Source organism: Flavobacterium fryxellicola (genome assembly GCF_900143245.1).
Classification (GTDB): domain Bacteria; phylum Bacteroidota; class Bacteroidia; order Flavobacteriales; family Flavobacteriaceae; genus Flavobacterium; species Flavobacterium fryxellicola.
On the sequence record NZ_FRDK01000007.1, the window covers coordinates 115343 to 173013 of the forward strand.

The following is a 57671-nucleotide window of genomic DNA, read 5'->3' on the forward strand; positions in this document are numbered from 1 at the left end:
AATTTCTTTTTATGAGGAAAAGTAACCAGCAATTGGTATTTGCTATTGCCTTCGTTATCTGAAAATATAGGAATGGAATAGGTTGCCTCTTTATCGTATTTAAAATCAGTAGATTTTACTTTGGTAGCTAAATTATTGCTATATACACTAAATTCAAATTTAGTATTAACACCATATTCTTCTAATTCTTTTTTGATCAGTTTACTCAAGGTTTCTTTTGAAACTCTTTCCTGAATAGGCAATACCGCAGCAAAATCTTTATAATAAATCTCAAAAGAAGCATTGTCTAGAACATCTAAATTTCCTATTTTCTCAATTCTGATATCAGGTATTAAACTTTTGTTTACCGCTGATTTGTCAATAGAATTGTCGCTATAAACCTCTGTAACGCGTTTAGAACTAAAACTCTTAAACTTCTCGCTATCAAATTTTTTATCAAAGAACGTTGGTGATATGTTGTAATCTTCTGAAATTATACTATTGGAATATATAATTGTTTTATTTGTTCTTGGATTTTTTTGAACATAGTAAAACTCCAGTATATCGTCTTTCTTAGGCACTTTTCCAGTGCTATCTTTATAATGATTTATTTTGTCATAAAAGTTATACGCTTCCTGTTTTTGAATTTTATCAGCCACATTACCAATAACTTGCTTAACATGGAATTTAAACTGCTCATCATTATTTTTAAAAGACGTATTGAACCAATACACCTGAACAAGAATAATCCCAATAAGGGATAAACTCATCAATAAAACAAGTAATCTAAAAAAAAGTTTGTTCATCGAAACAAATTTAGTATTTTAACAATATATTAAATAATAGATTAACCAAACATTAACACCTATGTATGTTTTTGTTTAATCTTTAAAATTTTAAGAATTTGATCAACTTCACGTTTGGCGATTTCAATCGTACTATTTTCCACAACAAAATCACTTTTTGAAGTTCGTTTTTCATCTGTCCATTGCGCGCCCATTCTTTTTAAAATAGCTTTGCGCGTCGTTTTGTCTCGTTCCAAAACACGCTGAACTCTCGTTTCCACAGGAGCTGTAATGGTTATAATTAAATCGCAGTCTTTATAACTTCCACTTTCAAACAAGATGGCTGTTTCATAAATGATGTATGCAGCTGCTTTATTGTCCAATAGCCATTGCTTAAAATGTCTTTTTACTGCCGGATGAACAATAGCATTTAGTTGGGCTAATTTAGCAGGTTCATTAAACACAATTTTAGCCAGTTTTTCTCTACTTAAAGTGCCGTTTTCAAAAACTATATCGCCAAATGTACTTTTAATAGCAGCTACAATTTCTGATGATTGCATTAGCTTTCTCGCTTCATCGTCAGCAATATAGATTGGAATCCCAAAGGAATGAAAATACTTAGCAATGGTCGTTTTCCCGCTTCCAATACCCCCCGTCAATCCAATAATTTTTGTCATATTATATTTTGAAAAATAATTCAGGGAAAGCTTCTTGCGGTTTTTGCTTTAAAATTATCACTTTAACGTAGGATTTCATAAAACCTAAACCATAACCATAAAATTGTTTCCATACCGCTATTAAAGATAAATAACCAATTTTAATACTCTTATTCTGATAAGAAGACACCAAAAACAGCACCAAAAAATATAGAAAATAAAGCTGAAGTAGGGAATCAAAATTAAAAATTAGCATCAATAAAAAGGAGATAAAAAATCCAACAATGAAAATCGAAGGAAAGAAAAAAGTCAGTTTACTGTATTTTGGATACCAGCTATTTAAAATAGGCCTTGCTTTACCAAATTTATTTACCTGAATTGAAAATTTATCCCAGTCTATTCTTCGCTTATGATATACGTAGGCGTTGGGAAAAAGTTTAGTTTCAAATCCTAAATTCCACAAACGAATGGATAAATCTGGATCTTCACCAGGATGAATGTTTCCAAAACCTTTGGATGCTTCAAACCCTTTACGAGACAATCCCATATTAAAACTTCTAGGTTGAAACTTACCTATTTTCTCCGAACCGCCTCTTATCCCACCTGTTGTTAGAAAGGAAGTCATCGCAAAATTGATTGCTTTTTGTATGTCGGAGAAACTGTCTAAAGCTTTGTCTGGTCCTCCAAAACAATCTACGTAATTTTGTTTTAAAGCGGTATCAACTACTGATAAATATTCTTTTGGAATAATACAATCCGAATCAAAAATGATAAAATAATCTCCTCTAGCCTTTTTCATACCGTAATTTCTAGAATTACCAGGCCCGGTGTTGTCCTTATAATAATATGAAATATCAAGTCTATCGCCATATTTTTGCGCCACTTCCTTACAAACTAAAGTAGAACCATCTTCTACGAGTACAATTTCAAATATCTCTTTATAGGTGGAATGTGTCAAACTTTCTAAGAGTTCGTCCACTTCATCTGGCCGATTGTAAACTGGAATTATTAAGGAAAACAGCATAAATTATAATGTCGTATTAGTATTGTATTTTGGAACTTGAAAATTTTAACAAATATAATCTTTCTCCATAAAAAAACCACCAACTAACAGTTGATGGTTTTAAAATAGTTTCTAATTTATCCCTCTATTTCCAGTAGTAGAGATGCTTCTAATTAGGCAATACTTGCGATATTTACTACTTCGTTTGTCTCCGCCTTATAATCTACTCCTGCAACATCAAATCCAAATAAGTTGTAAAAATCTTTCCTGTATCCTTCTAAATCACCTATTTCAGCTAAGTTTTCGGTTACGGCCTGCATCCACAATTTAGCTATTTTCGCTTGAACATCAGGACGCATTTCCAAATCGTCAATACGAATTCTACCGTTATCATCAACAGGAACTTCGTTTCCTGTGTACAATCTCTCTTGATATAAACGTTGAATTTGTTCAATGCATCCTTCGTGAATTCCTTCTTCTTTCATTATTTTGTAAAGCAAAGAAATATACAAGGGAATAACGGGAATAGCAGAACTTGCTTGCGTTACTAATGCTTTATTTACAGAAACAAATGCTTTCCCATTAATACTAGCTAAGCGGTCAGTGATAGCAAAAGCCGTTGCTTCGAGATGGTCTTTTGCACGACCTATAGTCCCTTTTCTATAAACTGCTTCGGTCAATGAGGGCCCAATGTAAGAATAGGCAACCGTTGTCGCCCCTGGAGCCAATAAATTTTCAGCTTTTAAAGCATCAATCCACATCGACCAATCCGCACCACCCATAACGGCAACTGTATTTTCAATATCGTCACCGCTGCAGGGTTCGATAGAAATCTCTGATACTTTTCCAGAATGAAAATCAACGGTTTTATTTGTAAAGGTACTTCCGATAGGTTTCAAAACAGAACGGTGCAGCACTCCTGTTGTAGGATGCATACGAACTGGGGACGCTAAACTATAAATAATTAAATCTACCTGACCTAAATCCGCTTTTATAAGATCTATTGTTTGTTTTTTGATTTCATTAGAAAATGCATCTCCATTAATGCTTTTTGCATACAATCCAGCATTATGCGCTTCGGTTTCGAAAGCGGCTGAATTATACCAACCTGGCGAAGCCGTTTTTCCTTCAGAAGGTGCTTTTTCAAAAAACACACCAATAGTTGCTGCGTCACATCCAAAAGCACTTGTAATTCTGGAAGCCAAACCAAAACCAGTTGAAGCACCAATTACTAAGACTTTTTTTGCGCCATTAACAGCTCCCTTAGATTTTATGTATTCTATCTGATTTTTAACATTTTGCGCGCATCCTTCTGGGTGTGATGTCGTACAAATAAATCCTCTCATTCTTGGTTCAATAATCATAACTGTCTTTTATTTCCGTTTTATATTGTTCAGTTTGTTCCTCTTTTGATTAAAAAAACAAATTTCTTATTTAATAATTTTATTAATATTTTCTCTTACCGTTACGATATCTATTTTTTTGTTTTTGCATTCCACGTTTTCCGCTTGGTAAATTGTTAAAAATTCATTGAAATCTTTACAATCTTTTAAAACATTAAACTCTTTTTTAACGACATCAAATGCAATCCCCTTTAATCGATTCATGGAAGAACCTAATGCACCGCCAACAGCTCCGCCGGTGCCATAAGCAAACCCTTTTGACCAAGCATTAGCAAGTTCTGCTTCTAAATAGAGAAACTTGCCCGCTTGCAACACCCTATGGTACGAGTTTGGATTATCTCCTTCTTCACTTTTATCTCCTTTTACTGCATACTTGCGGAAATTTTTCTGTTGTATGTAAAGATTTCCTTCTAGTGAAACAGCAAAAACTCCCGTCAATTTCATTTGGTCAGCGACAGTATAAAGAAAAATATGATCAACAATAACGTCTTTTGGTATCAATTTTTTTTCAAATCCAACAATCGCTCTGCGTTCAACTGGATTAAGTTTGGTCTTCTTTTTGTTTATAAAATCTTCTAAGGTAACATAAAATCCATCTGAATAATCCCTAACAGCATACATAGGAGTATTGGTAAGATCTGAACTTACGGCAGTAGTAGTTGCCATCGTCTGCCCAATAGAAGTATTAAAGAAAGAAATGCAGATTACACTAAATATTCCGATTGATTTATTCATAGTTCTATTTTACTTTACAGGAGAATTATTAAATTAATTGAGTACTGTTTTTTTAAGCGACAAATATAATTTAAAATATTAGTTCAACAAGGCTTTCGCGTGATTTAAGGCTGATTCAGAAACAATAGTTCCAGATAACATTTGCGCAATTTCCACTACTCGATCTTGGTCATTTAACAACTTTAACTCCGATTGTGTATCCTCACCAACAGTCGATTTAAACACTTTAAAATGAGCATTCCCTTTTGCGGCAATTTGAGGTAAATGCGTGATGGCAAAAACCTGCATCTTTTGGCTCATATCTTTCATAATTTCGCCCATTCTGATAGCAATTTCACCGGATACACCCGTATCAATTTCATCAAAAATCAGTGTTGGTAGTTTTGAATATTGTGCCAAAATCGCTTTAACAGCCAACATAATTCTCGACATTTCACCTCCCGAAGCTACTTTTTTCAATAAACCAAAATCAGTTCCTTTATTCGCCGAAAACAAAAACTGAAGCTCATCTTTACCATTTGAAAAATACGTAGCAACCGTATTAATTTCTATTTTAAAACGAACATTTGGCATTCCTAAAGTTTCTAAAATCACTATTAGCTTTTGAGACAAAACCGGAATAGACTCTACTCTTTTATCATGAATCGCAGCGGACATGACATCTAAACTTGTAGTCTTTTGATCTATCGAATCCGTCAATCCTGCAATTTCTTCTTCTAGGTTCCCTAATTCTAAAACTAAATTTTCTAATGTACTTTGAATCTGCAATAGTTCTTCCACCGTACTAACCTGATGTTTCTTTTGCAAACTAAAGATAACTTGTAGCTTCTGACTAATTAAATCCAATTGTTCTGGATCATTAACGAGTTTTTCTGAACAGCGATTGATCTCTTCTGAAATATCATCAAATTCAATCGTTACACTTGCAATTCTTTCCAATAAAGATTGATAATCAGCAGAAAAAGGTGCAATTTTCTGCAAAGCAACTTTAATTTCTTTCAAATTATTCATCACACCTATTTGTTCATCATTAGCAATAGCCAAAGCCTTATCAATAGATTCTTTTATAATTTCAACATTATTTAATTTCTCAAAATCAGCTTCTAGCGTTTCTTGTTCCCCAGATTTCAAATGGGCTGCAACTAATTCATCTAACAAAAAAGTATTGTATTCCTGCTCTTTTTTAGATTCACTTTGTCTTTTCAGCAGTGCGTTTAATTTAGATTTATCTGATTTATAACTTTTTAAAAGCACTTGATACTCTAAAATAGTTTCCTTATTACCAGCAATGGCATCGATAATATTAAACTGAACATTTTCATCTGAAAGTTCTTGCGTTTGTTGTTGCGAATGAATATCAATCAAGAACAGACTTAATTCCTGAAGTTCCTGAAGATTAACGGGACTGTCATTAATAAAAGCCCTAGATTTCCCTGATGGCAGAATCTCGCGTCTAATTATAGTTTCGTTTTCATAATCTAAATCATTAGCTTCAAAAAAAGGCAACAAATTATACTTTGAAATTTCAAAATGAGCTTCAATAATACACTTTTCTTCTTTATTTTTCAAGGAAGTTAAATCAGCTCTTTTTCCTAAAACAAGTCCTAAAGCACCTAAAATAATAGACTTACCAGCACCTGTTTCTCCAGTAATTGTTGAAAAACCCTTGGAAAAATCAATAGTCAATTTTTCTATTAAAGCATAGTTTTTTATCGAAAGTGACGTTATCATTTTATTTATTTTTGGAATGAGAAACTAGAATTGAACTAAAGAGAATGGAAAAACAATTACTGTTTTATCAAAATCCATTTACTCGAGTTCAACGGAGAAATTTTAGTAAGACTATCGACTAAATCAGATATTGAAGTACTTGGACCTCCCGAAAAAACAGAAACAATCTCATCTGATTTGGCATCAAAAAAGACACGTGTTAGAAAGGCGTTTGGTCTTACAGCATTTAATTTTGATAAATTAAGTACTGCTACTTTAATTTTTTCTTTGGCAATTTTTACATCTTTGGTCATTAAATCTAAACCGGTGTGATAATCAAATGCCGTTTGTCTGATTTGCTTAAAAGTGGGTGATACGATATCGTTTATCAAAAAATAACGCGTTTGGTTCCCATCAGCTTGACTCCAACCTTTTGATCCTCCTTGTTGTGCCACGTTTGAAATGTTTTGGGCAATTTCAAAATTAGGGTTACCCGATTCCAAAACAAAAGTATCTGCGTCCATTGCTAAAATCACATAGCTATAAAAAGCAAGAACCGAAACTAAATTAGAATCAAATGTAGTTGGGCTAAATATTAGATTTTCAAACTCCGTATACCTAAAACTAAAATCTTTATCATTATAATTGAATACTGGAGAAGCATACGAGGAATTAAAAACAGGTCTTGATGACTGCACTTGAATGGTCGCTGTAAATTGATCCGAACTATTCGACGAAATCGTAAGATACATCGAACAATTAATTTTTTCGTTTTGCTTCACTGCGACACCCGTCCAATCTGTTTTGTTTACAAACTCAGTTATAGCAGTTTCTAACGTTTTAAAAACTTGTTGATTGGTTGCGCTTAATCTTTGTGAATCAACCGTTACGGTACAATTCAGCTGTTGCGCTTGGGCAATTCCAAGAATAAAAAGCAGCAAAAAAGTAAATATTTTATTCATTTGTAGATTTCTATTTTAAGGTTTTGTCAAATTCGCAACTACTACTAAAGGTGTTATTTTGGCCTTCTATCGTTGCATTCCAAAATGCATCATTATTTTATTTAAGATATCCGCTGCAACTGCCTCTTTTGACTTTAATTCCATTGATTCAATATGAAAAAATTTATCAATAAAAGTAACTTTATTGGTCGCCTTGCCGAAACCTGCACCCTCATCTTGAAGTGAATTCAAAACAATCAAATCTAAGTTTTTTTTCTGAATTTTTAACTTTGCATTTTCAATTTCATTTTCTGTTTCTAAAGCGAAACCAATCAAGAATTGATTTTTCTTTAGCAAACCTAGTGAAGCTAATATATCTTTTGTTTTTTCGAGTTCGATTACAAAATTAGTAGCGGCTTTTTTAATTTTCTGTTGAGCGACATGTTTAGGCCTATAATCTGCCACTGCTGCTGCTGCCACAACTGCATCTACATCCGCATAAAACTGATGACAAGCCAAATACATTTCTTCTGCAGAAACAACTGGGATAACATGTATCAATGGATTAGAAACAGTGCAATTTGTGGGTCCGGAGATTAAAATCACGGAAGCACCTAAATTTGCAGCACTACTTGCGATATCAAAACCCATTTTGCCTGAAGAATGATTTCCTATAAAACGTACAGGATCTATTGCTTCGTAAGTTGGACCGGCAGTGATGAGTATTTTTTTTCCCTTAAGTGGAAGTTTGCTATTTAAATCATCAGTTATAAAAGCAACAATGTGTTCTGGTTCAGCCATTCTGCCCTCTCCAGATAGTCCACTTGCCAATTCACCACTTTCGGCAGGAATTATTGTGTTTCCAAATTGTTTTAAAAAAGTGAAATTAGCTAGAGTAGAAGGATGTTTATACATGTCTAAATCCATTGCAGGAGCAAAATATACAGGACATTTTGCTGACAAATACGCTGCAATCAAAAGATTGTCACACGTTCCGTTAGCCATTTTAGACACTGTATTTGCCGTTGCAGGAGCAATAATCATTAAATCAGCCCAAAGTGCTAATTCTACATGATTATTCCATTTTTCATTTTCATCATCTTGATTGTAAAAACTGGAATATACGGGATTTTTAGATAACGTAGATAACGTCAGTGGAGTAATAAAATCCTTAGAAGCAGGTGTCATGATCACTTGGACATGTGCACCTGCTTTTATGAAAAGTCGTACTAAAGATGCTGTTTTATACGCTGCAATTCCACCAGAAATTCCTAGTAAAATTTTCTTCCCGTTTAAAACTGACATCGTACTATTATTTACTTGAATCTCTGTGGTAAATTTTACCATCTAACCATTCTTGAACTGCTAAAGCGTGTGGCTTTGGCAATTTTTCATAAAATTTTGAAACCTCAATTTGTTCTTTATTTTCAAAAACTTCTTCAAGACTATCATTATATGTAGCAAATTCTTCTAATTTCTCTGTCAACTCTTTTTTGATTTCAGAATTGATTTGGTTTGCTCTTTTAGCCATAATGGTTATTGCTTCATACACATTACCAGTAGGTTCTTCAATAACATTTTTGTTGTATGTTATTGTATTTACTGGAGCATTCGTCTTTTTTAAATCCATGACTTTATTTATTTAGTAAATTTTTGTAAATCTTTATCTATTCGCACTAACATTTCGTTAGCTACTTTTTTGTATTTTGTTTCGGCATTAAATTTCATCAGATTTAATTGGGCAGTTTTGGCAACAATTAATCGATCTTGCATTTTTGCAGGAACACTATTAATAGCCAATTGGTAGGCTGAATCAAATTTGTAATACAAAGCATCTTCTTTGAATGGTGTTCCAGGATAATCTGCAACAAAATTATCTAAAGCAACAATAGCCGATTTAAAATCTGATATTGTATTGTATCCCTTCGCATTTTCATATACCTTTTTCTCGATCTTTTCACTCAGTACTTTTACAGCATTATTAGCTTCTGTTACATACTCGGAGTTTGGATAAGTATCAATAAAGGATTGCAATTTGTCTAATGCTTTATTCGTATCTGTTTGATCTAAGCTGAAAACTGGAGACAACATCGAATAACTTTTTGCGCCTAAATACGCCGCTTCTTGTACTTTTTCACTTTTTGGATATCCAGAAACGAAACTTTCAAATTGATATCCTGCTAAATAATATTGTTTTGTTTTATAGTACGATTGCGAAAACATGTAAAACAATTTCTCCGCTTGAGGTTTCCCTCTGTACGCTGGAGCAATTTGCTCAAAGATCCGTATTGCTTTAGAATATTTTCCAGCATCATATAATTTAGTAGCCATGTCAAACTTAACAGCAACATCTTCGGATTTTAATGCTTTTTGGTATTCGTTGCAAGAACTAAACACAGCGACAAGAAGCAATAGAGATAGTAGTTTTTTCATTTTTTTACTTTTTTTATGATTTCTTGGTTGAAACAGCCTACGAAATCATACCGAAGTTTCGGTGGCAAATTTAGTTATTAATTTAGCGACTTCAAAATATATTTTTTGTTTAAAAGAAAACTCCTTTTTTAGGCTTGTTTGTTGACTTTTTTTACAAATTGATCAATTCTTCCGGCCAATTCATCATCTACTTTTACTAATGGCAAACGCACGGTGTTTTCGGATATTCCCTGTGATAGAAACACTTGTTTGATTCCGGCTGGATTTCCTTGCTCAAAAATCATATCAATACAATCAGATAAAAGGTAATGACATTTAAAGGCTTCATCCACTTTTCTATTCAGGCCTAAGCGAATCATTTCAGAAAATTCCTTAGGAAAACCTTGACCAATAACTGAAATTACGCCTGCTCCACCTGCTAAAACTATTGGTAAAGCAATCATATCATCGCCTGAAATCACCAAAAAATCTTTTGGTTTGTCTTTCAATAATTGCATCGCTTGAACAAGATCTCCTGCCGCTTCCTTTATTGCAACAACATTTTTGAATTCAGTAGCCAAACGCAAAACAGTTGAAGGCAACATATTACTCGCTGTTCTTCCTGGAACATTATACAAAATCACTGGAATTGGAGAAGTTTCCGCTATCGCTTTAAAATGCTGATAAATCCCTTCTTGTGTAGGTTTATTATAGTACGGTGAAACAGAGAGTATCGCTGCAAATGCTGATAAATCTCTTGTTTTCAACTCTTCGATAACTTTCGCTGTGTTGTTATCTCCCACTCCCAACACTAAAGGCAGCGCCCCATTATTAGCTTCGATTACAGTTTGGATAACGATTTCTTTTTCTGCTGGAGACAAGGTTGCATTTTCGGCTGTTGTACCTAATACTACCAGATATTCAATTCCTCCATCGATAGAAAAATTAACAATTCTTTTTAATGCTTCAGTATCAATTGAAAAATCTTGTTTAAATGGAGTTACAAGGGCAACACCCGTTCCTATTAATGATTGCATAACTTAGATTTATATTTTGTTTAATAATTTTAAATATTTAAATAATTCACTTACAAAAATGGTGTAAGTTTTGATTGTTGTTTTAATCATAAAATGATTTAATCTTTTATCTACTGACGAGAATCCCACTTTAAATTGGGCTTTTGAATGGTGCGTAATTTGCATTAAAATAGCGCTCTCTTTTTCATAATAACTAATTAAAAGATCAAACTTTTCAGCACTAAACGCAACAATATCGGCATTTGAAATTTGACCGTTCCATTTAAGATCTCCCGCAACAAATGTGGTATAAAGGTTTTTTTCGTTCTTCCTAAATTTATTGTGAAATACCATCACTTTCAAATTGTCCCTTGCAATTCCGTTAGCCGTTAGGGCTTCAATCAGCAGATCCGTTTGTTCAAAATCAGTTGCATCAATCAATAAGCCAACGTTTTGTATTGCGCCGACAGCGTTTGTATTTTTTAAATTTTTCAAGTGATTTTTAAGTGATTTTTTTACAAAAAAATTCTTTATATGATTTAAAAACATATTACTTTTACTTGGTTACAAAATTAATTAATTAAGTCGCATTTAAAATGGTAAATCTAAAAAAGTATAATGACGTTTCTAAACTTTTTGTTATATTCTTAACATTTTTTTTAGTTGTCTCTTGCAGCAAACAAAATTACTACGTTACTAAAATTGAAGGAAAACGAATTCCTATTACCGAAAAAGAAAATCAAGTTCCTGAAATTGAAAATTTCATAAAACCATATCGGGAACACATCAATAAAGATTTAGACAGCGTATTAGCCTACTGCCCAGAAACTTTAGATAAGAGCAGTGGGAAATGGCAAACTAAAATTGGTAATTTGATGGCCGATGTTACTTTAATGAGAGGCAATATAGTTTTTCAAGCTAGAGAAAAAAAGAAAATCGATATTTGCTTGCTCAATAGCGGAGGAATTCGCTCTATTTTACCTAAAGGAAATGTAACAGCAAGAACTGCTTTTGAGATCATGCCTTTTGAGAATAGCTTGGTAGTAATTGCATTAAAAGGAGCGCAAATTATTGAAATGGTTGATTTTTTTATCGCTGAAAAAAAACCACATCCTTTAGCTGGAGTAACTTTTACTATTGATAAAAATAATAACGCCAAAAATATAGAGGTGCAAGGAAAGCCGGTTCAAAAAGAGACTATATATTATGTTGGAACGAATGACTATTTATCAAATGGAGGAGACAATATGAATTTCTTTAAAAAAGGAGTACAGAAATTTGATTTAGAGTATAAACTGCGCACTATTCTTATTGATTATTTCAAAGCAGTAGACACGATTCCCGTAATAAATGATATCAGAATTACAGAGGAATAAATAATTGAAATGAGACAAACTAATTAGTGTAGAAAGACATAAAATCCTAGCCCCGATTGAAGTGAAAATCCTTTTTGTCCGACTTTTTGGCGGATAAAAAGATTGCAACGAAAAGCGGGAAATAGCTTCAAAAAAATAAAAAATGAAAAGAAGAGAATTTATAGAAAAAACCGCCGCCAGTTCGGCTTTACTGAGTTTAGGCGTATCATTGAGTAGCTTTGAATCATCTAAAACCAGACAACTGACGGTTTTACACACAAATGACGTGCACAGTTATATTGATCCATTTCCAGCAGATCATCCTAGAAATGCTAATATGGGTGGCGTAGCACGAAGAGCAGCATTAATTGAAACCATACGAAAAGAAAACCCAAACGTTTTGTTACTGGATGCTGGTGATATTTTTCAGGGAACACCTTATTTTAATTATTATGGTGGAGAATTGGAATTTAAATTAATGAGTATGATGCAATACGATGCCTCTACAATAGGAAATCATGACTTTGACAATGGAGTTTCAGGTTTGCTTGCGCAAATGCCTCATGCAAAATTTGAGTTTCTTTCTGCTAATTATGATTTTAAAAACACGGTCCTGGATGGTTTTGTAAAACCATATAAAATATTCAACAAAAACGGAATAAAAGTGGGTGTTTTTGGCCTTGGAATTGAACTTGCTGGACTCGTTGATAAAGGAATGTATAAAGAAACAATTTATAATGATCCTCTTGAAACGGCACAAGATATGGTCCGGATTTTAAAGAAAGAACAACAATGTGATCTAATAATATGCTTGTCGCATTTGGGTTACAAATATAGAGAGGAACCAAATAAGATATGTGACTTAAAATTGGCTGAGCTGACTCAGGATATTGACCTAATTATTGGTGGACATACACATACCTTCTTAGACAAACCTACTGTGGTAAAAAATCTAGCTGGACAGGACGTTTTAGTAAACCAAGTAGGTTGTTACGGCATTAATTTAGGACGAATAGACTTTTATTTAGACAATAAAAAAGCCAAAACTTTTGAAGGAAAATCGATTATAGTTTAACTATAATCGATTTTTTTTTGCTACTTCCAAGAAAAATACGATACGTTACGGAGTACTTTCAAGTAAGTCTGCATTTAAACGTTCGGTATCAATCACAAATTTATAAAAAGCATAATAACTGGTAGCAAACAATATCATTCCTAGTGGTCTAAAATAAGTTGGAGGCAAATTATATAAAAAACATTTTTCTATAAAAACAATAAAGTAAAGTCCTGTAGATAAAAGTCCAAAAATAGACAACCAAGGCTTATTGTTATTTTCATTCATAAAATAATTAGACAAGATCACTCCGGCAAGAATTGACACTAAAATGTTTTGGACTACCAGGGGATAATAACTGCCTTTTGGAATTTCATTTGAGATAGAGAGTAAATAAGAAAAAACAAAAACAAAAGGAATAACTGCAATCAGTATTGGCACAAAATCCTTGATCTTATTCAACTTTATACTGTACAATATTAATAACAATCTATGTATAGCAATACCAATTAACCCTAACATCAAAAAAACAAAGGATTCCGAAAGTATAAAAATACTGGTGAGTAATAAAATAAACAATGTTGTAAAAAAAAGTACACTTCTCTCTATGGAGGTAATCCAATAGAGATACATGATCAAAATTATAACAAAAGGTCTGAAAGCAAACAAGATTACTTTGAATGAAAACAACTCAGCACTAACTTCTAGGAAAACGAAGGAAAACAACAACAGACTGATTCCGCTTTCCTTTAAAGAGCCAAACTTACTATTCTTTAACTGCATCTGTCTTGTTGATTAAGTTAATAAAATCATCTTCGGAAATTATAGAAATCTTAAGTTTACTCGCTTTATCTAATTTTGCAGGTCCCATATTATCCCCCGCTATAACGTAATCCGTTTTGGCAGAAATAGAACTCCCTACTTTTCCGCCATTATCTTCGATTGCTTTTTTTAAGTCATCTCTGGAGAATTTCGCAAAGACTCCAGAAACTACAAAGGTTTTTCCCGAAAGTTTATCTGTGGCATTGAGATTAATTTTTTCCGTAATTTCAAACCGTATCCCGTACTCTTTTAATCTGTCAATTATAATTCCATTTTCCTGATTTTCAAAGAAATCAATAACACTTTTCGCAATTCGGTCTCCGATTTCGTCCACTAAAACCAAATCTATCAAAGTTGCATTGCGTAATGCATCTATAGTTTTATAGTGCCTAGCTAATTTCTTAGCGACAGTTTCCCCAACAAAGCGTATTCCAAGTGCAAATAAAACACTTTCGAAAGGAATACTTTTAGAATTTGCAACCCCTTTCACTAAATTTTCAGCCGATTTTTGAGCCATCCTTTCCAAAGGAAGAATCTGTTCCACCGTTAATTCATACAAGTCGGCATAATTATGAACCAATCCATTATTAAAAAGTAAGGTGACTGTTTCACCTCCCAAACCTTCAATATCCATTGCCTTCCTTGAAATATAATGCTGAATTCTACCGATAATCTGTGGTGGACATCCGTAAAAATTAGGGCAATAGTGGTTTGCTTCTCCTTCACCACGAACTAATTCTGTTTGACATTCTGGGCAATTTGTAATGTACTTTGTAGGCTCTGAATTTACGGGACGTTTACTCCAATCAACAGCAATGATTTTTGGAATAATCTCTCCGCCTTTTTCTACAAAAACAGTATCTCCAATACGAATATCAAGTTTCTCAATTTGATCCGCATTATGCAGCGATGCCCTTTTGACAATGGTTCCCGCTAATTGCACAGGCTCTAAATTAGCCACCGGCGTAATTGCTCCAGTTCGCCCCACTTGGTAGGAAATAGAATTTAATTTAGTTGCAACTTGTTCGGATTTGAATTTATAGGCGATTGCCCATCGAGGTGATTTTGCAGTAAACCCTAATTCATCCTGATAATGAAACGAATTTACTTTTACCACCACGCCATCCGTTTCATAAGGAAGGTTATGTCTATGAATGTCCCAATAATCAATAAATTCAAAAACTTCGTCTAAACTGCGCGCTAATTTGGCTTCCTTAGGTGCTTTAAATCCCCAATTTCTGGCCGTTTCTAATCCTTCGAATTGAGACTGGAATGGAAGATTGTTTCCTATTAAAAAATACAGTAAACAATCTAGCGGACGCTTTGCTACTTCGGCACTATCCTGTAATTTCAAACTACCCGATGCAGTATTTCTGGGATTTGAATAGGGTAATTCTCCAATTTCTATTAAATCCTGATTCATTTTTTCGAAACCAGCAAAAGGTAAAATAATCTCACCACGCACATCAAACGTTACAGGGAAATTCCCTTTTAATTGTAATGGAATGGATTTTATCGTTTTAATATTGTTAGTCACATCGTCACCCTGAAAACCATCGCCACGAGTGACGGCACGTTTTAACTTTCCGTTTTCATACGTAATGCTAATGGATGCCCCATCATATTTTAACTCGCAAGTATACGCTAAGGGAACCTCGCCTAACACTTTTTGAACTCGTTTTTCCCACTCTTTCAATTCTTCTTTAGAATAGGAATTATCAAGAGAATACATTCGGTGTTGATGCGGTACGGTTTGGAAGTTTTTTGTAATGGTACCGCCTACTCGTTGCGTAGGAGAATTTTCATCAAAAAATTCCGGATGCTCATTTTCAAGGTCTTGAAGCTGTTTTAATTTCGAATCAAATTCGTAGTCGGAAATTATTGGCTTATCTAACACATAATAATTATAATTGTGCTGATCTAATTCGGCTCTCAAAGTTTGAATCGTATTTTGAATATCCATATAAAATAAAATTGGCTATTTTAGTTTTTGTATAAGCGTACTAAAATAACCAATTTAAAAGAGAAAACAACAAAATTACGACTCAATAATCGAATTAATTTGCTTGTATAAGAGACCATCGCTCAAAAAAGCACCTTGCTGTATTAGGGCAAAAATAGAAGCATTGCGGTCTTCTGTGAATTCTTTTTTACCAATTTTCATTTCTATAGTATCGGTAAACATATTATCACTAAGCCATTGCAAACCTTCTCGTGTCAAAAAATCAGTTTCTGGAACTACTGATTTTAAAACAATAGAATGAACATAGGTATCAAAGCACTGAAAAAGGAAAATATGATTTTTAGAAAAATGTTCTAAAAAAACTGCCTTTGTAAGAACCCCTTCCCAAACCAAATCAGAGAAAACATCTAATTCTTGTTCAGCAACTTCTGGTCTTTCTGCTTTAATTTTATCCCACTCTGCTTTGTCAATAGTTTGAGTTGCTAAAAAAGTACTGAATTCCTGGTTCAATTCCTCAAATTGTTCTTTTGTTAATCTCGAATATTTCATTTATACTGAATTTATTTCAGCACCTTTTCTAAAAAAGGCACCTAACAGGTTATAATTTAGAGTAGCGAATCTGAAACGAGTTCAGATTAAACAAAAAAAATCCCGACTTCCATCGGGATTTAAATATATAAATTTAAAAAATTTATGCTTTTTCAGCAACAATTTCATAATCCAATTCAACGATAACGTCTCTGTGTAAACGAACACTAGCAGTATACTTACCAGTACGTTTAACAATTCCGCTTGTGATGAATTTTCTTTCGATTTGTTGACCACCTTTAGCTAAAGATTCAGCGATATCAATATTCGTGATTGAACCGAATAATTTTTCACCACCTGCTTTTGCAAAGATTTTAATTTCAATAGCTTTCAAAGCTTCTGCCAATGCTTTAGCATCTGCTACTACTTTAGCTTCTTTGTGCGCTCTTTGTTTTAGGTTTTCAGCTAATACTTTCTTTGCAGAAGAAGTAGCTAAATGTGCTTGACCTGTTGGGATCAAAAAGTTACGACCAAAACCGTTTTTTACTGTAACGATATCGTCTTTAAATCCTAAATTTTGAACGTCTTGTCTTAAAATAAGTTCCATGTTGTTGTCCTTTGTTATAGAAGTTAGGTTTCTTGTTTCAGAAAACCAACAACTGAGTTAAATTATTATTTTAGTAAATCCGCTACATAAGGCATTAAAGCTAAGTGACGTGCTCTTTTCACAGCAACTGACACTTTTCTTTGGTACTTTAACGAAGTTCCTGTTAAACGACGAGGAAGAATTTTCCCTTGTTCGTTTACGAATTTTAATAAGAAATCAGCATCTTTATAATCAATATATTTGATACCTGATTTTTTGAAACGACAATACTTTTTTTGTTTGTTTGTTTCTATGTTCAAAGGCGTTAGATATCTGATATCTCCGTCTTTTTTTCCTGAAGCCGATTGTTGTAGTGTAGCCATGATTACGCTTTTGTTGCTTTTAATTTAGTTCTTCTTCTTTCAGCCCAAGAAATAGCGTGTTTGTCAAGACTTACAGTCAAGAAACGCATTACTCTTTCGTCACGTCTAAATTCAGTTTCAAAGGCAATAAGAACTTCTCCAGCTACTTTGAATTCGAATAAATGGTAAAAACCAGATTTTTTGTTTTGAATTTCGTAAGCCATTTTTTTAAGGCCCCAGTCTTCTTTCGACACCATTTCTGCTCCTCTACTAGTAAGAAAATCTTCAAATTTGCTTACTGTTTCCTTTACCTGAACTTCAGATAAAACGGGATTTAAAATGAAAACAGTTTCATAATGATTCATAAATATATATTTATTTGTTATTTTGGGTGCAAAAGTAAGCAATAATTCTTAGCAAACAAGTGTTATTCCGTTTTATTCGACGTATGACAAAAAAAAACCGTTCAATTATTTTTTTTTAATAAAAAAGTAGTATGTTTACGTAGCCAAATCTTTAAATACATTATTATGAAACTAAACTGTGTCGTGGTGGATGATAGCTCTATCCAGAGAATGATTATCGCTAAATTAGTTAATAATCATCAAAATTTACACCTAATAGGCGATTTTTCTAATGCAATCGAAGCAAAAAGTTGCATGTCCATTCACAACGTGGACCTTATTTTTCTTGATATCGAGATGCCAGTAATTAGTGGTTTTGATTTTCTTGATGGCTTAAAAATTAAACCCCAAATTATTTTCATTACCTCCAAGGCTGAATATGCCATGAAAGCTTTTGATTACGATGCAACGGATTATCTTCAAAAACCAATCGCAATTGATCGATTTAATGCTTCGGTAAAAAGAGCTATTGATTTCCATTTACTAAAAAAAGACAATAAAGAAGAAGAAGGCGAGCATATTTTCATTAAAAGTAATTTAAAAAAACTCAAAATTTTCACTTCGAAAATAAAATGGATCGAGGCATTTGGTGATTACGTAAGAGTAGTTACGGAGGAAGATAGTAATTTAGTTCTTTCTACAATGAAATCCTTTGAGAATGATTTATCCAAAGAAAAATTTGTCAGAGTACATAAATCATATATCATTAACATTGATAAAGTAGAGCGATTTAATAGTAAATACGCTGAAATTGGAATGACAAAAATTCCTTTGAGCCGACACAAAAAAGAAGATTTAGTGCGGGCACTTTCCTTTTCCTAAACGCTTATGTCAATAAAAATCTACATTTAACGAAACTTTTATAGCTCTAAACTGAGCAACAGCCTCAAAACTATTCAGCATTTTTTGAATGGTTTTTTTTGTGTTTCCAATAGACACATTGTGCGGTATTTTAATAATAATTGTGCGAATGTATTCATTTCTAATGCGGCTAATAGCGGGCTCTTCAGGGCCTAATACCGGCATATTCAGGTTTTGACTCATCACTTGGTACAACCACATCGATCCTTCCTTCAATTTATCAAAATCACGCTGTTTCAAGGTAATTTTTATAATTCTAAAATAAGGAGGGTATTTGTAAATTTGTCGATCATATACCTGTTCTTCATACATTCCAAGATAATTATTAGTAGTGACTTGTTGTATCGTATTGTGATTGGGATTGTAGGTTTGTATGATTACTTTTCCTTGCTTTTCAGAACGTCCAGCTCTGCCGGCAACCTGAGTCATCATTTGAAAACTTCTTTCGAAAGCCCTAAAATCAGGATGATACAACATAGTATCAGCATTCATAATCCCCACTAAACTTACATTATCAAAATCTAAGCCTTTGGCTAACATTTGAGTTCCAACTAGGACATCCATTTCTCGGTTCTTAAAACCATCAATGATTTTTTCAAAACCAAATTTTCCTCGGGTCGTATCTTGATCCATTCGTCCTATTTTTGAATTAGGAAAAATAGATAATAATTCTTGTTCAATTTGTTCGGTTCCAAAACCTTTTGTAGTCAAATCAATACTAGAGCAGGCGTGACAATGCGTTGGTTTAGCCATGCTATAGCCGCAATAGTGGCATCGCAATTGGTTTTTATGTTTGTGATAGGTCAAGCTCACATCACATTGTTGGCATTGTGGAACGTGGCCACAAGTAATACACTCTACTACAGGAGAATATCCTCGTCTGTTTTGAAATAAAATTACTTGTTCCCCTAATGACAATGCATTTGTTATTTCTGCAATCAAAACATCGCTGAAATGTCCCGTCATTTTCTTGCGAAAGTATTTGTCTTTCAAATCCACCAATTCAATATTTGGCATCATTACATTTCCATACCGCTGTGAAATCTCGACTAAACCAAATTTGTCTGATGTAGCGTTATAATAGGTTTCAATACTAGGTGTTGCGGAACCTAAGAGCACTTTAGCCTTGTGGGAATGAGCCAGAACAATTGCTGCGTCTCGCGCATGATAACGCGGAGCGGGATCGACTTGCTTAAATGTTTGCTCGTGTTCCTCATCAACGATTATAAATCCCAAATTATCAAAGGGCAAAAACAGTGCGGACCTCGCTCCTATTATTACTTGTGCTTTCTGGGAGTTTTGTAGTACTTGATTCCACACTTCGATTCGCTCATTATTATTGTATTTCGAATGAAAGACAGCCACTTTGTTACCAAAATATGTTCTTAACCGACCTACTAATTGCGTGGTCAAAGCAATTTCAGGAAGTAAATACAAAATTTGTTTACCAGCTTCCAGATATTCTTCAATCAGTTTAATATAAATTTCTGTTTTCCCGCTAGACGTTACTCCATGAAGCAAGCACACCTCTTTTAGAACAAAACTAGCTTTAATTTCTACGAAAGCGTCCTGCTGGGCAGCACTCAATATCAATTCTTGTTCATTTATTTTTCCATTGAATAGCACTCTGTCTTCCTGCAGAAAATAATCTTCTAAAATTTCTTTTTCGATTAAGGCTTTTACGATTGCCGGCGAAGAATTGGCCTCTTCAACAAGTTTTTTTACAGTAATTGGTTTCTTTTCCATGGCGCTCAACTGGAAATAACGCATAACGATTTCCTTTTGCTTGTGAGCACTTTTCAAAATTTCCAATAATTCGCTCAATCCTTGATTGCTCTCGTATTTAGAATGCAAACGCACGTAGCGCACTAACTTCGGTTTGTAGCTTTCCTGAATTTCTTCATGAAGTACTAGGATGTTTTTATCAATTAACTTTTGGATAACAGGAAAAATATTTTTCTTGTTTAAGATTGCAATAATATCTTGAACTTTTAAACTATTTTGTTGTTGCAAAGCTTCGTATACCAAAAACTCATCATCTGTGAAAAGGCTAGTATCTACAGTAGCATTGGTTTTTTGAGAAATTAGGGTTTCGCTTTCCAGCAAAAGTGCACTGGGCATAGCACCGCGATACACATCCCCAATAGCACACATATAATAAGAAGCTATCCATTGCCAATGCTTAATTTGGATTTGGGTGACTATTGGATTTTCATCTAGAATTTGATGAATTTCCTTGGCCTCATACAAACCGGGTTTATTTTGATGAATTTCAATAACTAAAGCCGTGTAAATTTTACTTTTACCAAAAGGAACTGCTACTCTCATCCCTATTTGAATGTAATGAAACTCTGCCTCAGAAATACTGTAGGTAAATGTTTTAGCAAGGGAAAGTGGTAAAATTACTTCTACGAAATGCATGGATTTTTGGTTATCGGTTGTCGGTTATCGGTTATTGGTTATCCGTTATTGGTTGTCGGTTGTCCGTTATTGGTTGTCCGTTATCGGTTATCGGTTATCCGTTATTGGTTATCTGTTATCGGTTGTCCGTTATCGGTTGTCGGTTATCGGTTGTCTGTTATCCGTTATCGGTTATTAGTTAACGGTTAGTAGTTAACGGGTTTCTGTTACCGTTATCAAGTTTGAATGGCGGACAAAAAAATAAGGATTTTAAACAAAAAAATAAATTTACTTTACTCTGTTCCAAGTTTGTGTTCTTCCAAATAAAGAAACGCCAATGTACCCGCGTACTTTTAATTTGTCATTTCCATCCAACGCCAAAAAGCATTTGTATTGTTTCCCCGTAGTGGGGTCAAGAATTTTGCCTGAATTGTATTCTTTACCATCTTTTTTGAGACCTTTAATAATAACAAGTCCCATCACTGGTTTATTTTTTTCTTCGCCTGAACATTCGGTACACACGCTTTTTTTCTTATCAACATCAATGATGTCAATTATTTTTCCGTAGATTTTTCCAGAACGCTCGTAGATTTCAACAATTGATTTGGCTTTACCCGTTTCGTCATCAATAGTTTTCCATTTTCCCAGTACGCTGTGGCTTTGACCATAAAAAGCCATTGAAATAAATAAGGCAAGCATTGTAATAGTATTTTTCATTTTTTTATTTTTTAGCCCTGATAGCAGTGGAAATCCTTTTTTCTCGTTTCTTTAACGAGAAAAAAGATTGCAACGAATAGCAGGAAATAGCTCCTAAAAGTAAAACTATTTTGATTTAATTAATTATTCATTTTTTGCTTTTAACTTGTTTACTGAGGCATTCAGTTCGAAACCCAACAGTAATATCATGCAGTTGATCCAAATATAAAACATCAAGACCAATAATGTACCTATTGAACCATATAATTCATTGTATTGTGAAAACTTTGTGACCCAAATCCCAAAAAAATAGGAATCCAAAACAATCAAAATGGTTGTAAATACGGACCCTATGGAGATGAAAGCTCTGTTTTTGTCATGTTTGGTACCAAATTTAAAAAGTACAGAGGTTGTGATTAAAATCATCGCAATAACGAATGCATACCGCCCTAGAACGACCAGTTGAACTTGGTCACTAAATACTGTTTTTTGTATAATCACCTCAAAAACAACGATGATCGATACGGTTACGATTAGCAAAAGCGACAATAATAAGGACATGCCTAATGCTACTACATACTGGCGTATAAAACCCCTTTTGATTAGTACATGTCTAGAGGTTTCAAATCCCCCTAAGATTCCATTCAATCCATTGGCCATCAAGAATATGGACAATATAAATCCAGAAGACAATAAACCTGAATCACTATTATTAAGAATATCGGTAATGATTTTATAAATGGCATCATAAGTATTAGGAGGCACTCCATCCTTGACAAACATCAAAAAATCTTCCTGAAAACCCGCAATAGGTATAAATGGGATTAGATTTAAGATAAAAAGAGCAAAGGGAAACAGCGCCATAAAGAAACTAAATGCAATGGCGCTCGCATGATAGGTTAAAGCGCTTTCTACGATTCCTAGACCATATAATTCCAACAAATCATATAGAGATAGCCCTTTTAGCCACGGAAGCTCTATCTTTTTTAAACCATAGACGAGATTCCGTACGACTGGGATTCTTTTCAGTTTTGCTTCAATTTCTTTACTCATATTGCTTTTAAGCTCAAATCCATGTTATAAACAGAATGTGTTAAGGCGCCAGAGGAAATAAAATCTACTCCGCAATCCGCATAGCTGCGAATGGTATTTTCGTTGATATTTCCAGAAGATTCCGTTAAGCATTTTCCACCAATCAAAGTTACTGCTTTTTTAGTATCATCAAAATTGAAATTGTCTATCAAAATTCTGTAAATACCTTCGCTTTTCAAAATCTCATTGATTTCGTCTAAATTTCTGGCTTCGATAATGATTTTCAAATCCAGATTTTTTTCCTTGAGATAGGCTTTTGTTTTGGCTATGGCCAATGTTATTCCGCCAGCGAAATCATTGTGATTGTCCTTTAGCATTACCATATCATATAAAGCAAAACGGTGGTTTTCGCCTCCGCCAATTTTAACTGCCCATTTCTCGCAGGCTCGGAAACCTGGAGTAGTTTTACGAGTATCTAGAATTTTAGTTTTGGTTCCTTTCAATAAACGAACATATTCTTTAGTTTTAGTCGCAATAGCCGACATTCTTTGCATTGAATTCAAAACAACTCGTTCTGATTTTAGAATAGATTGCGAACTTCCCGAAACATGAAAAACAATATCCCCTTTCGTTACTGAAGTTCCATCCTCAATGAAGGTTTCTATTTGCAAATTAGGATCAACAAATCCAAAAATCATTTTGGCGAAAGCTACTCCTGCAATTATACCATCTTCTTTTACAAGTAACTTCGCTTTTCCAGTTGCTGTTGCAGGAATACAGGCCAAGGAACTAAAATCACCTGGACCAACGTCCTCGCGTATCGCATTTTTAATTATTAATTCTAACTCTTTTTTAAACTGCGCCTCGCTAATCATAATATCTAAATTTATGGAATGCTAAAGTAAGGTATATTTTGTGGATTTGAAAATTTGTAGACGGGGTTCTTTACAAAAAAAGGAAGCCATGGCGCTAGTTATAAGAAAGACCTTCAATACTGCAATTTAAAAAAACAGCATCTTTAAATCTTTCGCCATTATGCTAATACTAAAAAAGATTAGGGCTCACAAAATCATACACAAAGTTGGCGGTTTCCTATTTAAAATCTTATATTTGAAAATAGTAATTTAAACCTTGCTTTATGAAATATTTTATAAGTTTGCTTTCTGTAATGTTATTTCTAATGACTTCTTGTAAAAAGGAAGCGGAACAGGAAAGTAGCACCACTCCAACAAATGTAGTTCCTTTTACCGAAGTCGGCAGGCAGATGCAAAATCAATCCCAAACTATTGCGCAGCCACAAAACACAAGTCCACAGACAGGAGCCGTTGCACCTGGTATGAATCCGGCGCATGGTCAACCGGGTCACCGATGTGATATTGCTGTGGGAGCTCCTTTAAATGCTCCGGTTGCAACAACACAAACAACCGTAAAACAAAATGCAACCGCTCCTGCTCCAACCGTAACTACTACTGCGGCTCCAGTAGAAACAACTCCAACACCAGAAGGAATGAATCCGCCACACGGACAAACCAACCATCGATGTGACATTGCTGTAGGCGCACCATTACCAAAATAAGACTTTAAAAATTTATTTTTAAACTAAAAAAAATGAATCCAAAACTAATTTTTAAATTTAGTTCCGATAGTGATTTAAGGCATTGGAAAGTAGTCAATGATGCGGTGATGGGTGGAAAATCAAAAAGCAAATTGCACCTCAATGCTGAAGGAAATGGCACATTTGAAGGTGCTGTTTCTTTAGAAAATAATGGGGGATTTTGTTCCGTCAAATACGTCTTTGAACCTATAACTTTAGAGAAAAGCACGTTCATTTTCATCCATTTGAAAGGGGATGGCAAAAAATATCAATTTAGAGTAAAATCCAACACCAGTGATTCCCATTCCTACGTTTACCTCTTTCAAACTACCGCTGACTGGCAAACAATACAAATTCCTATCAGCGAATTGTACCCTGCTTTTAGAGGACAAAAATTAAATATGCCCAATTATAATGGATTCAATTTAGAAGAAATAGCTTTCTTGATTGGGAATAAAAAAGAGGAACAATTTCAATTGGTTGTGGATCGAATTGAGGCCAAGTAACTACTTTTTGACATATTCAAACCATAATAATTCATACAAAAGTTTGAATTTCTCTATCTTTGCAGCACTGAAATATAATAAAAATGAACATCAAACTGATTGCTATTGGTAAAACCGATAACAAAGCACTACAAACTTTAATAGACGATTATACAAAGCGTTTGTCTTTTTATATCAAATTTGATTTGGATATTATCCCAGATATAAAAAATGTAAAAAACTTATCTGAAAGTCAACAAAAAGAGAAAGAAGGCGAATTGATTTTATCGAAAATTACGCCTACCGATCAATTGATTTTATTAGATGAAAACGGTAACAATTTCTCTAGCGTTTCTTTTTCAGAAGAATTACAAAAAAAAATGAACTCCGGAATAAAAACTTTAGTATTTGTAATTGGTGGTCCGTATGGTTTTTCGGATACGGTTTATGCTAAAGCGCAAGGCAAAATATCGCTATCGTTGATGACATTTTCGCATCAAATGGTACGTTTATTTTTTATCGAACAATTGTATCGTGGCTTCACGATTTTAAAAAACGAGCCGTATCATCACCAATAAAAAGTGATTCGTGTTCATTCGCAGTTTTCAGCTGATTTGATTAATAAATAAACTCCTCCTTGCTTTTAAAATCTAAATGTAAGCTTTCGATAAAAATTTTATTCTGCAAATAGCTTCCAAAACTAAGATTTCTGTGAAAGCCAAAACTAAAATCATTTGCTTGTTCCCTTGATAAAATTTGGATCAATACTTCTTTGACTTTTTCTTTTTTGACAATTGCATTTTCAATTAGGACTTCATTATTTTTATTGAAATAAATTACAGCAGCAGTAGGTTTCTTCATTTTGTAGTACACATTTGTAAAAGGGATGAAAGCTAAATTTTTTCCAATCGAATCGGCATAAGAATAATAATTTTCAGCTTTTTCATTTTTATGTGCTTTTTCTTCCCGTTTTTTCTGTTGCAATTTTATCACTTGGGGAACAACTAGGCGCAGTGGCAACCGTTTGTCTATATTTAAGATCCAATTGGTAGAAATAATACTGTTTTTTCGGTTTACTTCTGCTAGTGTATCTTTATCTTTTGTTCTGAAAAAAATATAAATAGGCGAATGATCTTGCACATCGGCTACGACCGTAACATCTGATTTAGGCAACAGGATATCTTCTTTATATCCACAAGAAAAAAGGACAAAAAGAACAATTAAGGTAAAATATTTCATCTTTATAAATTAATTTTATTAAATAATTGAACACATTCCATAGCTTCTTTGACATCATGAACTCGAAGGATTTTAGCCCCTTTGGTCAATGCCAAAGTATTTAAAATAGTTGTTCCGTTTAATGCCTTTTCTATTGTGATGTCCAGCGTTTTATAGATCATCGATTTCCTAGAAACTCCGATAAGTAATGGCAATTCGAGCATTTTAAACAATTCCATTTTTTGAAAAACCTCAAAATTTTGATCGATCGTTTTAGCAAAGCCAAAGCCTGGATCTATGATTAAATCATTGATTCCAAAACGTCTCGCTTCTGCTACTCGTTCTGAAAAATAATACAGCATTTCTTTGACAATATCTTCGTAATTGGTAAGACTTTGCATGGTTTGTGGATTGCCTCGCAGGTGCATCATAATATAAGGAACATTGTGTTTTCCCACTACTTCCAACATTTTATCATCTAGTTTTCCTGCCGAAATGTCATTTACGATTGCGGCACCAATGTCAATAGTAGCTTTAACAACTTCACTTCTAAAGGTGTCAATGGACAATAATGTCTCTGGAAAATGTTTTAGAATTAAATCTACAACTGGAACAATTCTTGAAATTTCTTCCTTTTCAGACACAAATTCTGCATTGGGTTTACTCGAGTAAGCGCCAACATCTATAAAAGTAGCGCCATCAAGTAGCATTTTTTCGACTTGGGAAAGGATTTCGGTTTCATTTCTATACTTTCCGCCATCAAAAAAGGAGTTTGGCGTCACATTCAAAATCCCCATTACTTTGGGCGTTTCTAAGTCAATAAGTATTCCTTTACAGTTAATCGTCATGCGTTTATGGTTTTAAAGACTTCAAAATTCTGCATTCAAAAAAAATATCTTATTTTTGAAAAAATTTGAATACAAATATACACCAATAATGAAGAATACTTCAAAGGAATATGACACTGTTATTGCAACTTGTCGCACGCTTTTTGTTAACAAAATGAAAGATTACGGCTGTGCTTGGCGCATTTTAAGATTGCCATCGCTTACCGACCAAATCTACATTAAAGCCCAAAGAATTAGAAGCTTACAAGAAAACGAAGTTCGTAAAATTGAAGAAGATGAAACAGGCGAATTTATAGGAATCATCAATTATTCCATTATGGCGTTGATTCAACTAGAATTAGGCGTTGCTGACCAACCTGACTTAAGTGTTGAAAAGGCGACTGAATTATACGATTCCAAAGTAAAACTGACCAAAGATTTAATGGAAAATAAAAATCATGATTATGGGGAAGCTTGGCGCGAAATGCGTGTGAGTTCCTTAACTGATTTGATTTTGCAAAAATTACTTCGCGTCAAACAAATTGAAGATAATAAGGGAAAAACTATAGTTTCTGAAGGAATCGATGCTAATTACCAGGATATGATTAATTATTCGATTTTTGCCTTAATTTTAATGGGTTTTGGAAATAATTAATAAAAGCAATCAAAAAAAAATGAAAAATATAATTACTCAATTTTCTAGAATATTCGTTGGAATATTGTTCATCATTTCAGGATTAATTAAATTAAACGACCCCATCGGGTTTTCCTACAAACTGGCAGAATATTTCAGTGAACCTGTTTTTAACATGCCTTTTTTCGTACCGTTTGCTTTAGCATTTGCGTTGTTTTTAGTGATTTTAGAAGTAGTTTTAGGAATTATGCTACTTATTGGATATAAAACTAAATTTACTATTTGGAGTTTATTACTTCTGATTGTAATGTTCACTTTCCTAACTTTTTATTCTGCTTATTTTAATGTGGTAAAAGATTGTGGTTGTTTTGGCGACGCTTTGAAACTAACCCCTTGGCAATCTTTTACAAAGGATATTGTCCTATTGTTTTTTATAATTATATTGTATGTAAACAGAAAATTGATTCAGCCATTGTTTAACAATAATGTTCAAAATAGTGTTATTTACGCCAGTATCGTTTTATCTTCCCTTATGGGAGTATTGGTTTTGAACCACTTACCATTAATCGATTTCAGACCTTTCAAAGTTGGAAATAATATACAGAAAGGGATGCGCATTCCGGATGGTGCTGAAAAATCAGTGGTAGAAATGGTTTTTATTTACAAAGTGGGCGGAGTTGATAAAGAATTTACTGAAAAAGACTTGATGAATATTCCAGAAGGTGCTGTTTTTGTAGACCGAAAAGACAAAGTAATTACGGAAGGTTATGTACCCCCTATTCATGATTTTACTATGGAAAAAGAGGGTTCAGACTATAAAGAAGAATTTTTAGAAGCATCAAAAGTGATGCTCATTGTCGCCTACGATTTAGTGCATGCAGATGAAGATGGCTTAGCCAAAATGGAAAAACTAAATGCAGATGCTAAAGCAAAAGGATACCAAGTAATTGGAATGACCGCTTCCTCCCCAGAAGAAATAGCGGCAGCAAAAAAACAATTCGGAATGACCTTTGATTTCTATTTCTGTGATGCTATCACCTTGAAAACCATCGAAAGAGCTAATCCTAGCATCGTCATTCTAGATAAAGGAACAATACTGCAAAAAGTGCATCACAATGATCTCGCAGATTTGAAATTATAGACGGAATTTAAGATTGTATTGAAGCAAGAGCTACTAAAGATACTCTTCAATAACAAATATTTGTTATAAAGTTAGGATAGGAACTGTAAACACTTTTTAGGAGTACTTGCAGTTTCCATCCTTTTTTGTTTACGGTTTATCAGTACACTTTAAGACAAAAAATTATAGGATAAAAAGCAATCGTCTTTAGTCTAAAAAAGAAAAGGCATGCTCACGATATTAAAAATTTTAGTTTGGCCGTATTATTTATCAACTACAACGATATTTTTAAGTATTTTTAAAGTTCAACTTCCAAAAAAGAGTATTCTGTAGGAATGGTTCAATTTGTTTGATTAACTTTGTTATAAAACTATTTGATAATGAAAAAAATAATACTACTTCTGGTAGCAGCTGCAACATTCTCGTGTTCTAAGCCTCAAAAAACCGAATTCTCCAAAGAAGCTTTATCAGAAACTCTTTTAGCCACGGATGGAAGCCAAGTTGCTTTTCAGGATATTTTAGAAAAATACAAAGGTAAAACGCTAGTCATTGAAGTTTGGGCCTCTTGGTGCGGTGACTGCGTACAAGCAATGCCAAAAATAAAAGACTTACAAGCTAAAAATCCTGATGTTTCATACCTGTTTATTTCAATGGACAAAACCGCCGATAAATGGAAAATTGGAATTGAAAAACACGATTTAAAAGGAGATCATTTCATGTCAAATGACCATATGAAAGGCGTTTTTGCCACAGCTGTAGATGTAGATTGGATTCCGAGATACATTGTTGTTGACAAAAACGGAAAAATCGCTTTGTACCGTGCTATTGAAACTGATTTTGACAAAATCAATGAGACCCTAGAAAGTTTAAGATAAATTCTCTAAATAGTAAAGAGAAATAAAATACCTTATACAGCGCTTTCAAAAAATTTAAAACCAAAAACTAAATATAACACCACTAATATGAGAAAAAAGATTGTTGCAGGAAACTGGAAAATGCATAAAAATGCAGAACAAACAGAAGATTTATTGAATGAATTAATAGCAAAAATCCCAACTGAGACCTTGGTGCACGTTATTGTAGCGCCTACTTTTGTGAACTTGGCTTCTGCTGTCGATCATTTAGAATTTACTAATATCGAAGTTGCTGCACAAAATGTTCATCAAGCAGAAGGTGGTGCTTTTACGGGCGAAATTTCAGCTGATATGTTGAAAAGTGTTGGTGTGGATACCGTAATTCTGGGACATTCAGAACGCAGAGCTATTTTCCATGAAACAGACGCAGTAATAGCCAATAAAGTAAATACTGCATTGGAACATGACATGAGAGTTATCTTTTGCTTTGGAGAAGAATTAAAGGACCGCCAATCTAAAAATCATTTTAATGTCGTTGAAAATCAATTGAGAGATGGTTTATTTCATATTGAAGCTAAGGACTGGGAAAGTATTGTTTTGGCCTACGAGCCAGTTTGGGCAATAGGAACTGGAGAAACAGCTTCTCCTGAACAAGCACAAGAAATGCATGAGTTTATACGAGAAACGGTTCGTAAAACTTTTGGAAGTGACATTGCTGAAAATGTATCTATCCTTTATGGTGGAAGTGTAAAACCGGATAATGCAAAAGAAATTTTCTCAAAACCAGATGTTGACGGAGGTCTTATTGGTGGTGCTGCACTCAAAGCAGACGATTTTGTCGCCATCGTTAACGCACTATAAAAGTTTACTTAAAAAACGTAAAAAAAGCGGTGATTTTCTATCACCGCTTTTTTTTATATGCCTATTTCCACCTGAAAACGCAGATACCAATTATTTTTTATACTTCCATCAAAATAATTTAAAGTATCTAAAGTTAATTCACTTTGAAGTTTGAAACTGTGCTCCCAAATATATTTAGTCATGCCCACCGTATATTGTTTGGAATTTGGTGCCAACGCTTGAATATCTTTCCCTAGTTTTTGTGTTGAATATCGTCCAATGACTTCATAATTTGAAGGAAAATTATAACTCAACTGATAATCAAATCCACTACCTACATAAGCAAAATTTGATTGTGCGTTATTCTCTGGATTTATTGTAACAGCATTTCTTGATGTAGCTCTAGACATGTAACTTGACATTGCTGCCCATCCATTGTATTTTAACATGGCATCTAACATTACTGATTTCAAGGTGCGCTCTTCAAACAAATCATTTCCTAATTGCCCCTGTGTTCTCTTGGCGTGATTATTTTGTTGAAAAGCTCCAGAAAGCAATAATTTAGGCCTTTTTTCTCTTACGATATCCCCTTCAAAATAAGTACCATCTTTAGCAAAAGATCCAAATGGCAAAAGCTCCACTTTACCAGTCACTGCGACTCCAGCATCAGCATTCCCAGTGATGTTACGTCCTTCACCAGTAGAAATCGCGGTTTTAAAATTGTATGAAAATTTATCTTTAAATTCATTAATATTGTGAATTTGAAAACCAAAATCCCTATCAATCGTAAAACGGGCATTATTAATAGAGCGATCTGTTAATTGCAAACCGCCAGATGAATTAACACGCTGGCGATTCCCAGGTAATTTAGTTTGTCCAAAACCGATATTCCAATGTTTATTAGGTCTGTAAAAAACAACCGCATCCCGAATAATATTAATATTTTCCCCTTCTTTAATTTCTCCCACATCACCTGGAGCAAAGGACAATTGAATGGCATATAAGAATTTTGGCGTTCCTACATATCCATCCAATCGCAAACGCAAACGTCTAATTTGTCCATCATAAGCTCCATCTTCCCCGTCATTGTCCAAATAAGTTACTCTGTTTTGCATCCGAAAACGAATATTCAACTGGTATAAACTGTCTGGAGAAGTAATTCCAATTCCTTTTCCAAAGCTGTAGTACGGAAGTGCCGATAATTTCAAATCGTTATCCTCTTTCGTCTGTTTGATGTTTTCTTGAGCAGTTCCTAAATAACTGTACAAGAACACCAAAAAAAGTGTCATTTTTTTCATTCTTAGTAGTGTGTTTATCTTGCAAATGTAAAATAAAAATTGATTTCCAAATGCGATTTAAATAGTGATTGCTACCTTTGTAAAAAAAAGAAGCATGTCAAACATATATATTGGGTATCATTTTACTATTGAATCAAAAGACCAAAGCGATAGCGAACAAGCGAAACAATTAGGTTCTGAAATATTAATTGCCGAGTTAGGAGAAAGGGCCTTTGAGAGTTTTACTGAAACGCAAACGGGGGTTTCAGCTTTTGTTCAAAAGGATTTATGGGACGAAACTATTTTAGAAGACATTCATATTCTGCAATCGGAAGAGTTTACAATAACTTATACTTTTGAAGAGATTGCACAAGTCAATTGGAATGAAGAATGGGAAAAGAATTTTGATGCTATTGATGTAGATGGAAATTGCCACGTTCGCGCGCCTTTTCACCCTAAAACAGATGCCGAATTTGATATTGTAATTGAACCTAAAATGAGTTTTGGAACAGGTCACCATGAAACAACGCACATGATGATTCAACATTTACTAGAAATGGATGTTACCGGACAAAAAACACTCGACATGGGCTGTGGAACTGCAATTTTAGCAATACTTGCTGAGATGAAAGGCGCACAACCCATTGACGCCATTGATATTGACAACTGGTGTTACCTAAACTCTATCGAAAATGCAGAACGTAATAACTGCAAACACATTACCGTTTATGAAGGAGAAGCTGCTTTATTGGTAGGCAAAAAATACGATTTGATTATTGCCAACATCAACAGAAATATTTTGTTGAACGATATGCAAAGTTATGTGGACAGCTTAAATCCAAATGGAACATTGCTCTTAAGTGGTTTCTACCAAGAGGATATTCCATTCATAGACACTGCTTGTACAGAGAAAGGGTTAACTTATGTTAAAAAACTGGAAAGAAACAATTGGGTGTCTTTAAAATATGTAAATTAGTAGTGATGTTTTTTTATTAATTACGAAAGTACAAAAACCTACAAAAATGAGTACTAAAGAAAAAGTAAGAGAAAGAGTAAGTGTCAAAGAAGCAATACAATTAGACCATGAAATTGTAGTTTACAACGATGATGTAAATACTTTTGACCATGTTATTGAAACTTTAATTCGCGTTTGTGATCACACGCCTGAGCAAGCAGAACAATGTTCCTTGATTGTACATTATAACGGAAAGTGTACCGTAAAAACTGGTTCTTACGAAAAATTGAAACCACAATGCACCCAATTATTGGAAGCAGGTTTAAATGCAGAGATTATTTAAAGAATAGTAGAAACTTCCCATAGAGAAATAAAATGCTGTGGATAATTTAAAAACATTTTCTTTTATTCTATATTTGAATACTAAAAATAGTTTTTATGGAAGAATATGGTAAAATTTTAGTTTTTGTAATGCCCATTTTTTTAATTTTAATTATCCTTGAAAAAATATACGGGCATTACAAAGGAGAAGACACTTCCCCAAATATGGACTCCGTTTCGAGTGTAAGCTCCGGAATGGTTAATTCCCTAAAAGATGTATTGGGGCTCAGTATCACGCTGGTTTCCTATGATTGGATTGCCTCCAAAATAGCTTTGTTTGATTTAGAAGCAACAGTTTTAACTTATGTTATTGGTTTTATTGCTATCGATTTTTACGGGTATTGGAGCCATCGAATGTCTCACCAAATTAATTTCCTGTGGAATAAACATGCTATTCATCACAGTAGTGAGGAATTCAACTTAGCATGTGCCTTGCGGCAACCCATTTCTAGTTTTGTCAACCTGTTTACCTTTTTGCTGATTCCAGCAGCACTTTTAGGTGTTCCCTCCAAAGTGATTGCGATTACCTTACCCATTCATTTATTCCTGCAATTCTGGTATCATACTAAGCACATTAAAAAAATTGGTTTTCTAGAACATTTATTGGTTTCTCCCTCACATCACCGGGTACATCATGCCATCAATCCCGAATATTTGGATAAAAATCATTCACAGATATTTATAATTTGGGACAAATTGTTTGGCACTTTTCAAGCAGAATTAGCGTCGGTTCCTCCTGTTTTCGGCATTACAAGACCAGCACGAACATGGAATCCAATCCGCATTAATTTCCAACATTTGTCATTGCTAATTACCGATGCTTGGCGCGCCGAAAACTGGAAAGATAAGTGTATAATTTGGTTCAAACCTACAGGTTGGCGTCCAGAGAATTTTGAAGAAAAATATCCAGTAACTAAAATCACAAATGTGTATAACTTTGAGAAATATGGAACTCAACATTCCAAAAAACTGATGTATTGGTCCATTTTTCAGGCAATTACTACCTTAATATTAATTAGCTATCTGTACAACTCCATTGCAATAATAGGCTTGCCAAATGTATTTATTTACGGTGCTTTTATTTTTTTGACCGTTTATAGTTACACGGAATTAATGGATACGCGAAAAATTTCTATGCTATGGGAAAGCATCCGTTTTGTGGTTGGTATTGGATTAATTTTCTATTTTGGAGATTGGTTTGGAATGAACCAACTTTTTCCTTTTGCTAGTTACATTATTGCGGCTTATCTTCTTTTATCTCTAGTAGTAACGTTATATTTTGTAAGAAGAAATTTTGAAAAAGAAACATTAATAGTACTTCAATCCTAAAATCACCTTATGAAAAGCAACATAATAGTAAAGAGTTTTATTGGTTTTAGTTTAGTTTATCTTTTGTTAATTCTATTGGGACAAGAAGATTATGCATGGTTTTTAAAACCATTTCTGTTGCCTTTTCTCTTACTCGCTGTTTACACACATGAAAGATTTGTTACCAAAAAAATTCTATTAATAGCCTTGACGTTGTCTTGGATAGGTGACATCATTTTGATGTTTGCGGATCAAGGGAAGCTTTATTTTATTGCAGGATTACTTGCTTTTCTCCTTTCGCATATTTTCTATATCCTACTTTTCAGCAAACAATTAAAAATTTATTTAAAGAAAAGTAAAATCATTTATTGGGTTGGAGTTACTGCAATAGCCTTTTATTTAATTGTGCTACTATTGCTTTTATTACCTAGTTTGGGAGACTTAAAAATTCCAGTTTTTATTTATGCGCTAACAATTTCAATTATGTTATTATTTGCCTTAAAAGGCTTTTTAAACTGGCAAAAACCAGCGAACATTTATATTCTAATTGGAGCCATTATTTTTGTCGCATCCGATAGTATTTTGTCATTTGATAAATTTTATGCCCCATTGCAATACAGTTCCTTTCTGATTATGACAACTTACCTCATTGCGCAATACTTAATTGTGGTAGGCATTTTAAAATTAAACCAAAAAAAGTAGCGTTTTCCTATGAAAACACTACTTCGTCACTAGATGTCTTTTAATTAATGAGGCAGTTTACTCTTCAATAATCCGTAGAGATATGTTCCTACAAGTGCTCCAAAAAGCACTATTAACACGGTCCAAAAACCAGCACCAAGCAAAATGAATATAGGCCCTGGGCAGGATCCCACTAATGCCCAACCCAATCCAAAAAACAATCCTCCAATCCAATACCGTGCTGATCCTTTTTCTTTGTCAGGGATTTCAATCGATTCTCCCTTAATGTCTTTTATGTTATTTCGTTTTATGATTTGGATTCCAATTATTCCTGTCAAGATCGCAACCGAAATAATTCCGTACATGTGAAAGGACTGAAAGTGGAACATTTCATAAATGCGATACCAAGAAACTGCTTCTGATTTAGTGAGCACGATTCCAAAAATGAATCCAACCAAAAGATATTTTACTATATTTTTCATGCTTTAAATTTTAAATGATACTAACGTTACTTTTCCTACTTTACAATTAAGGGCAATAACAAATGTGCCATGATCAGCCCACCGATAAAAAACCCAATCACCGCTTTTAGAGATGGAATTTGCAAATTACTTAAACCCGAAATAGCGTGACCTGAAGTACAACCTCCCGCATAACGAGAACCAAAACCGATCAAAATGCCTCCGATAAGCAAAATAAAAATGCTTTTTGGAGATTCTAAAATGGAGTTTCCAAAAAGTGCATCTGGAACTAATTTTCCATTTGGAGCATCGATTCCGAGCGCTGCTAACTGCGAAATTGTTTGAGGATTAATGGTTACATTTGAGGCATCACTCATAAAATGCACGGCAACAAAACCACCTAACATGGCACCCAAAACGACCACTAAATTCCACCGTTGTGCTTTCCAATCAAAATTAAAAAAGGCGACTTGTTTTCCTAAACCAGCCATAGAACAAAGCGAGCGTAAATTAGAAGACATTCCGAATGATTTACCTAAATAAATAAGAGCCAACATAATCATACCGATCAAAAACCCAGAAATATACCACGACCAAGTCTGAAAAATTACATTCATAATTGTTTTTTTTGGGCAAAGATAAGAAGCATTTTAACAGATAAAATGATAAATAAAAAATTCCGTAAAAAAGGTTTTTAAATATCATAGGAACTCGTTTTGCGATTGAAGTTCTATCTATCTTTGCAGCATTGTAAACATAAGATTCTCTAATTACATTTTTCCTTTTTAATACTACCTACAATATGAAAAAATCGATTCTTCTTTTTGCTATCCTAATTAGTATGACCTCTTGTTCGAGTACACAATCTACTTTGAAAAATACTGATGAAAACGCACCAAATCTTGTGTTGGGTAAAGACAATACGTTTGTAATTACTGAATTTAGTACAGACAAAAAATATGGCTTTGATAAAGACTATCCCATTAATTTATTTTTCAATAACACAAAAAATGAAACTGTCAATCAGCAACGATTTTTTAATGCTCTTGCTGGGCCTAATGGTGAAAAGATAACCTTTATAAAGTTAGAAAACTGCTGCCCGTTTCCGACAAAAAGAAGCGACCTTGGTGCTGGATTTTTAGAGGTATTCGAAATAAAGTGGGCTGGGCAAAAAAAACCAATTCTGCTTTACGTTAACATCTATGAAAAAGGAATTTTGATGGTTCCAATGGGTTTTTCGTTAAAAAAATAATAGATTTTGAACACCATAATATCCTAATAAACAAATTCTATAGCCCTGATGGCAGTAAAAATCCTCCCGTTTTTCAGGGAGATTGCAACGTACAGCAGGAAATAGCTCTCAATAAAAAGTTAATAATAAAAATTATTTAGAATTCATAAATCGTAAAACCTAACTATCTTTGCACCTTCAAAAAATAACTACTATGAACATACATAATATTCCCCAAATTAAGCATACCGAAAGTGGTAACTTCTTCTTATTAGCTGGTCCTTGTGCCATTGAAGGGGAAGAAATGGCGCTGCGAATTGCCGAAAAATTAGTTGGAGTTACTGATAATTTACAAATTCCTTTCGTTTTTAAGGGCTCGTTCAAAAAAGCCAATCGCTCCAGAATTGATAGTTTTTCAGGAATTGGCGATGAGAAAGCACTCAAAATTCTTAGAAAAGTTTCAGAAACTTTTGGAGTTCCTACCGTTACTGACATTCACACGAATGAAGATGCGGATATGGCTGCTCAATATGTAGATGTACTTCAAATACCTGCTTTTTTAGTACGCCAAACTGATTTAGTAGTGGCTGCTGCCAATACAGGAAAAGTGGTTAATCTAAAAAAAGGCCAATTCATGAGTCCAGAAAGCATGAAACATGCAGTTCAAAAAGTATTGGATTGCCACAACAATAACGTGATGGTTACGGACAGAGGAACCATGTTTGGTTACCAAGATATGATTGTTGATTTTAGAGGAATTCCTACCATGCAACAGTATGCTACTACCGTTCTTGACGTGACTCATTCGCTGCAACAACCCAACCAAACGGCTGGTGTGACTGGCGGAAGACCAGATATGATCGAAACTATTGCCAAAGCCGGTATTGCTGTAGGTGTAGATGGGATTTTTATTGAAACCCATTTTGATCCTGCTAATGCAAAAAGTGATGGTGCTAATATGCTACATTTGGATTATTTTGAATCCTTAATGACCAAGTTAGTTGCCATCAGAAAAACAATAAATACATTTTAAATTTAGGCCCTCAAATTCATTGAAACATCTTTTTTATTATTCCGCATTCCTTACTATTTTATTGACCAATAACGTAACTGCGCAGGAAACTACAGAAATTCAAAATAAATACACAACGCATAACAAAGGTAAATTTTTTATATCGTGGGGAGGAAACAGAGACACCTACTCCAAATCAGACATAACTTTTAAAGGTAAAGATTATAATTTTACATTAGAAAATGTGGAAGCACATGACAAACCAAAAGGCTGGCATGTAGATTATATCAATCCTTCAAGAATGACGATTCCCCAGACTAATTTTAGAATGGGTTACTTCTTGGGTGATCATTATAGCATAGCTATAGGAGTCGATCACATGAAATATGTCATGACGCAAGACCAAACCGTTACTAGCGATGGCTATTATCCTAAACCAGGATCGTATGATGAAATATTGCCCAACAGTCAAGTTTTACTGACAGAAGAATTTCTAAAGTACGAACATACTGATGGTTTAAATTATATCAATACTGAAGTATCTCGACATGACGATATCTCCTCATTGTTCCATATTGAAAATACCGATAAAATTCAAATCAATTTAACGGAAGGCGCTGGTTTTGGTCTTTTATATCCAAAAACAAACACAACCTTATTGGGGAAAGAACGACATGATGATTTTCATGTTTCCGGTTACGGCACCTCGTTAAAAGCAGGACTGAATGTTACTTTTTTCAAGCACTTTTATTTACAAGGAGAACTCAAAGGCGGTTATATCAATATGCAGGATATTAGAACAACACAAAGTACTGAAGACAGTGCTTCTCAAGACTTTTTCTTTTTCCAGAGAATTATTGCGGTTGGAGGAATATTCAAGATCTAAATATTTTTTTAAAACATTAAAAATAGGCTGTTGTTTTACATCGGCCTATTTTTGTTTAAGCTCTATTTTAATACTTTGCTTAGAAAATCCACTTTTTTAACTAAAAATTTGTTAGAAATATTGCTTTTGTTTTACTATTTAATGATTAAATTTGAGAATATCTTTTCTTTTAAAAATAATCGCCGCTAAACAATTCATAAAATTCGTTTGAGCCCGACATCTCAATAATAAATACTATTAAACGCAATGACCAAAAACAAAACTAATCCTGATGTAGAGGGAATTTATCACTTTGATAATTTTTTTAATATCTCGGCTGATCTTATTTGTATTGCAGGGTTTGATGGTTATTTGAAGAGAATAAATCCCGCACTTTCTAAATTATTAGGGTACACCGACGAGGAGTTGTATGCAAGACCAATCAGTAGTTTTGTTTATGAGCCAGACCTTAAAAATACAATAGAAACTAGGGAACATATATATAAAAACAATCCGCTCTTAAATTTTGAAAATCGATATTTGACTAAAGCCGGAGAAATTGTCTGGTTATCTTGGACATCAATGCCGGTTGTGTCTGAGAAATTAGTATATGCAATTGCCAAGAACATCACTCACAAAAAAAAAGTGGAAGAAGAACGCAATTTACTTCTTGCAAATCTTACCCAAATTAACAAAGAACTCACCATTTTATCACATAAAACATCCCATGATTTAAAGTCTCCCATAAATAATATGCTATCTGTTTTCAGCCTCATTGATGTTTCAAAAATAAATGATCCAGAAACGTTGGAGTTAGTAGAAATTCTTAAATTAACCAGTGAAAATTTAAAACAAACTTTAAATGATTCTATTGATCAATTAGTAGAAAACGAAAGTATCAATACTCAAATTGAAGAAATAAATTTAAATGAATCACTCGCTGAAGTTCTTGTCTCTATAAATTCCTTAGTACGCGATTCAAAAGCAGTTATTAATATTGACTTTTCAGCTTTTGAAAAAATCAATTTTAATAAAGCATATATCAAAAGTATTTTTTTAAATTTATTAACCAATTCCATAAAATATTCAAAAGCAAATCAGGCCCCTTACATTAACATCCAATCAAAAAAAATAAATGGAGTTGATCAATTGCTTTTTTCTGATGAAGGTCTGGGTTTTGATATGGATAAGGTGAAAGATAAGATTTTTGGATTGTATGAAAAATTCCATAGTAACAGTGACAGCAATGGTATAGGATTGTATTTGGTTTACAATCACATCACTAGCTTAGGCGGAAGAATTGCAGTAGAAAGTAAGATAAATGAAGGTGCTACATTCACCATTTCATTCAAATATTGAAAAAAAATGGGACTCTAGCACCTTCAGTATTTCCATCTATTTCTATTTTTGAATTCCGTTTTGATCTATCAAATAGAGCAAAGAAGCCATTGCTGCAGCTCCCAACTCTAACTCCCTTTTATTGACTGCATCAAACGTATCATTTGCAGCATGATGGTAATCAAAATAACGTTGTGAATCCGGTTGCAATCCAACTTTTACAATTTGTTTGGATTTCAAAGGTCCAATATCAACCCCAGAATGTCCCTTTACAAATTTGTGAATCAGATACGGTTCAAATAAAGTAACCCAACTACTGATTTTGTTGAAATTTGCTTCATCGGCATCTATTGAAAAACCTCTTGGTGAAAAACCACCCGAATCACTTTCTAAAGCAAAAATATGGTTTTCCTTGTTTTTATTGGATTGATCTTCATATTCTTTTCCACCACGGACCCCATTTTCTTCATTCATAAACAGCACCACTCGCAGTGTGTTTTTTGGCTTATAGCCAATGTTTTTGAAGATATTCAAGACTTCCATACTTTGTACACATCCTGCACCATCGTCATGCGAACCATCGCCCAAATCCCAAGAATCTAGATGTCCACCCACAACCATAATTTGTTCTGGATACTCCGTTCCTGTCATTTCGCCAACAACATTATACGACAACACATCATCAAAGGTTTGACACGATTGTTTCAGATAAAAAGAAGCATTTGGATTTGCTTGTAAACTCTTGCTTAAAAGTTCTGCGCCGTTGGTGCTAATAGCCGCTGCAGGAATTCGTTGTTCTTCTACACTATCTCCATAATTCGTAGCACCAGTATGTGGAAAATCATCCAAACGTAAATTCATAGACCTCACAATAACGGCTAAAGCTCCTAGTTTCCCAGCTTCTTTCGCGCCGGATGATCTTTGATCCACACAACTGCTGTAGGCTTTGAAGGTTTCAACAAATTCTGGATTCATGGGTCTGTTAAAAAACACAATCTTTCCTTTGACATTAGCTTCGCCAAGTGCTGCTAATTCTTCTAAGCTCTTCACTTCAATAACAGTCGCTTTCAATCCTGTTTTTGGCGTGGCTACAGAACCACCAAGAGCACAAATTGGGAATATAACTTTTTGATTTCCAGTTTGTAAATACCCAATTTCTTTTTCGCCCCTAACCCATTTTGGCACCATCACTTCCTGTAGATACACTTTATCTAACCCAAGAGTTTCCAGTTGCGCTTTGGCGTACAAAACTGCTTTATCGGCTCCTGCAGAACCTGATAGCCTAGAACCAATGGTGTTCGACAAATGTTCCAACCAAGGATAACATTTGGCATTAGTCAGCGAAGATTTATAAATTTCTTTAAGCGTTTGCTCGTCTTTGGTTTGTGCAAATGTGGTGAGGCCACCAATAAAAAGTGCGGCTAAAACGATTGATTTTTTCATAATAAATGGAAGTCTTTTTGAATAGGATTCTTAAGAATTTTGGTTTTGATTACAGTGGCAATTTCGTCATTCTCAACGAATATTTAGCACAGGATTCAAAAAAAAATCCTGCAAGAGTAAGTTCTTGCAGGATTATATTTTATTGGATGGGTTCAAAACTAATTGCTGTTCCGCCTCCAGGAGCTAAATTCAGCTTAATTTTAGATTTGCTAGTCACTACAGTAGTTCTGATTTGATACGCAATAGGATTGCTTTTCCAATCTGCATTTTTTGCATCTTCATAGATGATGGCTTTGTATTTTTTTCCTTTAGATAAGAAATCCAATTTCACCTCCGATTTCCTCGCATTCTCATCCGTAATTGCGCCTAAAAACCAGGTTTCTTTACCTTTGGTTTTTCGCGCAACGGTGACATAATCTCCCGGTTCTGCTTCTATATAAATACTGTTGTCCCAATCCGTTTCAACATCTTTTATAAATTGAAAAGCATCTGGATATTTTTCGTAGTTTTCTAATAAATCGGCTGCCATTTGCAAAGGCGAGTACATGGTTACGTACAACGCCAGCTGCTTGGCTAAAGTTGTATGGACCTGCTCTGTTTTATTTGTATCATAATAACTCATTTTGATTTCAAATATTCCGGGTGTGTAATCCATTGGTCCGCCTAGTTGTCTGGTGAATGGTAAAATGGTTTCATGCATCGGCGGATTCCCAATACTCCAGGCATTAAATTCGTTTCCGCGAGCCGCTTCAGCAGCGATGTAATTAGGATACGTTCGTCCGTAACCCGTAGGCCTTGATGATTCATGAGAATTGATCATGATCTTATAATCGGCAGCGCGTCTGGCAACAAAATTAAAATGATTGACCATCGATTGTCCGTCATGAAATTCGCCACGCGGAATAATTTTACCTACATAACCCGATTTTACGGCTGGATAATCATATTTTTTCATCAAATCAAACGCGCGATCTAAATGTCTTTCATAATTACTAACTGATCCAGAGGTTTCATGATGCATAATCATTTTGACCTTTTTTTCTTTGGCGTAAGCCGAAAGCGCCGCAATATCAAAATCAGGATAAGGCGTGGTAAAGTCAAAAACTTCCTCTTTCCAGTTGCCATTCCAGTCTTCCCAACCGGTATTCCAACCTTCGACAAGCACCCCGTCGAAACCGTTTTTTGCAGCGAAATCAATGTATCTTTTAGTATTTACAGTAGTTGCTCCGTGCTTTCCAGACGCTTTAGGCGCATCGGCAAAATTAGTCGCATTTTGAGAACCTGCATAATCCCACGTTGATTTTCCGACGTGCATTTCCCACCAGATTCCAACATATTTCATTGGTTTAATCCAAGACGTGTCTTCTAATTTTGACGGTTCGTTTAGGTTCAAAATCATTTTAGATGCAACAATAGCTCTGGCATCATCACTGATCATGATCGTTCGCCAAGGCGACACACATGGCGTTTGTAGATAGGCTTTGTCGCCAAGAGCGTTAGGAACCAATTCCGCTTTTAATTTGTAATTGATCACATCAGCATTCAAATGCATCACTGGATAATTGACTACAGCCGCTTCAAAAATATTGAGATACAATCCTGATGGCGCTTTCATCATCAAAGGCGTTTGCACCATATATTTCCCGGGAATTGATTTTACACCAATTCCATTATTCATATTGATTTTAGAGTTGTCAATCTCTGAAAATTTAGTTTCATTGTATTCGTATTCATTGCTGTCAAAATCCCCTGGAATCCAGAAAACTTTATTGTTTGCAGTAAAATTGAATTGGGTAACCTCATCAGAAATAATGAAATAATTCAACTCTGCTTGCTTTGGAAAATCATATCTAAATGCTACACCTTCATCAAAAACCCTAAAAATGATATTCATTTTTACCTTCGTTTCATTGTTTATGAGAGCGATAATAAGCTCGTTGTAATGATTAACAATAGTTGATTGTTCCCCTAAAACGGGTTTCCAAGACTCTTTAAAAGTACTCGTTTTTGAAGTTATAATTTCAAAATTAGCATCTAAGGCTGGTTTTTCTTTCAATTTTATTCCCAAAGCACTTTCCAAAACGACTGCTTTATTTTTATAGTTTACCGCATAAGAAGGCTGTCCGTTACCCACTACTTTAAAACTTAAGGCGATACTACCCGAAGGCGATACTACTTTTTGTGCCTGTGCAACACTTAATACAAATACGACACAAACAGAAAATAAATATTTCATTTTAATTGTTTTTTTTGAAAGGATAAAAGTAAATAAAATAGGGCTGTATTAAAGTATCCGTTTTAACAAATCCATTTTTTTTGTTACAAAAAAAACCCTTCGATATAGATACCAAAGGGCTGATCTTAAATAAATAAACCAAATTTATTTAATCAACTTAAAACTAACCTTATTAACAGTACTAGAATTTGTACCTACAAATACATCAAAACTACCAGGCTCAGCGATAAACTGCAAGTCTGAATTGTAGAATTTTAATTCTTCGATCCCTATTTCAAAAGTTACGGTGCGCTTCTCTCCTTTTTTAAGATTTATTTTTTGGAATCCTTTCAATTCTTTCACCGGTCTGGTAACCGACCCAACTAAATCTCTGATATACAATTGAACGACTTCTTTTCCATCATAATTTCCTGTATTTGTAACATCAACAGTAACATTCAATTTCTCCTTAAAATTGATTACATCCGATGAAATTTTCAAGTTTGAATAATTGAAAGTTGTGTAGCTCAGTCCAAAACCAAAAGGATATAGCGGCTCGTTTCTTTCATCGATATAATTCGATCTGAATTTCTCGAACTTTCCTTCCTTATTTCCAAGCGGTCTTCCCGTGTTTTTCTGATTGTAATAAATGGGTACTTGTCCCACACTTCTTGGGAAGGTAGCCGTTAATTTACCAGAAGGATTTTCTTTTCCAAACAACACATCAGCAATTGCGCTTCCTGCCTCACTTCCTGCAAACCACGTATTCAATAGTGCTGGCACTGTTTCATTTTCCTCTACCAAGACTAAGGGACGCCCTGTAAATAAAACCAAAACTACCGGTTTTCCTGTTTTCAATAAGGCTTGCAGTAAATCTTTTTGCGCTTGTGGAATCTCTATATTCGTTCTACTACTGCTTTCTCCTGACATCTCAGCTGATTCTCCTAAAGCAGCTACAATTACATCCGATTGATTTGCGATTTTCAAGGCTTCCGCCAATAATTCTTCTGAAGTTCTGTTGTCGCGGTGCAAGGTTTTACCAAACATGGTTGCTTTTTCTTCAAAAGCCGCATCATAATCCAGATTGCTTCCCTTGGCGTAAAGCACATTTGAATTCTTTCCTGCAACTTCTTTGATCCCTGCAATAAGTGAAATGGATTTTTCCATGTTCGTAGCCACACTCCACGTACCCGCCATGTTCTCTTTGGCATCAGCCAATGGGCCAATGACCGCAATTGTTCCCGATTTTTTCAAAGGAAGTAACTGATTGTTATTTTTTAATAAAACTAAAGATTGTGCTGCAATAGCTCTTGCTTCTGCTCTATTTGCTGCTGTGAAGATTTCTGTTTTGGCTCTCTTTTCATCACAATATTTATAGGGATCATGGAACAATCCCAAATCATATTTGGCATTCAAAATAAGACGTGCGGCGTTATCAATTTGCTCCATGGTTACTTTTCCTTCTTCTACTGATTTTTTTAAAGTCGTCAGAAAACCTTCGCCCACCATATCCATTTCTATTCCAGCATTTAGGGCCAGAGCAGAAACTGTTTGTAAATCGCCCATTCCGTGTTCTATCATTTCAGGAATTCCAGTAAAATCAGTTACTACAAAACCTTTAAATCCCCATTGTTTGCGCAGCACCTCAGTCATTAACCATTTGTTTCCCGTTGCTGGTATTCCATCAATTTCGTTGAATGATGCCATAACGGACCCAACTCCAGCATCGATAGCAGCCTTGTATGGAGGGAAATAATCATTGTACATTTTGATGCGGCTCATGTCTACCGTATTATAATCCCGTCCTGCTTCTGGCGCACCGTAGAGCGCAAAATGTTTCACACACGATAAAATGGTATTGTTTTTTGACAGATCATTTTGTTGGTACCCATTGACCATTGCTTTTGCAATTTGGCTTCCCAAGAACGGATCTTCACCCGAACCTTCCGAAACTCTACCCCAACGAGGGTCACGTGAAATATCAACCATAGGCGAAAAAGTCCAGTTAATTCCATCAGCGCTGGCTTCTTGTGCTGCAATTTGAGCTGTTCTTTCAATCAGTTTCATATCCCATGTAGACGAGAGTCCAAGCGGAATAGGAAATGTAGTCTCATAACCGTGGATAACATCCATCCCAAAAAGCAACGGAATTTTCAGTCGGCTTTTTTCGACAGCAATCTTTTGTACTTCTTTAATTTTCTGAACTGATTTGATGTTAAATAAACCACCTACTTTTCCTTCTTCGATATTTTTAGCAACATTAGAACTACTCGCTGCTCCCGTAGTAATATCTCCTGAAGTAGGCAAATTCAATTGACCTATTTTTTCTTCCAAAGTCATTTTCGAAAGTAAATCGGATACAAATTCTGTTCTAGGTTTAATGGCAACGCTCTTTTTGGAATTCTTTTTTTGGCTGTAGCCAAAAAAAGAAAAACCTATAAGGAATATAATAAGTTTAATTTTCATTTTGTGTGTTTTTTGTTTGTTTGAACATCCAATCATAAATTTCTTGGTTGTCATATACTTGTGACCAACTATCGTGATTGGCATCATCAAAAATCGTTAATGAAACAGTGCCATTGCAAGTTTTTAATTTTTTATAAATGGCAATCGAATAATCTACATTCACGACATCATCTAACAATCCGTGAAAAATTCGGGTGGGAATGGCTGCAATTTTACAGTTTTCTATCATTGGAATTCGATCCACAAATCCTGCAATAGGTACGAAAGCTGCAAAAGTTTCAGGATGGGCGAAAACAAGGTTCCAAGCACCCCATGCTCCCATACTTAACCCCGTGAGATATATTCTATGGCTATCAATCTTGTTTTCTTTTTGAATTTTTAAAATCAAGCGATACAAAACTTCTTCATCCCAATATTCATTTTCTGGACATTGAGGCGCCAAAACATAAGCATCTATTTCATGATTTTTTAAATACTTGAAAGGGCCGTGCGTTTTTACTTTTTCAATATCCGTTCCTTTTTCACCAGAACCATGAAGGAAAAGGATCAACGGTTTTTTCTCGGTGGTATTCTCAGGAATATGCAAAACGAAATTCAACTCCCGTTTTTTAATAACTTCGGTTTTTATACTACCAATTACGTTGGATTGCGAAAAGGAATATTGAGCTACTAGCAATAGTAAAAAAAAAAGATTTTTATTCATTTTAGAAAGCATTGAAAAAACAGACTGTCTTTATGAAAAGGCAATCTGTTTTTACATTGTGAATTATTATCTTTTTGTTTTTTCTAATTTATAAAGAGCCAGTACCTCGCTCGGACTCAACGCGGATTTATAAATTCTCATTTCATCCAACAAACCTGCATAATCAGTAGCCCAACCTTCATCACCGTGAGTAGTAGTAAGTGATGGTGAAGTACTAAATTGATTCGATCCAATCACTAATTGAGATAAATTTGGAGTAGCAAAAACGATTGCTCCATAAAGAGGAGCGCTGTTAGGATTTGCGTTGCTTCCTGCGGGAGCACCCGGATTATCGCCATACAGAATACAGGAACCTGTTAGATCCGCAAAGGGACTATTTGGCGTTCCATAAATACTATTAGAACCTTTTTCACCATTTTTGTACACTGAATATCGAGCTGTAGCGGCATCATAGGTTAAGATTACATGAATCCACGTATCAATAGCTCCATCAATATTAAAAATGGGTCCTTGTCCACCCCAAGCGACTCTTTTATTTTCAATACCCATCTTTAATCGAAGCGTTCCGGGTCTGTCATTATCGGGGTTTTCAAGAAATAAATTTAAACCTCCCCAAAAACCAGCTGGATTTACTAAGGAAAAAATTCCCTGAATCCCTTTCCCTTGACCAGGAGCGCCACCATCAGGTACGGTTTGACCGGATTTCATCCAAAAACTGAAACTGAAACTGCTTAAAGCACCCACTGCAGTTGCATTGTTATAAACGGCATAACGCTCTTGAACATTTGATCCTTGAAAAGCTTGGCCTTTGATCCCTTCCGTGTAAGTCAAGTTTTTTCCTATTCCGCTTAGACCTCCTTTAGAATCAGTGCTAGTACCATCAAAACTCCATTTTGCAATAAGATTGTCAGCATTGACCTCATCGGAAGAATTATAAGAACCTACTGGTGGCAACTCTAGCGGCTCGTTGCTGTCCACATTATCGGAGCAACTTGTCAATAACTGCAATGAAAGTGCTGTAGTGAGACACACTATTTTGATACCATTTTTCATGTTTTGTTTTTTTTAAATTAGTACTAATTTTTTTTAATGTTTTTAGCTGAATTTTGGTTAGAAACCATATTTCCCAGAATGGAAACCCAAATTAATCAAGCCTTGTTTTACCTCTGGTGCATTCATAAACAGCTGCCACAACAAACCCGAGCGATAATTTTCGAGCATAACCATTTCTGGTCCTTGATCGATAGCCAAATAGCGTTGCGCAGTCCATTGATAATGCAAACTATGCGCGTCATAAAACCCTGCTACACCCCAAGTTTCATTTTTATAATTTTCATATAAATTGCGGATGAATGCTTTTGATTCTAAAGGAGTATAAACAATCGAACTAATCGCTGCCGTTGGCGAAATCACGCCTTTATCATTGCTTGGCATGTGCGCGTCATAGCCAACTGAACCATCAGCATTGCGGGAATAGGATGCAGTCAATCCCCAATAATTAGCACCATAACCTCGAAAATTCTTAGGATTAGCTACGGCATACAAATAATTAATTTTAGTATGATTGGTATTCAAATCCCAATAATTAGCATATTGATCCGTCAACTGATTAGGGTCTAAACCCAAATAAGAATAATGGGCCCAAAATAATGGTCCTCCAAATTCTTCTGCACCATTGTGTTTTAAAATCAAAGGAAGATTGTATTTCGTTCTAGCCGAAACAATACCTCCACTTCTCGCCCAGCCCTGGTGATAAGCGGCAGGAGCAATTGCATGTGTTGGTGAAGCGGCTGCCATAACATAAGTAATCAAGCATTCATTGTATCCTTCTAGTGGAAAATTCATTTCCCAATTGTAGTTAGGCGACCAATGCCAAAATAATTTGTTTTGATTGTTGGTGTACCATTGCCAGTCCACACCTTTCCATAACGCATCGAATTTTTGTGCTACTGCCTTCTCCTCTGTTGATCCGTTTTTAAAGTATTCGCGAACGGTTATCATTCCCGCTACCAGAAAAGAGGTTTCCACTAAATCGCCACCGTTATCTTTAGTCCCAAAAGGAATAACACGACCAGTAGTCCCATTGATCCAATGCGGCCAAGCGCCATGAAAACGCTCTGCAGTATTCAGGAAATTAGCAATTTTATTAAGACGCTCTGCTCCTTGTGATTTTGAAATGTAACCGCGAGACATTGCCGAAACAATCGCCATTAAACCAAAACCAGAACCACCTGTGGTCACTATGTTTTGATCGAATGAAGGATCTTGCGGAATATAACGCTCTCTTGCCATGCCTGAATTTGACTCGGCATACTCCCAAAAATAAGCAAAAGTTTGTTTTTGTACTACCTCTATTAATTCCTCATCCGTTAATTTTGCTACAGGTGGCGCGGTCACTGGTGGCGTAGTTGCCGGACCTTTATCAGTGCTTTGTCCAGAGGAATCACATCCAAGAAAAATAAAAAGCATGAAGAAAGCTGAAAATTTAATCATTTTAAATATTTTTATGTGGTTGTCCTAGCCTCCATCTCTTTCCTAAAATGCATCAGAAAAGAGAGAAAAGGTTTTGGAATTTTTTAATTAATACCCTGGATTTTGTGTCGCTTTTCCATTTGACTGCGTGATAAATTTTTGAGGGATAGGAAACAATTCATGTTTTCCTTCTACAAAAGTTTTCCCATCAACCGCCATAACTGCTTTCGCCTGACCCGTTCTAACAATATCAAACCATCTATCATGTTCAAAAGCCAATTCATGTCTTCTTTCGGCTCTAATAGCCGCTCTCAGTGCAACTTGACCTGATGCTGTTGTATTGGCTAAACCCGCTCTGTTTCTTACCCTATTTAAAGGTCCAGTCACATCTCCTGTACCGCTTTCGTTTGCCGCTTCAGCTTGCATCAATAACACTTCTGCGTAACGCAAGACGCGGATATTTTTAGTAGTTTCCCAATCCCCATTAAACGTTTCTGCTGTATTACTTACATACGCTTTTTCATTGTATCTCGGATTAGCTACAAAAGGAGAAACTAATCTTCCGTCCCACATCGTTTCACCAGCAAAAATGATTGTGGCATCTTTTCTAACATCACCAGCCTCATACGAGTTCGTTAATCCTAAAGTTGGTGTATTGAAACCCCAGCCCCAGCCACTAGTTCCTCTAGCACCTTGAGATACCATATAGCCTTCAATACCTTGAGAAGGATTTCCACCAAATCCGCGTATTTCAAAAATAGATTCTACACTATCTTCCCCTACTTCTCTCCATATTGTTGCATAATTAGCCACTAAATTATAACCGATGACAGCAGCACACTGCTCTTTTACTCCAGGCCAATTTTTTTGATATAAATACACTTTTGCTAATAAAGCATGCGCAGCACCCTTAGTAGCTCTACCCAAATCAGTATTTGCATACCCTGATTTTTCAGGAAGTACAGCTATTGCAGCTACTAAATCTGTTTCAATAAAAGCATATACTTCTTCTTTCGATTTACGTATCAGGGTCATATCCGTATCTTCAGCAGAAGAGGGTACTGGTACATGATCCACAATGGGAACACCACCGTAACATCGTACCAAATTAAAATACATTAAGGCACGAAGAAATTTAGCTTCCCCCGTTAATCTCGCGACCACCGCTGCATCGGCTTTGTCTAATTTAGGAAGATAGTTTAAAGCAATATTAGCCTTACTAATCCCTTGATAATTTGTTTCGAAAACTTGTTCGACAGATAATGAAGTGGCATCTAAAGTAAGTGCATCACATTTGTCTTTGTCAGCTCCTGTATCTCCTGGATCAGATCCTTTATCCGCATCATCCGAAGTCATACTTGTTAACCCGTTCCATGAAAAAGAACTCGCATTAAAACTCAAAGCATTACTGTAAATAGCCGTAACAAAGCTTTTTGCGCCATCATTAGTATTGTAGATGGATAATAAATCAGCTTCGGCAATGTTTTCAGTTGAAGCAACTTCTATAAAGTCATTAGAACAATTAGTAGCGAGCAATGCAACAGCCACTAAAGTTATGGGTATCAATATTTTTTTCATCTTATTAAAATTTTACGTTAGCACCAATAAGGAATGAACTTAAAGTTGGATAAGCGTCAAGCTCTATTCCTTGCAATCCCATTGGATCACCATCATTATTCAATTCAGGAGAATATCCAGTGAATTTTTGAGATATGAATGGATTTATTGCACTTGCATAGATGCGAAGTGAGGAGATTGAATTTGTTATTTTGGGTACGGTATATCCTAAAGTAATGTTGTTTACTCTAAGAAAAGCACCTGATTCTAAATAATAGTCTGAGGATAATGGAACCGTATTAAACGGTGCAGGATTCCCTGCATTTGTATTAGAGGCGGTCCAAAAATCAGTAGCAATACTTGATTCTATATTTTCGTTACCAAAACGTTGTGCTTTTTTACCATTGTAAACCTTGTTTCCACCAACTCCATAGGTATCAACTGAGAAATCGATATTTTTATATTCGAAACCTAAATTCATCCCGTAATAATAGGTTGGTAAAGAAGATCCAAAGAATTTTCGATCTGTTTCCACTGGATTGGAGGTAATTCCACCGTCTTTATCAAAATAAGTAAAGTTTCCATTCGCATCATAACCTGCAACTTCAAACAAATAGAAACTTCCTAACGGTTGTCCTACTTCTAATCGTTTAGTGAATTGTCCGTTGTTGATACTTCCTCCATTTTGTCTAATTGCAAGAGGGTTAAATACATTCGACACTTCATTTTTATTGTTTGAATAATTGGCACCAACCCAATATTTTAAATCCTCATTGATGTTATCGTCCCAGCGCAAAGCAACTTCAAATCCAGTATTTGATATTACACCTGCATGAGCTGGAGTTGCACCAGTACCAACGGTTAGTGGCGGAGTAACATTCAGAATTACATTCGATGTGTTTTTATCATACCAGTCAAAAGATCCTGATAATTTATTATCTAATGCTTTAAAGTCTAAACCAACGGAGGTTTCTTCGGTGATTTCCCAGCCTAAAGTGGGGTCAATAAATGCACCAATAGTAGTTCCTGAATAAAGGGAACCTCCGAAATCATATCCTAAACCGGCACCCGAACTGAAAGTTTGTTGATTAATAGGTACATTTTGATTTCCCAATCTTCCCCAACCACCACGTAGTTTTAAGAAATTAATCGTTTTACTTTCTGCAAGGAAGCCCTCTTTTGAAAGGACCCAACCCAAACCAAAGGAAGGGAAATTACCCCATTTGTTATCCGAACCAAATTGGGAAGAACCATCTCTACGGATGGTACCTGTAAAAAGATATTTTTCCATCAACGTGTATTGGAATCTGGCAAAATATCCAATTAAATTTCTTTGGTTTCCAATTACATGTCTTGTTACAAGATTATTTGCCGGAGAACTGGACAAATTTAAACTCCAATAGTTTGAGTTTTCTGGTACGTTTCTACCTCTTACTTCTAATTCTTCACGGCTACCAAATTCTTGAGCTGACATTCCTAATGTTACCTCAACATCGTGAATATCGGCAAACTTCTTATTGTAGGTCAAGAAATTATCAAAGTTCCAGTTGAAATAGTCACTTCTACCGGTTACTAATTCATTTATAGGATCCGCTGCAGAATAATTTGCAGCATCTCTTGTAGGATCAGCAGCCAGCCATAATTCACGTGAAGGCGTGTATGAAAATCTTTTAAACGTATTGTATTCTAAACCAACTCTGGACGTAAATTTCAAATCATCCAAAATTTTATATTCCAAAGCAAGGCTTCCTTGTAATAAAAGATTTTTTTGTTCTTCGGTAAAAAACTGCAAATCAGCCACTGGATTACCAACATTATTAAACACTTGTCCTACCGTTGAGGCTTGCCCATCAGCGCCAATTATAGGTCTTCCCCATTTTCCATTATCATATCGCACGGGAACCAAAGGGGATTGTTTGTATGCTGAAGTGAAAGCCGATAACGGTTTTGGTGTGGACCTTGAGATCGAACCACTAAAGGTTTGCGTAATTTTTAATTTATCAGAAAGTTTGTAATCATTATTATTTCTAAAAGTAAAACGATTGAAATCCAATCCATCTAATACTCCTTTTTCGTCATAATAATTCAAACTAAATAAATAGCTAATTTTATCAGAGGATCCAGAAAGCGATAAATTATTAGAAGAATACATGCCTAATCTGGTTATTTCATCAAACCAATTGGTGTTGTACCGCTGATCTGTTGAAAATCTAGTATTTTGTTCTGCTACATCAGAGTAATAGGCAAAGCGATTAGAACCTGCCATTTTAACCGTTTTTAGTGGTGTACGCACTCCATAAAAACCGTCATATTCAACGGAAGTTTTATCTCCCTTTCCTTTTTTGGTCGTAATAATAACCACTCCGTTAGCGGCTTGGTTTCCATAAATTGCTAATGAGGAAGCATCTTTTAATATATCAAAAGAGGCGATATCATTTGAATTCAAATTATTAATATTTTTAGTGGGAATACCATCCACTACATACAATGGCGTTCTATCAGCGCCATAAGTACCAATACCTCTAATGATCAGTGAAGGAGAAGCACCCGGCACATCTGTCCCAATAACCTGAACACCTGCCGCTTTTCCTTGAATTGCTTGCGTGGCATTCAATACTTTAGTTTTGGTAATATCAGCGGATGAAAGTTGTGTAATTGCCCCAGTATTGTCTGATTTTTTTCGAGATCCATATCCAATAATCACCACCTCTTTCAGTTCAGTATCTTTGGAATCGCTTAATGTTATATTCATTACTCCGTCAGTTGCTGTTACTGAAATGGCTTCAAAACCGAGCATACTTATTTTTAATACCTCACCGATTTTGGCATTGATATTAAAATTACCATCAAAATCAGTATCGGCTGAAGTTTTAGATTCAGTTGCAATAATAATTGCTCCAGGAACTCCTAACCCGTCCTTATCCACTACTTTTCCCTTAATTACTTGACCAGACATGTAGGCTGGAAGCAACAGAAGTGCTAAAAAGCTAAAAATAATATTTCTCATAGATTAATAATTTGTTAAATTTATTACAGCCAAAGTAAATAATTACAACGTTATAGTTAGTTAAATGAAAATACTACATAATTACATCAAAATCGTAAAATAAGACAATAAATCAATGTTTTATGGGAGCTAACGACGGCACAAGGACGCTACATCATGGCTGTATGATGTAGTAATGATGTACTAGAATTTCACAACAAAAGAGGTTGTTTAATGTGGTATCGATAAAAATAACGGTTCTTTTATAGCGTTAATAAAAATTTAGAAAGATTTTCTTCTTGAGTAAGGTTGAGTTTCTTACGCAAACGATAGCGATGCAATTCCACCCCTCTGAAAGAAATGTTCATCATGGGTGCAATTTCTTTAGATGAAAGATTCATTTTTAAGTAAATGCAAAGCTTAATATCCTTTGAGGTTAGAGCCGGATATTTTTTAGACAGATGAATGATGAATTCATTATGAATTTGATTCAAATTGTTTTCGAATGTTTCCCACTCGTGCTTGTTCACCGCATTAATTTTAATGACTTTTTTAATTTCGCTTTTCAATTTATTGAAATCCATGTCGGAATCCAAAATTCCTTGAATATTCTCTATCATTTCACTTTGCTTGGCTATAGAAAGTGACTTACCGGCAACCTCTGATGATTTTGATTGCAATTCCAATTCTAAAATATGTTTCTCATATTCCTGGATATTCAATTCGTTATCGGCCTTTAATTCCATCTCGAGAATTTCCTTTTGATGCTTTACTTCTTCATCTCGCAACGCTAGCTTTTGCACGTATCGCATTTTATTCCATTTGTAATACAGATACAATATCAAACCGATAACAAGCAGATACAATGCAACCATCCACAGCGAAAAATACCAAGGCTTAGCCACAATAAACTGGAAATTAGAAAGCAAGTCATAATTGAGTCCATCATGAAGATAAACGCTAATTTCCGTAGAGCCACTGTTTAAATTATTTAAAACAATCAGCCCTTCACTTACAGGGATAAATTCTTTTGTTCTGCTGATTTTATAAAACAAATTAGGTCTTTCTGCTCCATAAACACCGGATAGTACGTGTATCCTTAGCTCTGAATTATACGGAATCTTTGATTTATTTTGAACCATTATATCATTCACAAAAGCTTCAATCCGAATTTTAGATTCATTCTTATCTAGTTCTTTTAATTGCAACGAAATAAAACCGTCATCCAGATTTAACAAATAATTATTTTTGTTTTTGAATACTTTTAAATTATCGTTTATAATTTTACCTCTGTAATATTTCTCCTGTACCGTATTGCGAACAAATTTGTTCCCTTTAGCAAAAATAGTATACAGCAGCCCTTCTTGAAGTAGTAGAAAGTGATTTTCATCAATGGAAACGATGTTGGACACATTTTTGAAGTTTGCATTAAACAATTCATTTTCTTCTAATAGATTGGTGATTGAATTGTAAGTGTACCATAATTTATTTATTAAAAATAGAATCTCATTTCTAAACTCAAATATTTTTACTCCAAAATCATTACTTATTTTACTGCTTTGGGTTACATTTTTTATAGTAGTTGTTTCGTACGCATCATTGTATAGAATTCGATACAGACCTCTGTTGCTATCCGCAGCCCATATTTCGTTTTTTCTGTTTTGAGCTACATATTTAATCGGTTTTAATATTCCCTTTATTACAATGTTTTGGTTCAAATCCTTTGCATCATTATAGATAAATACGCCACTATAGGTTGCTTGCAAATACGAATTATTAATGCTGCTTTTGGTTACATTCCAGCCTCCATTTATCGTATTTAATTTAGAGAACAGGCCATTATCGTAAAGGAAAGTGCCTTCATTATGACCTATCAAATATTTGTTATTTATTTTACTAATATTCCAGGCTTGGCCTTGCGTATCCGGAATTAAGGAAAGTTGCTTGTCTTCGTATTTAAAAATCCCATGGTTAGAAGCCATCAAATAGCCTTTTGACGTGCTTGCAACAGAATAAACCGATCCCAAAATACCTGAATTATCATAAAAAATAGAAATAGGAGAATTGACCTCAATATGAGCGACTCCATTGTCTAATCCCAACCATAAATCGCTCTCTTTGTCCAAAGCAATACTCAAAATTGAATTATTCATCAAGACATTATTCCGATTAATATTTTGATATGAATTATCATTTAGATCAAAAATATAAACCCCCTTATTAGCGGTTCCTATGATTAATTTATTATTTTTAATGAAGGCAGCAACGTTGATGTTTGCTGCTTTCAAAATGGGATTTAGGGTACTATTCCAAGGTTTCAGAATACCATTTTCTAATACATAAACACCATTTTTTTTGGTAAAAAAATACGTTTTGTTTTGGAATTTTTCAATAGCATGAATTACGTTATTTTCTAAGATGGACCATCCTTGTATTTTCTCAAATGCAGCACCAGTCATTCTATAGATTCCTTTTTCTACTGAGGCTACTAATAGTTGATTGCCTACCACAAAGCAGTAAGAAACCAGAAAAGGGAATTTATTTTTCTGTATTACTTTGCCATCATACAAAAAAAGTCCATTAAAGGATTGAAAGTAAATTTTACCCTTAAATTTAAATATTTTCCAAATTTCCTCATTATCACTATCATCAAAAACCTTGGTTTTATCAGAAATGGAAACATAGATCATCTTTCCTTTTTGTCGGCTCCAATAGCCAAATTCTTTATACGAACCTGTGTAAATGCGATCACCATCGACCATTACGGAACGAATTATCGTTTTGTTTGGCAAACTGTATTTCTCCCACTTTACACCATCATACCGCAATAAATAATAATTGTTAGCAAAGTACATTGCACTATCATTGCCTTGTGCTACACTCCAGATCTGGTTATCGCCATGATAATCTGATTTGTTATAGTTTTCAACAAAGGGAAGCAACTCCTGCGAATAAAAGGGCAAGGAGCTGAAATATAAAAGGAAGAAGATGGTAATTTTAACTTTCAAAATAAGGTCTTTTATCTCCAAATATAAACAGATTTATTAAATATAGAGCCAAAAAAAGCTTCTGGTTAGAGAAGCCTTTTTAGTACTTTTGCATTTATTATGTCGTTAGCAATTCAAAAACCTGATTGGCAATTTCAATTTCTTCATTGGTCGGAATAACTAATATTTTAGTTTTAGAGTCCTCAGTATTGATTTCTCGAATAGTCCTAGACCGAATTTCATTTTTGGACTCATCCAATTTTATTCCGAAATAATCCATATCAGTACACACTAATTTTCGGATGTAAGAAGAATTTTCTCCAATACCAGCCGTAAAAATAATAGCATCTAATCCATTTAAAACTGCGGTGTAGGAACCAATATATTTCTTTATACGGTAGGCATTCATGGCTAAGGCCAACTGACATTCTACATTTCCATTCTCTGCATTGGCTTCAATATCTCTCAAATCGCTGTAGCCGGTAAGTCCTAACATCCCACTTTGTTTTTGCAATAAGGTATTGACCGCTTCAAGCGAGTACCCTAAAGTATTGACCATGTAAAAAATCACGGATTGATCTACATCACCGCTTCGAGTGCCCATAATCAAACCATTCATTGGACCAAAACCAAGCGTATGATCCACACTTTTTCCATCCTTTATTGCCGTCATACTACAGCCGTTTCCTAAATGTATGGTAACAATTTTAGAGCTTTCAGTTACCAAATTTTGTTTTAAATAATGAATCGCATTTTCGGATACATATTTGTGACTCGTTCCATGAAATCCATAGACACGTATTTTATTTTCTGTCAAAAGGTAATTTGGTATTGCATATTTGTGAGCAACAACTGGAATAGTTTGGTGGAACGCCGTATCAAAAACAGCGACTTGTGTGGCTCCACTAAAAATCTCCTCGGCCACAATTATTCCCTCTAAATTTGCGGGATTATGCAAAGGCGCTAATTCAAAAAGCTGCCTAATTTTATCTTTGACAGCAGCTGTAATAATGACCGTATTGGAAAAAGCACTTCCTCCATGAACGACACGATGTCCC

Annotated in this window: 55 protein-coding genes (2 of these 55 running past the window's edge); 18 read left to right on the forward strand and 37 right to left on the reverse strand. The window is 34.7% G+C overall.

Annotation, left to right across the window (positions count from 1 at the left end; all coding sequences use genetic code 11):
- The 12 genes from BUA03_RS11395 to BUA03_RS11450 all read right to left on the reverse strand — a co-directional run.
- On the reverse strand, nucleotides 1-785 hold the beginning of the coding sequence (locus BUA03_RS11395; RefSeq protein ID WP_066076981.1) for a sensor histidine kinase. Its footprint begins 799 nt before the window's first position; only the first 785 of its 1584 coding nucleotides appear in the window; the start codon lies at nucleotides 783-785; its stop codon lies beyond the left edge, outside the window.
- A gap of 59 nt (nucleotides 786-844) precedes the next feature.
- Complete coding sequence (gene coaE / locus BUA03_RS11400) at nucleotides 845-1441, reverse strand: dephospho-CoA kinase (RefSeq protein ID WP_066076985.1); 597 nt, start codon at nucleotides 1439-1441, stop codon at nucleotides 845-847.
- Between the two features lies 1 nt (nucleotide 1442).
- Nucleotides 1443-2444, reverse strand: coding sequence for a glycosyltransferase family 2 protein (locus BUA03_RS11405; protein WP_066076988.1), 1002 nt, complete (start codon nucleotides 2442-2444; stop codon nucleotides 1443-1445).
- 152 nt (nucleotides 2445-2596) lie between these two features.
- Nucleotides 2597-3787, reverse strand: a complete 1191-nt coding sequence (gene fabV / locus BUA03_RS11410) for an enoyl-ACP reductase FabV (protein WP_066076991.1) — start codon at nucleotides 3785-3787, stop codon at nucleotides 2597-2599.
- A 66-nt stretch (nucleotides 3788-3853) separates the two neighbouring features.
- Nucleotides 3854-4561, reverse strand: coding sequence for a hypothetical protein (locus tag BUA03_RS11415; RefSeq protein ID WP_139255649.1), 708 nt, complete (start codon nucleotides 4559-4561; stop codon nucleotides 3854-3856).
- A gap of 78 nt (nucleotides 4562-4639) precedes the next feature.
- Nucleotides 4640-6292, reverse strand: a complete 1653-nt coding sequence (recN, locus tag BUA03_RS11420; RefSeq protein WP_066076996.1) for a DNA repair protein RecN — start codon at nucleotides 6290-6292, stop codon at nucleotides 4640-4642.
- A 56-nt stretch (nucleotides 6293-6348) separates the two neighbouring features.
- Nucleotides 6349-7233, reverse strand: coding sequence for a type IX secretion system protein PorD (porD, locus tag BUA03_RS11425; protein ID WP_066076999.1), 885 nt, complete (start codon nucleotides 7231-7233; stop codon nucleotides 6349-6351).
- Nucleotides 7234-7299: 66 nt separating this feature from the next.
- Nucleotides 7300-8517, reverse strand: coding sequence for a bifunctional phosphopantothenoylcysteine decarboxylase/phosphopantothenate--cysteine ligase CoaBC (gene coaBC, locus BUA03_RS11430; RefSeq protein ID WP_066077205.1), 1218 nt, complete (start codon nucleotides 8515-8517; stop codon nucleotides 7300-7302).
- A 7-nt stretch (nucleotides 8518-8524) separates the two neighbouring features.
- Entirely contained in the window at nucleotides 8525-8842 is a 318-nt protein-coding gene (locus tag BUA03_RS11435) for a DNA-directed RNA polymerase subunit omega (RefSeq protein ID WP_066077001.1), read from the reverse strand.
- Between the two features lie 8 nt (nucleotides 8843-8850).
- Entirely contained in the window at nucleotides 8851-9645 is a 795-nt protein-coding gene (locus BUA03_RS11440; RefSeq protein WP_066077004.1) for an outer membrane protein assembly factor BamD, read from the reverse strand.
- Between the two features lie 128 nt (nucleotides 9646-9773).
- On the reverse strand, nucleotides 9774-10661 hold the full coding sequence (dapA, locus tag BUA03_RS11445) for a 4-hydroxy-tetrahydrodipicolinate synthase (protein WP_066077006.1): 888 nt from the start codon (nucleotides 10659-10661) through the stop codon (nucleotides 9774-9776).
- A 9-nt stretch (nucleotides 10662-10670) separates the two neighbouring features.
- Complete coding sequence (locus BUA03_RS11450; RefSeq protein ID WP_066077009.1) at nucleotides 10671-11189, reverse strand: DUF6913 domain-containing protein; 519 nt, start codon at nucleotides 11187-11189, stop codon at nucleotides 10671-10673.
- Nucleotides 11190-11236: 47 nt separating this feature from the next.
- Between BUA03_RS11450 and BUA03_RS11455 the strand changes: the two genes are divergently transcribed.
- Both BUA03_RS11455 and BUA03_RS11460 read left to right on the forward strand, forming a co-directional pair.
- Complete coding sequence (locus BUA03_RS11455; RefSeq protein WP_066077011.1) at nucleotides 11237-12016, forward strand: 5'-nucleotidase C-terminal domain-containing protein; 780 nt, start codon at nucleotides 11237-11239, stop codon at nucleotides 12014-12016.
- Nucleotides 12017-12158: 142 nt separating this feature from the next.
- Nucleotides 12159-13070 (forward strand): bifunctional metallophosphatase/5'-nucleotidase, encoded by a 912-nt coding sequence (locus BUA03_RS11460; RefSeq protein WP_066077014.1) that lies wholly within the window; start codon nucleotides 12159-12161, stop codon nucleotides 13068-13070.
- Nucleotides 13071-13115: 45 nt separating this feature from the next.
- Here BUA03_RS11460 and BUA03_RS11465 read toward each other — a convergent pair whose 3' ends face one another.
- The 6 genes from BUA03_RS11465 to rpsF all read right to left on the reverse strand — a co-directional run bounded on the left by BUA03_RS11465 (nucleotide 13116) and on the right by rpsF (nucleotide 17675).
- The gene (locus BUA03_RS11465) at nucleotides 13116-13832 is read right to left on the reverse strand and encodes a hypothetical protein (RefSeq protein WP_066077017.1); all 717 of its coding nucleotides are present in this window, start codon (nucleotides 13830-13832) and stop codon (nucleotides 13116-13118) included.
- On the reverse strand, nucleotides 13816-15834 hold the full coding sequence (gene ligA, locus BUA03_RS11470) for an NAD-dependent DNA ligase LigA (protein ID WP_066077020.1): 2019 nt from the start codon (nucleotides 15832-15834) through the stop codon (nucleotides 13816-13818). The genes BUA03_RS11465 and ligA overlap by 17 nt, the downstream gene beginning before the upstream one ends.
- Before the next feature lie 75 nt (nucleotides 15835-15909).
- On the reverse strand, nucleotides 15910-16383 hold the full coding sequence (locus tag BUA03_RS11475) for a DUF6495 family protein (protein ID WP_066077023.1): 474 nt from the start codon (nucleotides 16381-16383) through the stop codon (nucleotides 15910-15912).
- Nucleotides 16384-16525: 142 nt separating this feature from the next.
- Nucleotides 16526-16969 (reverse strand): 50S ribosomal protein L9, encoded by a 444-nt coding sequence (rplI, locus tag BUA03_RS11480; RefSeq protein WP_066077027.1) that lies wholly within the window; start codon nucleotides 16967-16969, stop codon nucleotides 16526-16528.
- Between the two features lie 65 nt (nucleotides 16970-17034).
- Nucleotides 17035-17331: a 30S ribosomal protein S18 gene (gene rpsR / locus BUA03_RS11485; RefSeq protein WP_066077030.1), complete on the reverse strand. Its 297-nt coding sequence runs from the start codon at nucleotides 17329-17331 to the stop codon at nucleotides 17035-17037.
- A 2-nt stretch (nucleotides 17332-17333) separates the two neighbouring features.
- A complete protein-coding gene (gene rpsF / locus BUA03_RS11490; RefSeq protein ID WP_066077033.1) occupies nucleotides 17334-17675 on the reverse strand; it encodes a 30S ribosomal protein S6 in 342 nt (113 codons plus the stop codon).
- Between the two features lie 165 nt (nucleotides 17676-17840).
- Here rpsF and BUA03_RS11495 point away from each other — a divergent pair, with 165 nt between their 5' ends.
- The gene (locus tag BUA03_RS11495; protein ID WP_066077037.1) at nucleotides 17841-18536 is read left to right on the forward strand and encodes a LytR/AlgR family response regulator transcription factor; all 696 of its coding nucleotides are present in this window, start codon (nucleotides 17841-17843) and stop codon (nucleotides 18534-18536) included.
- A 9-nt stretch (nucleotides 18537-18545) separates the two neighbouring features.
- Here the strand turns inward: BUA03_RS11495 and priA are convergent, their stop codons facing one another.
- The 4 genes from priA to nadC form a co-directional block, all read right to left on the reverse strand.
- Complete coding sequence (gene priA / locus BUA03_RS11500) at nucleotides 18546-20996, reverse strand: replication restart helicase PriA (RefSeq protein WP_066077040.1); 2451 nt, start codon at nucleotides 20994-20996, stop codon at nucleotides 18546-18548.
- Nucleotides 20997-21263: 267 nt separating this feature from the next.
- Entirely contained in the window at nucleotides 21264-21692 is a 429-nt protein-coding gene (locus BUA03_RS11510; protein ID WP_066077042.1) for a DUF2147 domain-containing protein, read from the reverse strand.
- A 123-nt stretch (nucleotides 21693-21815) separates the two neighbouring features.
- A complete protein-coding gene (locus BUA03_RS11515) occupies nucleotides 21816-22724 on the reverse strand; it encodes a YihY/virulence factor BrkB family protein (RefSeq protein WP_066077046.1) in 909 nt (302 codons plus the stop codon).
- A complete protein-coding gene (gene nadC, locus BUA03_RS11520; RefSeq protein WP_066077051.1) occupies nucleotides 22721-23578 on the reverse strand; it encodes a carboxylating nicotinate-nucleotide diphosphorylase in 858 nt (285 codons plus the stop codon). Before nadC ends, BUA03_RS11515 begins: the two co-directional genes overlap by 4 nt.
- A gap of 263 nt (nucleotides 23579-23841) precedes the next feature.
- On the opposite strand from nadC, the gene BUA03_RS11525 reads away from it, so the two are divergent.
- From BUA03_RS11525 to rlmH, 3 genes are all read left to right on the forward strand, one after another.
- Nucleotides 23842-24279, forward strand: a complete 438-nt coding sequence (locus BUA03_RS11525; RefSeq protein ID WP_066077054.1) for a hypothetical protein — start codon at nucleotides 23842-23844, stop codon at nucleotides 24277-24279.
- 32 nt (nucleotides 24280-24311) lie between these two features.
- On the forward strand, nucleotides 24312-24803 hold the full coding sequence (locus tag BUA03_RS11530; protein WP_066077056.1) for a CIA30 family protein: 492 nt from the start codon (nucleotides 24312-24314) through the stop codon (nucleotides 24801-24803).
- An 83-nt stretch (nucleotides 24804-24886) separates the two neighbouring features.
- Complete coding sequence (gene rlmH / locus BUA03_RS11535; protein ID WP_066077060.1) at nucleotides 24887-25360, forward strand: 23S rRNA (pseudouridine(1915)-N(3))-methyltransferase RlmH; 474 nt, start codon at nucleotides 24887-24889, stop codon at nucleotides 25358-25360.
- Nucleotides 25361-25400: 40 nt separating this feature from the next.
- On the opposite strand, the gene BUA03_RS11540 is transcribed toward rlmH, so the two are convergent.
- Together BUA03_RS11540 and folP are read right to left on the reverse strand one after the other, a co-directional pair.
- Nucleotides 25401-26021, reverse strand: a complete 621-nt coding sequence (locus BUA03_RS11540) for a hypothetical protein (RefSeq protein ID WP_066077063.1) — start codon at nucleotides 26019-26021, stop codon at nucleotides 25401-25403.
- Between the two features lie 2 nt (nucleotides 26022-26023).
- On the reverse strand, nucleotides 26024-26848 hold the full coding sequence (folP, locus tag BUA03_RS11545; protein WP_066077066.1) for a dihydropteroate synthase: 825 nt from the start codon (nucleotides 26846-26848) through the stop codon (nucleotides 26024-26026).
- A gap of 88 nt (nucleotides 26849-26936) precedes the next feature.
- On the opposite strand from folP, the gene BUA03_RS11550 reads away from it, so the two are divergent.
- From BUA03_RS11550 to tpiA, 4 genes are all read left to right on the forward strand, one after another.
- On the forward strand, nucleotides 26937-27482 hold the full coding sequence (locus tag BUA03_RS11550; protein ID WP_066077070.1) for a DUF1599 domain-containing protein: 546 nt from the start codon (nucleotides 26937-26939) through the stop codon (nucleotides 27480-27482).
- A gap of 19 nt (nucleotides 27483-27501) precedes the next feature.
- Nucleotides 27502-28602 carry a BT_3928 family protein gene (locus BUA03_RS11555; RefSeq protein WP_066077208.1) on the forward strand — a complete coding sequence of 367 codons (1101 nt, stop codon included), beginning with the start codon at nucleotides 27502-27504 and terminating at the stop codon, nucleotides 28600-28602.
- A gap of 359 nt (nucleotides 28603-28961) precedes the next feature.
- A complete protein-coding gene (locus BUA03_RS11560; RefSeq protein WP_066077074.1) occupies nucleotides 28962-29456 on the forward strand; it encodes a TlpA family protein disulfide reductase in 495 nt (164 codons plus the stop codon).
- Between the two features lie 87 nt (nucleotides 29457-29543).
- Nucleotides 29544-30296, forward strand: coding sequence for a triose-phosphate isomerase (gene tpiA / locus BUA03_RS11565; RefSeq protein ID WP_066077077.1), 753 nt, complete (start codon nucleotides 29544-29546; stop codon nucleotides 30294-30296).
- 53 nt (nucleotides 30297-30349) lie between these two features.
- On the opposite strand, the gene BUA03_RS11570 is transcribed toward tpiA, so the two are convergent.
- Complete coding sequence (locus BUA03_RS11570) at nucleotides 30350-31573, reverse strand: porin (RefSeq protein WP_066077080.1); 1224 nt, start codon at nucleotides 31571-31573, stop codon at nucleotides 30350-30352.
- A gap of 94 nt (nucleotides 31574-31667) precedes the next feature.
- Here BUA03_RS11570 and prmA point away from each other — a divergent pair, with 94 nt between their 5' ends.
- The 4 genes from prmA to BUA03_RS11590 all read left to right on the forward strand — a co-directional run bounded on the left by prmA (nucleotide 31668) and on the right by BUA03_RS11590 (nucleotide 34898).
- Entirely contained in the window at nucleotides 31668-32528 is an 861-nt protein-coding gene (prmA, locus tag BUA03_RS11575) for a 50S ribosomal protein L11 methyltransferase (RefSeq protein WP_066077083.1), read from the forward strand.
- A 46-nt stretch (nucleotides 32529-32574) separates the two neighbouring features.
- Entirely contained in the window at nucleotides 32575-32850 is a 276-nt protein-coding gene (locus tag BUA03_RS11580) for an ATP-dependent Clp protease adaptor ClpS (protein WP_066077086.1), read from the forward strand.
- A gap of 95 nt (nucleotides 32851-32945) precedes the next feature.
- Nucleotides 32946-34217, forward strand: coding sequence for a sterol desaturase family protein (locus BUA03_RS11585; RefSeq protein ID WP_066077089.1), 1272 nt, complete (start codon nucleotides 32946-32948; stop codon nucleotides 34215-34217).
- 9 nt (nucleotides 34218-34226) lie between these two features.
- Nucleotides 34227-34898: a lysoplasmalogenase gene (locus tag BUA03_RS11590; RefSeq protein ID WP_066077092.1), complete on the forward strand. Its 672-nt coding sequence runs from the start codon at nucleotides 34227-34229 to the stop codon at nucleotides 34896-34898.
- Nucleotides 34899-34942: 44 nt separating this feature from the next.
- Here the strand turns inward: BUA03_RS11590 and BUA03_RS11595 are convergent, their stop codons facing one another.
- Nucleotides 34943-35359 (reverse strand): DUF6691 family protein, encoded by a 417-nt coding sequence (locus BUA03_RS11595; RefSeq protein ID WP_066077094.1) that lies wholly within the window; start codon nucleotides 35357-35359, stop codon nucleotides 34943-34945.
- A gap of 35 nt (nucleotides 35360-35394) precedes the next feature.
- A complete protein-coding gene (locus tag BUA03_RS11600) occupies nucleotides 35395-35955 on the reverse strand; it encodes a YeeE/YedE family protein (protein ID WP_066077097.1) in 561 nt (186 codons plus the stop codon).
- A 185-nt stretch (nucleotides 35956-36140) separates the two neighbouring features.
- On the opposite strand from BUA03_RS11600, the gene BUA03_RS11605 reads away from it, so the two are divergent.
- The 4 genes from BUA03_RS11605 (at nucleotide 36141) to BUA03_RS11620 (ending at nucleotide 39805) form a co-directional block, all read left to right on the forward strand.
- Entirely contained in the window at nucleotides 36141-36590 is a 450-nt protein-coding gene (locus BUA03_RS11605) for a 2-dehydro-3-deoxyphosphooctonate aldolase (RefSeq protein ID WP_066077101.1), read from the forward strand.
- Between the two features lie 193 nt (nucleotides 36591-36783).
- The gene (gene kdsA, locus BUA03_RS11610) at nucleotides 36784-37602 is read left to right on the forward strand and encodes a 3-deoxy-8-phosphooctulonate synthase (protein WP_066077104.1); all 819 of its coding nucleotides are present in this window, start codon (nucleotides 36784-36786) and stop codon (nucleotides 37600-37602) included.
- Nucleotides 37603-37621: 19 nt separating this feature from the next.
- A complete protein-coding gene (locus tag BUA03_RS11615) occupies nucleotides 37622-38467 on the forward strand; it encodes a hypothetical protein (RefSeq protein WP_066077107.1) in 846 nt (281 codons plus the stop codon).
- A 246-nt stretch (nucleotides 38468-38713) separates the two neighbouring features.
- The gene (locus tag BUA03_RS11620; protein ID WP_066077109.1) at nucleotides 38714-39805 is read left to right on the forward strand and encodes a sensor histidine kinase; all 1092 of its coding nucleotides are present in this window, start codon (nucleotides 38714-38716) and stop codon (nucleotides 39803-39805) included.
- A 42-nt stretch (nucleotides 39806-39847) separates the two neighbouring features.
- On the opposite strand, the gene BUA03_RS11625 is transcribed toward BUA03_RS11620, so the two are convergent.
- From BUA03_RS11625 to BUA03_RS11670, 10 genes are all read right to left on the reverse strand, one after another.
- A complete protein-coding gene (locus tag BUA03_RS11625) occupies nucleotides 39848-41227 on the reverse strand; it encodes a M28 family peptidase (protein ID WP_066077112.1) in 1380 nt (459 codons plus the stop codon).
- Nucleotides 41228-41366: 139 nt separating this feature from the next.
- Nucleotides 41367-43463 carry a glycoside hydrolase family 97 protein gene (locus BUA03_RS11630; RefSeq protein ID WP_066077115.1) on the reverse strand — a complete coding sequence of 699 codons (2097 nt, stop codon included), beginning with the start codon at nucleotides 43461-43463 and terminating at the stop codon, nucleotides 41367-41369.
- Nucleotides 43464-43607: 144 nt separating this feature from the next.
- Entirely contained in the window at nucleotides 43608-45908 is a 2301-nt protein-coding gene (gene bglX, locus BUA03_RS11635) for a beta-glucosidase BglX (protein WP_066077211.1), read from the reverse strand.
- A complete protein-coding gene (locus tag BUA03_RS11640; protein ID WP_066077214.1) occupies nucleotides 45898-46611 on the reverse strand; it encodes a carboxylesterase family protein in 714 nt (237 codons plus the stop codon). The genes bglX and BUA03_RS11640 overlap by 11 nt, the downstream gene beginning before the upstream one ends.
- Nucleotides 46612-46677: 66 nt before the next feature.
- Nucleotides 46678-47664, reverse strand: a complete 987-nt coding sequence (locus tag BUA03_RS11645) for a LamG domain-containing protein (RefSeq protein ID WP_066077118.1) — start codon at nucleotides 47662-47664, stop codon at nucleotides 46678-46680.
- Between the two features lie 57 nt (nucleotides 47665-47721).
- Nucleotides 47722-49104 (reverse strand): glucoamylase family protein, encoded by a 1383-nt coding sequence (locus tag BUA03_RS11650; RefSeq protein ID WP_066077121.1) that lies wholly within the window; start codon nucleotides 49102-49104, stop codon nucleotides 47722-47724.
- Nucleotides 49105-49191: 87 nt separating this feature from the next.
- Nucleotides 49192-50661 (reverse strand): RagB/SusD family nutrient uptake outer membrane protein, encoded by a 1470-nt coding sequence (locus BUA03_RS11655; protein ID WP_066077124.1) that lies wholly within the window; start codon nucleotides 50659-50661, stop codon nucleotides 49192-49194.
- A gap of 4 nt (nucleotides 50662-50665) precedes the next feature.
- Nucleotides 50666-53647: a SusC/RagA family TonB-linked outer membrane protein gene (locus BUA03_RS11660; protein ID WP_066077127.1), complete on the reverse strand. Its 2982-nt coding sequence runs from the start codon at nucleotides 53645-53647 to the stop codon at nucleotides 50666-50668.
- Between the two features lie 242 nt (nucleotides 53648-53889).
- Complete coding sequence (locus BUA03_RS11665; RefSeq protein ID WP_139255650.1) at nucleotides 53890-56634, reverse strand: helix-turn-helix and ligand-binding sensor domain-containing protein; 2745 nt, start codon at nucleotides 56632-56634, stop codon at nucleotides 53890-53892.
- A gap of 97 nt (nucleotides 56635-56731) precedes the next feature.
- Nucleotides 56732-57671, reverse strand: the 3' portion of a protein-coding gene (locus tag BUA03_RS11670; protein WP_066077132.1) for an acetate/propionate family kinase. It continues 260 nt past the right edge of the window; the window shows 940 of its 1200 coding nt (coding positions 261-1200); its start codon lies off the right edge, out of view; the stop codon is at nucleotides 56732-56734.

What these genes read in the sequence shown, in the direction of transcription:
- coaBC (WP_066077205.1), bottom strand. Translation starts at nt 8,517, where the DNA reads ATGTCAGTTTTAAACGGGAAGAAAATTTTACTAGGAATTTCTGGTGGA.
- rplI (WP_066077027.1), bottom strand. Translation starts at nt 16,969, where the DNA reads ATGGAACTTATTTTAAGACAAGACGTTCAAAATTTAGGATTTAAAGAC.
- BUA03_RS11495 (WP_066077037.1), top strand. Translation starts at nt 17,841, where the DNA reads ATGAAACTAAACTGTGTCGTGGTGGATGATAGCTCTATCCAGAGAATG.
- BUA03_RS11625 (WP_066077112.1), bottom strand. Translation starts at nt 41,227, where the DNA reads ATGAAAAAATCAATCGTTTTAGCCGCACTTTTTATTGGTGGCCTCACC.
- BUA03_RS11455 (WP_066077011.1), top strand. Translation starts at nt 11,237, where the DNA reads ATGGTAAATCTAAAAAAGTATAATGACGTTTCTAAACTTTTTGTTATA.
- BUA03_RS11450 (WP_066077009.1), bottom strand. Translation starts at nt 11,189, where the DNA reads ATGTTTTTAAATCATATAAAGAATTTTTTTGTAAAAAAATCACTTAAA.
- dapA (WP_066077006.1), bottom strand. Translation starts at nt 10,661, where the DNA reads ATGCAATCATTAATAGGAACGGGTGTTGCCCTTGTAACTCCATTTAAA.
- ligA (WP_066077020.1), bottom strand. Translation starts at nt 15,834, where the DNA reads ATGGATATTCAAAATACGATTCAAACTTTGAGAGCCGAATTAGATCAG.
- prmA (WP_066077083.1), top strand. Translation starts at nt 31,668, where the DNA reads ATGTCAAACATATATATTGGGTATCATTTTACTATTGAATCAAAAGAC.
- bglX (WP_066077211.1), bottom strand. Translation starts at nt 45,908, where the DNA reads ATGAAAATTAAACTTATTATATTCCTTATAGGTTTTTCTTTTTTTGGC.
- BUA03_RS11530 (WP_066077056.1), top strand. Translation starts at nt 24,312, where the DNA reads ATGAATCCAAAACTAATTTTTAAATTTAGTTCCGATAGTGATTTAAGG.
- BUA03_RS11550 (WP_066077070.1), top strand. Translation starts at nt 26,937, where the DNA reads ATGAAGAATACTTCAAAGGAATATGACACTGTTATTGCAACTTGTCGC.
- BUA03_RS11600 (WP_066077097.1), bottom strand. Translation starts at nt 35,955, where the DNA reads ATGAATGTAATTTTTCAGACTTGGTCGTGGTATATTTCTGGGTTTTTG.
- porD (WP_066076999.1), bottom strand. Translation starts at nt 7,233, where the DNA reads ATGAATAAAATATTTACTTTTTTGCTGCTTTTTATTCTTGGAATTGCC.
- BUA03_RS11580 (WP_066077086.1), top strand. Translation starts at nt 32,575, where the DNA reads ATGAGTACTAAAGAAAAAGTAAGAGAAAGAGTAAGTGTCAAAGAAGCA.
- tpiA (WP_066077077.1), top strand. Translation starts at nt 29,544, where the DNA reads ATGAGAAAAAAGATTGTTGCAGGAAACTGGAAAATGCATAAAAATGCA.
- BUA03_RS11570 (WP_066077080.1), bottom strand. Translation starts at nt 31,573, where the DNA reads ATGAAAAAAATGACACTTTTTTTGGTGTTCTTGTACAGTTATTTAGGA.
- BUA03_RS11650 (WP_066077121.1), bottom strand. Translation starts at nt 49,104, where the DNA reads ATGATTAAATTTTCAGCTTTCTTCATGCTTTTTATTTTTCTTGGATGT.
- nadC (WP_066077051.1), bottom strand. Translation starts at nt 23,578, where the DNA reads ATGATTAGCGAGGCGCAGTTTAAAAAAGAGTTAGAATTAATAATTAAA.
- BUA03_RS11560 (WP_066077074.1), top strand. Translation starts at nt 28,962, where the DNA reads ATGAAAAAAATAATACTACTTCTGGTAGCAGCTGCAACATTCTCGTGT.
- coaE (WP_066076985.1), bottom strand. Translation starts at nt 1,441, where the DNA reads ATGACAAAAATTATTGGATTGACGGGGGGTATTGGAAGCGGGAAAACG.
- BUA03_RS11590 (WP_066077092.1), top strand. Translation starts at nt 34,227, where the DNA reads ATGAAAAGCAACATAATAGTAAAGAGTTTTATTGGTTTTAGTTTAGTT.
- BUA03_RS11465 (WP_066077017.1), bottom strand. Translation starts at nt 13,832, where the DNA reads ATGCAGTTAAAGAATAGTAAGTTTGGCTCTTTAAAGGAAAGCGGAATC.
- recN (WP_066076996.1), bottom strand. Translation starts at nt 6,292, where the DNA reads ATGATAACGTCACTTTCGATAAAAAACTATGCTTTAATAGAAAAATTG.
- BUA03_RS11440 (WP_066077004.1), bottom strand. Translation starts at nt 9,645, where the DNA reads ATGAAAAAACTACTATCTCTATTGCTTCTTGTCGCTGTGTTTAGTTCT.
- BUA03_RS11660 (WP_066077127.1), bottom strand. Translation starts at nt 53,647, where the DNA reads ATGAGAAATATTATTTTTAGCTTTTTAGCACTTCTGTTGCTTCCAGCC.
- BUA03_RS11460 (WP_066077014.1), top strand. Translation starts at nt 12,159, where the DNA reads ATGAAAAGAAGAGAATTTATAGAAAAAACCGCCGCCAGTTCGGCTTTA.
- rpsR (WP_066077030.1), bottom strand. Translation starts at nt 17,331, where the DNA reads ATGGCTACACTACAACAATCGGCTTCAGGAAAAAAAGACGGAGATATC.
- BUA03_RS11435 (WP_066077001.1), bottom strand. Translation starts at nt 8,842, where the DNA reads ATGGATTTAAAAAAGACGAATGCTCCAGTAAATACAATAACATACAAC.
- BUA03_RS11585 (WP_066077089.1), top strand. Translation starts at nt 32,946, where the DNA reads ATGGAAGAATATGGTAAAATTTTAGTTTTTGTAATGCCCATTTTTTTA.
- BUA03_RS11475 (WP_066077023.1), bottom strand. Translation starts at nt 16,383, where the DNA reads ATGAAATATTCGAGATTAACAAAAGAACAATTTGAGGAATTGAACCAG.
- BUA03_RS11540 (WP_066077063.1), bottom strand. Translation starts at nt 26,021, where the DNA reads ATGAAATATTTTACCTTAATTGTTCTTTTTGTCCTTTTTTCTTGTGGA.
- BUA03_RS11640 (WP_066077214.1), bottom strand. Translation starts at nt 46,611, where the DNA reads ATGAATAAAAATCTTTTTTTTTTACTATTGCTAGTAGCTCAATATTCC.
- BUA03_RS11655 (WP_066077124.1), bottom strand. Translation starts at nt 50,661, where the DNA reads ATGAAAAAAATATTGATACCCATAACTTTAGTGGCTGTTGCATTGCTC.
- BUA03_RS11605 (WP_066077101.1), top strand. Translation starts at nt 36,141, where the DNA reads ATGAAAAAATCGATTCTTCTTTTTGCTATCCTAATTAGTATGACCTCT.
- fabV (WP_066076991.1), bottom strand. Translation starts at nt 3,787, where the DNA reads ATGATTATTGAACCAAGAATGAGAGGATTTATTTGTACGACATCACAC.
- priA (WP_066077040.1), bottom strand. Translation starts at nt 20,996, where the DNA reads ATGCATTTCGTAGAAGTAATTTTACCACTTTCCCTTGCTAAAACATTT.
- BUA03_RS11510 (WP_066077042.1), bottom strand. Translation starts at nt 21,692, where the DNA reads ATGAAAAATACTATTACAATGCTTGCCTTATTTATTTCAATGGCTTTT.
- BUA03_RS11595 (WP_066077094.1), bottom strand. Translation starts at nt 35,359, where the DNA reads ATGAAAAATATAGTAAAATATCTTTTGGTTGGATTCATTTTTGGAATC.
- BUA03_RS11645 (WP_066077118.1), bottom strand. Translation starts at nt 47,664, where the DNA reads ATGAAAAATGGTATCAAAATAGTGTGTCTCACTACAGCACTTTCATTG.
- folP (WP_066077066.1), bottom strand. Translation starts at nt 26,848, where the DNA reads ATGACGATTAACTGTAAAGGAATACTTATTGACTTAGAAACGCCCAAA.
- BUA03_RS11415 (WP_139255649.1), bottom strand. Translation starts at nt 4,561, where the DNA reads ATGAATAAATCAATCGGAATATTTAGTGTAATCTGCATTTCTTTCTTT.
- BUA03_RS11515 (WP_066077046.1), bottom strand. Translation starts at nt 22,724, where the DNA reads ATGAGTAAAGAAATTGAAGCAAAACTGAAAAGAATCCCAGTCGTACGG.
- rpsF (WP_066077033.1), bottom strand. Translation starts at nt 17,675, where the DNA reads ATGAATCATTATGAAACTGTTTTCATTTTAAATCCCGTTTTATCTGAA.
- BUA03_RS11525 (WP_066077054.1), top strand. Translation starts at nt 23,842, where the DNA reads ATGAAATATTTTATAAGTTTGCTTTCTGTAATGTTATTTCTAATGACT.
- BUA03_RS11620 (WP_066077109.1), top strand. Translation starts at nt 38,714, where the DNA reads ATGACCAAAAACAAAACTAATCCTGATGTAGAGGGAATTTATCACTTT.
- BUA03_RS11555 (WP_066077208.1), top strand. Translation starts at nt 27,502, where the DNA reads ATGAAAAATATAATTACTCAATTTTCTAGAATATTCGTTGGAATATTG.
- kdsA (WP_066077104.1), top strand. Translation starts at nt 36,784, where the DNA reads ATGAACATACATAATATTCCCCAAATTAAGCATACCGAAAGTGGTAAC.
- BUA03_RS11630 (WP_066077115.1), bottom strand. Translation starts at nt 43,463, where the DNA reads ATGAAATATTTATTTTCTGTTTGTGTCGTATTTGTATTAAGTGTTGCA.
- BUA03_RS11405 (WP_066076988.1), bottom strand. Translation starts at nt 2,444, where the DNA reads ATGCTGTTTTCCTTAATAATTCCAGTTTACAATCGGCCAGATGAAGTG.
- rlmH (WP_066077060.1), top strand. Translation starts at nt 24,887, where the DNA reads ATGAACATCAAACTGATTGCTATTGGTAAAACCGATAACAAAGCACTA.